Origin of the sequence: Bartonella sp. AA97HXZ (genome assembly GCF_042196985.1) — a bacterium.
Lineage (GTDB): Bacteria > Pseudomonadota > Alphaproteobacteria > Rhizobiales > Rhizobiaceae > Bartonella.
In genome coordinates this window covers 1-57,671 of record NZ_JBHIRC010000007.1, presented here as the reverse complement: position 1 = coordinate 57,671, position 57,671 = coordinate 1, and the positions used below count along the sequence as shown (strand labels likewise).

At 36.3% G+C, this 57,671-nt stretch carries 50 protein-coding genes, 5 tRNA genes and 1 pseudogene (1 of these 56 running past the window's edge); 29 read left to right on the top strand and 27 right to left on the bottom strand.

Annotated elements, in window-relative coordinates:
* The 6 genes from purQ to rpe all read right to left on the bottom strand — a co-directional run.
* A protein-coding gene (gene purQ / locus ACFINE_RS05460) for a phosphoribosylformylglycinamidine synthase subunit PurQ (RefSeq protein ID WP_375613086.1) crosses the window boundary here: on the bottom strand, nt 1–232 show its 5' end (the start). It extends 440 nt beyond the left edge of the window; 232 of the gene's 672 nt are visible here — the first part of the coding sequence; its start codon is at nt 230–232; the stop codon falls past the left edge of the window.
* Between the two features lie 11 nt (nt 233–243).
* Entirely contained in the window at nt 244–483 is a 240-nt protein-coding gene (gene purS, locus ACFINE_RS05455) for a phosphoribosylformylglycinamidine synthase subunit PurS (RefSeq protein WP_375611546.1), read from the bottom strand.
* A gap of 78 nt (nt 484–561) precedes the next feature.
* Nucleotides 562–1,326, bottom strand: coding sequence for a phosphoribosylaminoimidazolesuccinocarboxamide synthase (purC, locus tag ACFINE_RS05450; RefSeq protein ID WP_273791179.1), 765 nt, complete (start codon nt 1,324–1,326; stop codon nt 562–564).
* A 173-nt stretch (nt 1,327–1,499) separates the two neighbouring features.
* Nucleotides 1,500–2,048, bottom strand: coding sequence for an RBBP9/YdeN family alpha/beta hydrolase (locus ACFINE_RS05445; protein ID WP_375611547.1), 549 nt, complete (start codon nt 2,046–2,048; stop codon nt 1,500–1,502).
* 68 nt (nt 2,049–2,116) lie between these two features.
* Nucleotides 2,117–3,424 carry an adenylosuccinate lyase gene (gene purB / locus ACFINE_RS05440; RefSeq protein WP_375621338.1) on the bottom strand — a complete coding sequence of 436 codons (1,308 nt, stop codon included), beginning with the start codon at nt 3,422–3,424 and terminating at the stop codon, nt 2,117–2,119.
* Nucleotides 3,424–4,110 carry a ribulose-phosphate 3-epimerase gene (gene rpe / locus ACFINE_RS05435; protein ID WP_375621318.1) on the bottom strand — a complete coding sequence of 229 codons (687 nt, stop codon included), beginning with the start codon at nt 4,108–4,110 and terminating at the stop codon, nt 3,424–3,426. Before rpe ends, purB begins: the two co-directional genes overlap by 1 nt.
* 146 nt (nt 4,111–4,256) lie before the next feature.
* Here rpe and ACFINE_RS05430 point away from each other — a divergent pair, with 146 nt between their 5' ends.
* Both ACFINE_RS05430 and dksA read left to right on the top strand, forming a co-directional pair.
* On the top strand, nt 4,257–4,796 hold the full coding sequence (locus ACFINE_RS05430) for a flavin reductase (RefSeq protein WP_375611549.1): 540 nt from the start codon (nt 4,257–4,259) through the stop codon (nt 4,794–4,796).
* A 307-nt stretch (nt 4,797–5,103) separates the two neighbouring features.
* Nucleotides 5,104–5,520, top strand: coding sequence for an RNA polymerase-binding protein DksA (gene dksA / locus ACFINE_RS05425; RefSeq protein ID WP_015856486.1), 417 nt, complete (start codon nt 5,104–5,106; stop codon nt 5,518–5,520).
* 52 nt (nt 5,521–5,572) lie between these two features.
* Here the strand turns inward: dksA and ACFINE_RS05420 are convergent, their stop codons facing one another.
* On the bottom strand, nt 5,573–6,049 hold the full coding sequence (locus ACFINE_RS05420; RefSeq protein ID WP_375621317.1) for a hypothetical protein: 477 nt from the start codon (nt 6,047–6,049) through the stop codon (nt 5,573–5,575).
* A 217-nt stretch (nt 6,050–6,266) separates the two neighbouring features.
* On the opposite strand from ACFINE_RS05420, the gene ACFINE_RS05415 reads away from it, so the two are divergent.
* Nucleotides 6,267–8,801, top strand: coding sequence for a response regulator (locus ACFINE_RS05415; protein ID WP_375621316.1), 2,535 nt, complete (start codon nt 6,267–6,269; stop codon nt 8,799–8,801).
* Between the two features lie 282 nt (nt 8,802–9,083).
* On the opposite strand, the gene purN is transcribed toward ACFINE_RS05415, so the two are convergent.
* Together purN and purM are read right to left on the bottom strand one after the other, a co-directional pair.
* Nucleotides 9,084–9,695 (bottom strand): phosphoribosylglycinamide formyltransferase, encoded by a 612-nt coding sequence (gene purN / locus ACFINE_RS05410; protein WP_375621315.1) that lies wholly within the window; start codon nt 9,693–9,695, stop codon nt 9,084–9,086.
* On the bottom strand, nt 9,692–10,783 hold the full coding sequence (gene purM, locus ACFINE_RS05405; protein ID WP_375621314.1) for a phosphoribosylformylglycinamidine cyclo-ligase: 1,092 nt from the start codon (nt 10,781–10,783) through the stop codon (nt 9,692–9,694). Before purM ends, purN begins: the two co-directional genes overlap by 4 nt.
* A gap of 158 nt (nt 10,784–10,941) precedes the next feature.
* Here purM and ACFINE_RS05400 point away from each other — a divergent pair, with 158 nt between their 5' ends.
* The 5 genes from ACFINE_RS05400 to ACFINE_RS05380 all read left to right on the top strand — a co-directional run bounded on the left by ACFINE_RS05400 (nt 10,942) and on the right by ACFINE_RS05380 (nt 14,137).
* The gene (locus tag ACFINE_RS05400; protein WP_375621313.1) at nt 10,942–12,153 is read left to right on the top strand and encodes an AI-2E family transporter; all 1,212 of its coding nucleotides are present in this window, start codon (nt 10,942–10,944) and stop codon (nt 12,151–12,153) included.
* Entirely contained in the window at nt 12,150–12,839 is a 690-nt protein-coding gene (gene hdaA, locus ACFINE_RS05395) for a DnaA regulatory inactivator HdaA (RefSeq protein ID WP_375621312.1), read from the top strand. The genes ACFINE_RS05400 and hdaA overlap by 4 nt, the downstream gene beginning before the upstream one ends.
* A gap of 710 nt (nt 12,840–13,549) precedes the next feature.
* Nucleotides 13,550–13,626 (top strand) — tRNA-Pro (locus ACFINE_RS05390).
* An 89-nt stretch (nt 13,627–13,715) separates the two neighbouring features.
* Nucleotides 13,716–14,021: an ETC complex I subunit gene (locus ACFINE_RS05385; RefSeq protein ID WP_375611556.1), complete on the top strand. Its 306-nt coding sequence runs from the start codon at nt 13,716–13,718 to the stop codon at nt 14,019–14,021.
* 39 nt (nt 14,022–14,060) lie between these two features.
* Nucleotides 14,061–14,137 (top strand) — tRNA-Arg (locus tag ACFINE_RS05380).
* Nucleotides 14,138–16,010: 1,873 nt separating this feature from the next.
* Here the strand turns inward: ACFINE_RS05380 and ACFINE_RS05375 are convergent.
* The 3 genes from ACFINE_RS05375 to ACFINE_RS05365 form a co-directional block, all read right to left on the bottom strand.
* A tRNA-Val gene (locus ACFINE_RS05375) sits at nt 16,011–16,085 on the bottom strand.
* A gap of 97 nt (nt 16,086–16,182) precedes the next feature.
* Nucleotides 16,183–16,545 (bottom strand): cell cycle two-component system response regulator CpdR, encoded by a 363-nt coding sequence (cpdR, locus tag ACFINE_RS05370; RefSeq protein WP_005773448.1) that lies wholly within the window; start codon nt 16,543–16,545, stop codon nt 16,183–16,185.
* 839 nt (nt 16,546–17,384) lie between these two features.
* Nucleotides 17,385–18,302 (bottom strand): serine aminopeptidase domain-containing protein, encoded by a 918-nt coding sequence (locus ACFINE_RS05365; protein ID WP_375621311.1) that lies wholly within the window; start codon nt 18,300–18,302, stop codon nt 17,385–17,387.
* A gap of 258 nt (nt 18,303–18,560) precedes the next feature.
* On the opposite strand from ACFINE_RS05365, the gene ACFINE_RS05360 reads away from it, so the two are divergent.
* Nucleotides 18,561–19,028, top strand: a complete 468-nt coding sequence (locus ACFINE_RS05360; RefSeq protein ID WP_375621310.1) for an Hsp20 family protein — start codon at nt 18,561–18,563, stop codon at nt 19,026–19,028.
* A gap of 252 nt (nt 19,029–19,280) precedes the next feature.
* On the opposite strand, the gene ACFINE_RS05355 is transcribed toward ACFINE_RS05360, so the two are convergent.
* Nucleotides 19,281–19,357, bottom strand: a tRNA-Pro gene (locus ACFINE_RS05355).
* Nucleotides 19,358–19,965: 608 nt separating this feature from the next.
* Here ACFINE_RS05355 and ACFINE_RS05350 point away from each other — a divergent pair.
* Complete coding sequence (locus ACFINE_RS05350) at nt 19,966–20,331, top strand: iron-sulfur cluster assembly accessory protein (protein ID WP_375618518.1); 366 nt, start codon at nt 19,966–19,968, stop codon at nt 20,329–20,331.
* A 70-nt stretch (nt 20,332–20,401) separates the two neighbouring features.
* On the opposite strand, the gene mazG is transcribed toward ACFINE_RS05350, so the two are convergent.
* From mazG to ACFINE_RS05310, 8 genes are all read right to left on the bottom strand, one after another.
* Nucleotides 20,402–21,217 carry a nucleoside triphosphate pyrophosphohydrolase gene (gene mazG, locus ACFINE_RS05345; protein WP_375621309.1) on the bottom strand — a complete coding sequence of 272 codons (816 nt, stop codon included), beginning with the start codon at nt 21,215–21,217 and terminating at the stop codon, nt 20,402–20,404.
* Between the two features lie 33 nt (nt 21,218–21,250).
* Nucleotides 21,251–22,180, bottom strand: coding sequence for a lipid A biosynthesis lauroyl acyltransferase (locus ACFINE_RS05340; RefSeq protein ID WP_273791402.1), 930 nt, complete (start codon nt 22,178–22,180; stop codon nt 21,251–21,253).
* A 6-nt stretch (nt 22,181–22,186) separates the two neighbouring features.
* On the bottom strand, nt 22,187–23,215 hold the full coding sequence (locus ACFINE_RS05335; RefSeq protein ID WP_375613072.1) for a zinc-binding dehydrogenase: 1,029 nt from the start codon (nt 23,213–23,215) through the stop codon (nt 22,187–22,189).
* Nucleotides 23,216–23,272: 57 nt separating this feature from the next.
* A complete protein-coding gene (locus ACFINE_RS05330) occupies nt 23,273–24,547 on the bottom strand; it encodes a beta-ketoacyl-ACP synthase (RefSeq protein ID WP_375621308.1) in 1,275 nt (424 codons plus the stop codon).
* Nucleotides 24,548–24,562: 15 nt separating this feature from the next.
* The gene (locus ACFINE_RS05325; protein WP_375621307.1) at nt 24,563–25,738 is read right to left on the bottom strand and encodes a beta-ketoacyl-ACP synthase; all 1,176 of its coding nucleotides are present in this window, start codon (nt 25,736–25,738) and stop codon (nt 24,563–24,565) included.
* A 10-nt stretch (nt 25,739–25,748) separates the two neighbouring features.
* Nucleotides 25,749–26,033, bottom strand: coding sequence for an acyl carrier protein (locus tag ACFINE_RS05320; protein ID WP_005773457.1), 285 nt, complete (start codon nt 26,031–26,033; stop codon nt 25,749–25,751).
* 189 nt (nt 26,034–26,222) lie between these two features.
* Entirely contained in the window at nt 26,223–28,541 is a 2,319-nt protein-coding gene (locus ACFINE_RS05315) for an NADP-dependent malic enzyme (protein ID WP_375611563.1), read from the bottom strand.
* A gap of 1,004 nt (nt 28,542–29,545) precedes the next feature.
* Nucleotides 29,546–34,105 (bottom strand): hypothetical protein, encoded by a 4,560-nt coding sequence (locus ACFINE_RS05310; RefSeq protein WP_375621306.1) that lies wholly within the window; start codon nt 34,103–34,105, stop codon nt 29,546–29,548.
* A gap of 654 nt (nt 34,106–34,759) precedes the next feature.
* On the opposite strand from ACFINE_RS05310, the gene hfq reads away from it, so the two are divergent.
* From hfq to ACFINE_RS05290, 4 genes are all read left to right on the top strand, one after another.
* Nucleotides 34,760–34,999: an RNA chaperone Hfq gene (gene hfq / locus ACFINE_RS05305; protein ID WP_005773461.1), complete on the top strand. Its 240-nt coding sequence runs from the start codon at nt 34,760–34,762 to the stop codon at nt 34,997–34,999.
* A gap of 53 nt (nt 35,000–35,052) precedes the next feature.
* On the top strand, nt 35,053–36,396 hold the full coding sequence (gene hflX / locus ACFINE_RS05300; RefSeq protein WP_375621305.1) for a GTPase HflX: 1,344 nt from the start codon (nt 35,053–35,055) through the stop codon (nt 36,394–36,396).
* 144 nt (nt 36,397–36,540) lie between these two features.
* Nucleotides 36,541–38,367, top strand: a complete 1,827-nt coding sequence (locus tag ACFINE_RS05295; protein ID WP_375621304.1) for a hypothetical protein — start codon at nt 36,541–36,543, stop codon at nt 38,365–38,367.
* A 146-nt stretch (nt 38,368–38,513) separates the two neighbouring features.
* Nucleotides 38,514–39,590 carry a COX15/CtaA family protein gene (locus ACFINE_RS05290; RefSeq protein ID WP_375621337.1) on the top strand — a complete coding sequence of 359 codons (1,077 nt, stop codon included), beginning with the start codon at nt 38,514–38,516 and terminating at the stop codon, nt 39,588–39,590.
* Between the two features lie 20 nt (nt 39,591–39,610).
* Here ACFINE_RS05290 and argC read toward each other — a convergent pair whose 3' ends face one another.
* On the bottom strand, nt 39,611–40,543 hold the full coding sequence (argC, locus tag ACFINE_RS05285) for an N-acetyl-gamma-glutamyl-phosphate reductase (protein WP_375621303.1): 933 nt from the start codon (nt 40,541–40,543) through the stop codon (nt 39,611–39,613).
* A gap of 322 nt (nt 40,544–40,865) precedes the next feature.
* Here argC and glyA point away from each other — a divergent pair, with 322 nt between their 5' ends.
* The 6 genes from glyA to nusB all read left to right on the top strand — a co-directional run bounded on the left by glyA (nt 40,866) and on the right by nusB (nt 45,405).
* Nucleotides 40,866–42,179 (top strand): serine hydroxymethyltransferase, encoded by a 1,314-nt coding sequence (gene glyA / locus ACFINE_RS05280; protein ID WP_375621302.1) that lies wholly within the window; start codon nt 40,866–40,868, stop codon nt 42,177–42,179.
* An 11-nt stretch (nt 42,180–42,190) separates the two neighbouring features.
* A complete protein-coding gene (nrdR, locus tag ACFINE_RS05275) occupies nt 42,191–42,673 on the top strand; it encodes a transcriptional regulator NrdR (protein WP_375611570.1) in 483 nt (160 codons plus the stop codon).
* Nucleotides 42,666–43,796 (top strand): bifunctional diaminohydroxyphosphoribosylaminopyrimidine deaminase/5-amino-6-(5-phosphoribosylamino)uracil reductase RibD, encoded by a 1,131-nt coding sequence (gene ribD, locus ACFINE_RS05270; RefSeq protein WP_375613062.1) that lies wholly within the window; start codon nt 42,666–42,668, stop codon nt 43,794–43,796. Before nrdR ends, ribD begins: the two co-directional genes overlap by 8 nt.
* Nucleotides 43,778–44,395 (top strand): riboflavin synthase, encoded by a 618-nt coding sequence (locus tag ACFINE_RS05265; RefSeq protein ID WP_375621301.1) that lies wholly within the window; start codon nt 43,778–43,780, stop codon nt 44,393–44,395. The genes ribD and ACFINE_RS05265 overlap by 19 nt, the downstream gene beginning before the upstream one ends.
* 81 nt (nt 44,396–44,476) lie before the next feature.
* On the top strand, nt 44,477–44,932 hold the full coding sequence (locus tag ACFINE_RS05260) for a 6,7-dimethyl-8-ribityllumazine synthase (protein ID WP_375621300.1): 456 nt from the start codon (nt 44,477–44,479) through the stop codon (nt 44,930–44,932).
* A gap of 2 nt (nt 44,933–44,934) precedes the next feature.
* Nucleotides 44,935–45,405 (top strand): transcription antitermination factor NusB, encoded by a 471-nt coding sequence (gene nusB / locus ACFINE_RS05255; protein WP_375621299.1) that lies wholly within the window; start codon nt 44,935–44,937, stop codon nt 45,403–45,405.
* Between the two features lie 75 nt (nt 45,406–45,480).
* On the opposite strand, the gene ACFINE_RS05250 is transcribed toward nusB, so the two are convergent.
* Entirely contained in the window at nt 45,481–45,960 is a 480-nt protein-coding gene (locus ACFINE_RS05250; protein WP_375607172.1) for an outer membrane protein assembly factor BamE, read from the bottom strand.
* A gap of 221 nt (nt 45,961–46,181) precedes the next feature.
* On the opposite strand from ACFINE_RS05250, the gene ACFINE_RS05245 reads away from it, so the two are divergent.
* The 5 genes from ACFINE_RS05245 (at nt 46,182) to ACFINE_RS05225 (ending at nt 50,075) form a co-directional block, all read left to right on the top strand.
* The gene (locus ACFINE_RS05245; protein WP_375611573.1) at nt 46,182–46,739 is read left to right on the top strand and encodes a DUF177 domain-containing protein; all 558 of its coding nucleotides are present in this window, start codon (nt 46,182–46,184) and stop codon (nt 46,737–46,739) included.
* A gap of 149 nt (nt 46,740–46,888) precedes the next feature.
* Nucleotides 46,889–47,959, top strand: coding sequence for a phosphate acyltransferase PlsX (gene plsX / locus ACFINE_RS05240; RefSeq protein WP_375611574.1), 1,071 nt, complete (start codon nt 46,889–46,891; stop codon nt 47,957–47,959).
* Nucleotides 47,960–48,008: 49 nt separating this feature from the next.
* Nucleotides 48,009–48,983, top strand: coding sequence for a beta-ketoacyl-ACP synthase III (locus ACFINE_RS05235; RefSeq protein WP_375611575.1), 975 nt, complete (start codon nt 48,009–48,011; stop codon nt 48,981–48,983).
* Nucleotides 48,984–49,060: 77 nt separating this feature from the next.
* A complete protein-coding gene (locus ACFINE_RS05230; protein ID WP_273791377.1) occupies nt 49,061–49,375 on the top strand; it encodes an integration host factor subunit alpha in 315 nt (104 codons plus the stop codon).
* A gap of 196 nt (nt 49,376–49,571) precedes the next feature.
* Nucleotides 49,572–50,075 (top strand): MerR family transcriptional regulator, encoded by a 504-nt coding sequence (locus tag ACFINE_RS05225; protein ID WP_375621298.1) that lies wholly within the window; start codon nt 49,572–49,574, stop codon nt 50,073–50,075.
* 1,048 nt (nt 50,076–51,123) lie between these two features.
* Here ACFINE_RS05225 and thrS read toward each other — a convergent pair.
* From thrS to ACFINE_RS05210, 3 genes are all read right to left on the bottom strand, one after another.
* Entirely contained in the window at nt 51,124–53,100 is a 1,977-nt protein-coding gene (gene thrS, locus ACFINE_RS05220) for a threonine--tRNA ligase (protein ID WP_375621297.1), read from the bottom strand.
* A gap of 111 nt (nt 53,101–53,211) precedes the next feature.
* A complete protein-coding gene (gene yidD, locus ACFINE_RS05215) occupies nt 53,212–53,562 on the bottom strand; it encodes a membrane protein insertion efficiency factor YidD (protein ID WP_375607118.1) in 351 nt (116 codons plus the stop codon).
* The gene (locus ACFINE_RS05210; RefSeq protein ID WP_375621296.1) at nt 53,563–53,991 is read right to left on the bottom strand and encodes an iron-sulfur cluster assembly scaffold protein; all 429 of its coding nucleotides are present in this window, start codon (nt 53,989–53,991) and stop codon (nt 53,563–53,565) included.
* A 125-nt stretch (nt 53,992–54,116) separates the two neighbouring features.
* Here ACFINE_RS05210 and folE point away from each other — a divergent pair, with 125 nt between their 5' ends.
* From folE to ACFINE_RS05190, 4 genes are all read left to right on the top strand, one after another.
* On the top strand, nt 54,117–54,728 hold the full coding sequence (gene folE / locus ACFINE_RS05205) for a GTP cyclohydrolase I FolE (protein WP_375621295.1): 612 nt from the start codon (nt 54,117–54,119) through the stop codon (nt 54,726–54,728).
* A 137-nt stretch (nt 54,729–54,865) separates the two neighbouring features.
* A tRNA-Leu gene (locus tag ACFINE_RS05200) sits at nt 54,866–54,950 on the top strand.
* 192 nt (nt 54,951–55,142) lie between these two features.
* Complete coding sequence (locus tag ACFINE_RS05195; protein ID WP_375607121.1) at nt 55,143–56,315, top strand: alpha/beta hydrolase; 1,173 nt, start codon at nt 55,143–55,145, stop codon at nt 56,313–56,315.
* A 137-nt stretch (nt 56,316–56,452) separates the two neighbouring features.
* A complete protein-coding gene (locus ACFINE_RS05190) occupies nt 56,453–56,959 on the top strand; it encodes a hypothetical protein (protein WP_015856440.1) in 507 nt (168 codons plus the stop codon).
* A 352-nt stretch (nt 56,960–57,311) separates the two neighbouring features.
* On the opposite strand, the pseudogene ACFINE_RS05185 reads toward ACFINE_RS05190, so the two are convergent.
* A pseudogene (locus ACFINE_RS05185) lies at nt 57,312–57,671 on the bottom strand (tyrosine-type recombinase/integrase); the annotation flags it as partial.

Genomic DNA, 57,671 nt, shown 5'->3' with positions numbered 1-57,671 from the left:
CTTGTGCTTTTTCACGAATGGCTTTTAAGACGGGAGTTCGCGCTCCAATCGCACCACATCTTAAGTAGTCGCCATAGGAAAAACCACCAGGAATAATAATAACATCTACATCTGGAATTGTTGTTTCTGTTTGCCAAATTTTTAGTGGCTCAACTCCCGTTATATGATGTAATGCTGCAACCATATCTCGATCACGATTTAATCCAGGAAGTTGAATGATGGCAGTTTTCATGAGCGTTTCACTTACAGAAGTTCGATTGTATAATTTTCGATGACAGTATTTGCGAGTAACTCTTCACACATTTGTTCAAGTTTTTTCTTTGCAGTTTCAGAAGGTAAATCATCAAGAACAATATCAAAAACCTTTCCTTGACGAATAGATTGAATGCCTTCGAAAGCCAAACTTTTTAAAGCACCGACAATTGCTTCTCCTTGTGGATCAAGAACGCTTTCTCTTAAAGTAACCGTAATGCGTGCTTTCATTTTTTGCTTCCTGCTTGTTAAAAGAACCTCTCCTTTGAAGAGGGGGGGTTGTATAAGGTGATGTTTTTTACCTTGTTTTTACTTTACGAGAACGGGACCACTTGGTCGTGTTGGTTCGTTTTCATTCATAATACCAAGACGTTTGGCAACTTCTTGATAGGCATTAATAAGCCCTCCCATATCACGACGAAAACGGTCTTTATCCATTTTTTCTTGTGTGTGCATATCCCATAGTCGTGCAGAATCAGGAGAGATTTCATCAGCAAGAACAATGCGCATTGTTTCATCTTCCCACAGGCGACCAAATTCCATTTTAAAATCAATTAATTGGATGTTAACACCGGCAAAAAGCCCAGAAAGAAAATCATTAATACGAATTGAAAGTTGCATGATATCTTCTATCTCTTGTGGCACAGCCCATCCAAAAGCTGTGATATGTTCTTCCGTTACCATAGGATCATCGAGAGAATCATTTTTATAGTAGAATTCAATGATGGATTGCGGAAGCGGGGTTCCTTCTTCCAGTCCTAAACGCTTAGCAAGAGAGCCGGCAGCAACATTGCGAACAACAACTTCCAACGGAATGATTTCCACCGCTTTAATAAGCTGTTCGCGCATGTTTATACGTTTGATAAAATGTGTTGGGATGCCCAAACGTCCAAGATGGCTAAAAATATGTTCCGAAATTCGGTTGTTTAAAACGCCCTTTCCGTCGATAATTTCATGTTTTTTTGCATTAAAGGCAGTTGCATCATCTTTAAAAAATTGAATATAAGTCCCTGGTTCAGGTCCTTCATATAAAATTTTAGCCTTGCCTTCATAAATACGGTGGCGACGATTCATCATGATTCTCTATTTATCTTGAGAGGTTTTTAATAACATTGATAAATGATACTATCCTAATTGATAGAATTTCTCAATGATATTGCTATGATACTTTTATAATTTTTATCATTACACGTTTACCCAAAGGTGAAGATACATAAGCGATGAGAAAGAAGATCACCTCTTTTGGATCAAATTTTTGCAAGAAAGTGAGAGAGGACCATAAGCCCTTCAGGCCAAGGTCCGTGTCCGGATTCTGCGTTAATATGGCCAGAATACCCAGCATCAACAAAGAGTGATCCCCAATCATTGGCAATTTTTTCTGCTACTGAAAATTGACAAAACTCATCGTTGCGACTGGCTATGACAATAGAAGGAAAAGGAAGCTTTTGGCGATGATAGGGGCCAAATGTCATTAAATGTTTGGGACGTATTTTTTCATTGGCGACATCTGGAGGTGCAACAAAGAAAGCGCCACAAATTTTTTCTGTATTTTGTACAGTTGCATGAATAACACTGGGAACTCCTAATGAATGAGCAATAAGCATAACAGGCCTTTGAGCTTTTGCGATGGCGGTTTTAACTTTGTTAACCCACTCTTCACAAACAGGCTTTGACCAATGGAGTTGTTCAATGCGGCTGGCTGTCGACAATTTTTTTTCCCAGCGTGTTTGCCAATGATCTGGACCAGATCCTTTGTAACCAGGAACAATAAGAATATCGAGTTGATTTGCTTTCATGAATTGTTTTCTTTGTTACAACAGATTTTTGATCATAGGTTGAATGGATTTTGGTTTTCTATGTCGCTTTATTGTTCTTCAAAAACACGTTTAAAAATCGTATTGATATGTTTGGTGTGGTAAGAAAGATCAAATTTTTCGCGAAGTTCTTCTTCACTTAAAGCTTTGGTAACATCTTTGTCGTTGAGGAGTTCTTCTAAAAAATCTTTTCCTTGTTCCCAAACTTTCATCGCATTTCGTTGTACAATCCGATAAGAATCTTCACGACTAATCCCTGCTTGTGTGAGTGCTAAAAGAACCCGTTGTGAGTGAACAAGACCGCGGAATTTATTGAGATTTTTTTGCATATTTTCTGGATAGACAATGAGATTTTCAATGACAGATGTGAGGCGAGAAAGAGCAAAATCAAGTGTAATAGTCGCATCTGGAGCAATATAACGCTCAACAGATGAATGGGAAATATCACGTTCATGCCAAAGAGCTACATTTTCCATGGCTGGGAGTGCAAATGCACGTACCATACGGGCTAATCCAGTTAAATTTTCTGTTAAAACTGGATTACGTTTATGAGGCATTGCCGATGAACCTTTTTGCCCAGGTGAAAAATGTTCCTCTGCTTCAAGAACTTCTGTTCGTTGTAAATGGCGTATTTCTATTGCTAGCCTTTCAATAGAGGAAGCAATAACACCAAGTGTTGCAAAAAACATAGCATGACGATCTCTTGGTATTACTTGGGTGGAAACCGGTTCAGTACGCATTTTCAAGGCTTTTGCTACATGTTCTTCAATGCGTGGATCGATATTAGCAAAAGTTCCTACAGCTCCTGAAATCGCGCAAGTAGAAATTTCTTCTCGTGCAGCAAGAAGACGTTTGCGACAACGAGAAAATTCAGCGTATGCAAGAGCAAACTTGATTCCAAATGTTGTCGGTTCAGCATGAATGCCATGACTCCGCCCAATGGTGATTGTCTCTTTATGCTCAAAAGCACGTCTTTTTAATGCTTCAAGAAGTTGATCTATATCCTCTAGCAAAATATCACTCGCACGCATCAATTGAATGTTCAGCGTTGTATCGAGAACATCAGATGATGTCATACCTTGGTGGATAAAACGTGCTTCTGGTCCAATGAATTCAGCTAGGTGGGTTAGAAATGCGATAACATCATGTTTGGTAATTGCTTCAATTTCATCAATACGATTGACATCAAATTTAGCTGCTGCCCCTTTTTCCCAAATGACTTTGGCGGCTTCTTTCGGAATAATCCCTAAGTGAGCAAGAGCATCACAGGCATGGGCTTCAATTTCAAACCAAATACGATATTTTGTTTCAGGAGACCAAATTGTTACCATTGCAGGGCGGGAATAACGTGCGATCATCATTTTTTTCCTTGTTGTGAGAGGATTGCGGCTTGGCGCAATGCACTAATACGTGTTTTGTAAAGCTCTTTATTGCCATCTTTATAAATTGCAGAGCCTGCGACAAATACATTTGCACCAGCTTTTGCAGCTATCCCAATTGTATCAACGGTGATACCACCATCAACTTCAAGATCAATAGGGCGGTTTGCAATCATGCTTTTAACGCGCTTAATTTTATCTTTTATTTCTGGAATAAAACTTTGTCCACCAAAACCGGGATTGACCGTCATGATGAGAATGAGATCTAATTGATCAAGCAAATATTCAAGTACATGTTCAGGGGTGCTTGGATTGAGTGCGATTCCTGCTTTTTTCCCCATTTTTTTGATTGTTTGTAATGAACGATGAAGATGTGGACCTGCTTCAGCATGAATAGTTATAATATCTGAACCTGCTTTTGCAAAAGCTTCTAAATAAGGGTCTACTGGTGCGATCATCAGGTGGACATCAAATATTGCTTTTGTTAATGGGCGCAGAGCTTTGATGATTTCAGGACCAAAGGTGATGTTAGGAACAAAGTGCCCATCCATAACATCAAGATGAAGCCAATCTGCACCAGCATCAACAACATCTAACATTTCTTGTCCAAGTTTAGAAAAATCAGAAGCCAAGAGAGAAGGCGAAATGAGATGAGAATGGGGCATTAAAATCTCCTTAGATTGGCAGTTTTTATCATATCACTGTGTATACACAAATATTTTTTGTGTTATGACGGAAAAGAAAAAATATGTATTATAGGTCTTTTTATGGAAAGATTGCTTGAAATTTTAAAGCTTTATAAGTGAAAGATATGTCGAATCATAAAACATATTTGATGCCTGAACTTCAACATAAACATACTATTGCGGTTTCTTCCCAAGAATATCGAGATGCCATGAGTCTTTTTGCAGGAGCTGTGCATATTGTGACAACAAATGGTATTAAGGGAAGACGTGGGGTGACTGTTTCGGCGTGTTGTTCTTTATCTGATGATCCTCCAACCCTTCTTGTTTGTCTCATGCGTCATAATTTAAAGAATCAGGTGTTTATGGAGAATGGAAATTTTTGTGTTAATAGCTTGGCAGGAAAACATCGCTCATTAGCGGATGTTTTTTCGAGGCGTTGCAATTCTACACAAAATGAGCGTTTTGATGTTGCTCAATGGGGAGCTTTGCAAACGGGGGCGCCTAGTCTTTCAGACGCTCTAGCGTCGTTTGATTGTCGTTTGATTTGTTGGCACGAACACGCAACCCATTGTGTTTTGATTGGTGAGGTTGTTGCAATCAACTGTAATAAAGAAAAAGATGCTTTGATGTATTTGAAACGTGAATATCACACTTTGCCTTTATAAAGATTTTATTTTTTGCATTGATGAAATGATTTATTGTTGCTTCATTTAGATTTTTAACAATGTAGGGAGTAGGGGAGGGATGGCTCTGATATCTGATTTCCTTCTTTTTAAAGTTTTTCAATAAGCGAGAAAAATGATTCTGGATGAGATTTGATCAAGAATTCAATCTACATAAAAAAGCGATCAAACCTAAACAGTGCATTTAGATATATTCGTCGATTGTTATGAAAAAACATTTTACTCTTGTGTTGATGGGTATTGCACAATATATAGACCGCACATAGCATATGTGGAGGTTTTTTATTGCATGAGCGAAGAGATTGATGGTCAATATCGCCCTAGTGAAGATGAGCCTTTTATGAATGAGCGGCAAAAGGCGTATTTTCGTGCTAAATTGGTTTCTTGGAAGAATGATATATTAAAAGAAGCTCGTGAGACTTTGGAAAATTTGCAGGAAGAGAATGTTGGTCAGCCCGATTTGACTGATCGGGCTTCTTGTGAAACTGATCGTACAATCGAATTACGTGCTCGTGATCGTCAGAGGAAACTTATTTCAAAAATAGATGCTGCTTTAGAGCGCATTGATAATGGGACATACGGTTTTTGTGAAGAAACCGGCGAACCCATTAGTATCAAGCGTCTTGAGGCTCGGCCGATAGCCGTTTTGTCATTGGAAGCGCAAGAACGTCACGAACGACGTGAAAGAGTTTATCGCGATGATTAAGGTTATTGAGATGATAAACAAACGAAATTCGTGGTGATAAAATTGTATATTTTTATTTTTGATGGGTAGGAATGAATAAAGATGGTTCTTGCCGCCCCTCAATTTCGGCGGTGATGGCTGAATCTTTTACCGCTTGATTCGTAAAAGGAGAGGGACTTTTATCCGATACATCGTTTCTTTCTGGAGGGGCGGAATTTAGATGTGTGTGTATTTTTCTTTTTTGTATTTTTGATGTATCAGTAATATCGGATTCTACAACTACATCTGTTAATCCGCCAATAAGGAGCAAATGTTCTTTATTATCGCAACGGACTAAAACAAGGCGGCGTGCTCGATCTATAGAAATTACTTCACATAATGCTAATCGTGATAGACTTTTTTTTCTATTAATGCTGTATCTTCCTGTACTTAAGCGACGTAAAAACACGATAATTACGGTAATAGCTGCGATTGTTATTATAAAAAGCAAAAAGCTTATCGTTATGTTTGCAGCAGATACGCCTATCTGCTCTGATAACCAGATATACATAGATTTTCTCCCATTTTGGATGGAAATATTATTTTTTATTGAGATAAAGTTATAAACATACCCTCAAAAGATTCACTTATAATGTAAGAAATAAACTTTTGAATATTAAGCGAGCTTATCTTAGATAATATCATAGTATATACTTTATAACAACATAACAACGAATATAAAGGAAGTTTGTGACATAAGAAATAGCTATAAGCTAAGGCAAAGAGAGATGGATAAAGATTTTCAAAATAATGAAAGATCAGCGTCTTCGTTTCACCGGAGAGTTGTGATTTTTGGTGTTGTTTTTGTATTAGGTTTTCTTTTCATTGTGGGTATTTTAGGTTTTTTTTATCCACAAAACTATTTGCAACAGGCGATATCAATATCTTTTTTGATTCTAGCAATGATCGGTGTTGCAACACTCGTTTTGTGTGGAATGGGAATTTTAAGATATCATGTGTGGTCGCATGAAGATTTTGATTTTAGCATCTTTAATAGGAGCGATGATGCAATTGTAATCTCTGATCTTTCTGGTTTTGTTTATTATTCTAATCAAAACTATCGAAAAATTCTGACCTATAAGCCTGAAGTGTCTTGTTATAGGGTTATTGCGGATCTTCCAGGAGCTGGTGCACTCTCGTACCGCTTAAAGGTTGCAGCCTGTAATAATCTTGCAGCGCAAGAGGAATTGAGAGTAGAACAACCAATTTTTACCGATTCTACACCAAAAAAATCTGTTTGGTATAATATTTCCGTTCAACCTATCACAAAACAGAAAAAAAAGCTTTTATTTTGGCGTATTACTGATATTTCGCACTTACAACAAACGCGAGAAGTTTTTTTCTCGAACCTTCAAGAGGCTATCAATCACTTGGATCAAGCTTCTATTGGTTTTGTATCCGTTAATAGACAAGGAACTATTCTTTATGCCAATGCGACTTTTGCAGAATGGTTTTCAATTGATTTAGCGAATTTCTCAATTGGTCAACATAATTTTGATTCGTTATTTGATAGCGTTGGTGCTAAGAGCTCATGGAGTGATATCTGTTTACAAACCAACAGATATCAAAGTTCAGGTTACTCTTTACCTTATAGGTTTTCGTTATGTTTAAATTCACACACGACTTGTGAGAAAATATTCCATTGTCTTATATCTGTTTCTTCTCTCTTAGAAGAGGAAGCCATTTATCGTGTTGTGATCATTCCACAACAAATACAAAAAGAAGAGGATGATCAATTAAAATTACCCAGTATATTAGGAGAATATTTTGATGCGAGTCCTTTTGCAATAGCCGTGGTGGATCATGCAGGGCAATTGGTTCATATGAATAAAGCTTTTTCATCACTCACGGGATGTATGGACAAAGCTGTCAATTTTTATGATGTTATTTCTCGTCGTGATTGTGTGCAGTTAGAGCGTTCTTTTCAGAGAATTGCGACAAATAAAAATTATTTTGTTTCTCTAGAAACTGTTTTAGAAAAAAATGAAGAATGCCATTTACGGCTCCATATTATGTCTGTACCGCCCTATCACGGTGATGCATTGCAAGATTTGCTTATTATCTCTGTGATTGAAACAACCGAACAAAAAACTCTTGAAGATAAAATGATGCAAAGTCAGAAGATGCAAGCTGTAGGACAATTGGCTGGCGGCATTGCTCATGATTTTAATAATGTTTTAACAGCAATTTTAATGTCGTGTGATCTTCTTTTAAATACGCATCGTAGTTCTGATCCTGCTCATGCTGATCTGATCAATATTAAAAACAATGCTAATCGTGCAGCTGCTCTTGTCCAGCAATTATTAGCTTTTTCTAGAAAGCAAACACTTCGACCTGAAGAAGTCGATTTTACTGAATTTTTATCAGATATCCGCAATCTTATTTTACCACTTTTGGGGAATAATATTCAGTTAAAAATTATCCATGGAAGAGATTTGTGGAGCGTTGAAGTTGATCAAGCATCTTTTCAGCGTGTTATTATGAATTTGGTTATTAATGCGCGTGATGCCATGTTAGATGGAGGTATTGTTACGATTGCAACAAATAATATTACAAAGCAACAAAGTGCTGAATTTAATCATCTTGGATTAGCAATTGGCGAGTATGTGCAATTGACTATTTCAGATACAGGGGCTGGTATATCTGCTGCTATACAAGAAAAAATGTTTGAGCCATTTTTTACAACAAAAGAAGTTGGAAAAGGAACAGGACTTGGTTTATCAATGGTTTATGGAATTATCAAGCAGAGCGGTGCGTATATTTATTGTGAAAGTAAAGAAGGTGAAGGAGCAACATTTCATATTTTTCTTCCCCGTTATATCCCCAATATAAAAGGAGAAATTTCTCAAAAGATTGAAAAAGATGAAGAGAAAGATAAAAATATAGACTTAACAGGATCTGCGACTGTTTTATTGGTTGAAGATGAAGATGCGGTCAGAATGGGAGGGGTAAGAGCTCTTCAAATGAGAGGATATACGGTTTTAGAGGCAGCAAGTGGGGCGGAAGCACTCTCTATTCTTGAGGAACAAAAAGGAGATGTTGATATTATTGTTTCCGATGTGGTGATGCCAGAAATGGATGGGCCCACTTTATTGAAGGAAGTCCGTAAAAAATATCCTGGTATCAAATTTCTTTTCGTTTCTGGATATGCAAAAGATGCTTTTGCTAAAAATCTTCCACAAGATGCTGTTTTTGGTTTTTTATCTAAACCTTTTACACTCAAACAGTTAGCTGTAACAGTTAAAGAAACACTTTCATCATGAGAAAAAATTTATGCAATAGAAAAATTGCGTATTTTAAGATTTTTTAGGCTAAAGACGAGAGCATTTTGATAAATAGAGCTTATGATAATGTCATAGAACTAAATAAAGAAGAAGAATTTTGAAAATGAAATAAAATTCAAAAAATCACATGTTTTGTGCAAAAATTTATGAAGAGATGGGCTCTATTATGTCAACATTTCATAGAGATTTTCAATTGTAGATACTGAGCAGAAACTATGTGTAAAGCATTGAAATATGCTGATTAATAGATTGTTGATACACTCAAAAAGATAAAAGCTGTTGTTGCGTATCGACTATTTTGCTCTTTCCTTCAATAAATGCTTTTAAAGCTTCAGGATAGAGTTTATGCTCTACTTTAAGAACTCTTTCTGCTAAGCACTCAGCAGTATCATGGGGATAGACTGGAACGGCTGCTTGGGCAAGGATTTTTCCTGCATCCATGTCTTCTGTAACAAGATGAACAGTGCAACCCGTGATTTTTACACCTGCTTGTAAAGCTTTTTCATGTGTGTTTAAGCCTTTAAATGAAGGCAAAAGAGAAGGATGAATGTTTAAAATTCGTCCTTCATAAAGTTTTACAAAACGTGGTGAGATAAGACGCATATACCCTGCAAAGCAGAGAAAATCTGGTTTATATTGATCTAAAATCGTAAAAATATCTTCTTCATGCTCTTCTTTTGTTTTGTAAATTTTACGATCAACAATATGAATAGGTAAGTTATGGTTTTGCGCCTTTACAATACCGTTTGCACGCGGATTATCGCAAATAACCGCGACAATTTCAGCAGGATATTCTTTTTGTTGACTAGCTTGAGCAAGGGCGACCATATTGGACCCATTACCAGAAATGAAAACGACGATTTGTTTTTTCATAAATGCAGTACCCCTTGATAAAGTATTCCTTTATTTTGATCTTGGCATTTTGTTAAAATACCAAGGGGAGTTACAGTTTCTCCTTTTCTTTCAAGAGCTTGTGTAATTGTTTCAGCTGCATGCTGTGCTACGATAATGATCATGCCAATACCACAATTGAATGTTCTTAACATTTCTCTTTCTTCTATTTTACCTTGTTTGGCAATCCATGAAAATACTGCTGGAACATTGATGGTAGAAAGATTAATTTCAGCGCAGAGAGAAGATGGAAGGACACGTGGAATATTTTCAGGAAAGCCTCCACCCGTAATATGAGCAAGAGCTTTAATCCCTTCATATTTTCGCATGATAGGAAGAAGCGATTTTACATAAATGCGTGTTGGTGTAAGAAGTGCTATACCAAGGCTGTTTTCAGGGGAAAAAGGGGCAGGGTCATTCCATTTGAGATAATTTTGCTGGATGATTCGTCGAACAAGCGAAAAGCCATTGGAATGAATTCCAGAGGAGCTTAGACCTAATATAACATCACCTTCTATCAAATCTTTTGAAGGGAGTAGCTTGCTACGTTCGCATGCTCCTACAGCAAAACCGGCTAGATCATAATCTCCCTCTGCATACATTCCTGGCATTTCTGCAGTTTCTCCTCCAATAAGAGCAGCACCGGCTTGTTTACATCCTTCTGCAATACCAGAAACAATCGCAGCCCCTTGTTCAGGGTCGAGCTTTCCAGTTGCAAAATAATCCAGAAAAAAGAGCGGTTCAGCTCCTTGTACAAGTAAATCATTGACACACATAGCAACGAGATCAATACCTACAGTATTATGGTGACCTACTTCGATAGCAATTTTTAATTTTGTTCCCACTCCATCATTGGCTGCTACGAGGATAGGATCTGTAAAGCCAGCGGCTTTTAAATCAAAAAGGCCACCAAACCCACCAATTTCTGCATCTGCTCCGGCTCGTTTTGTAGCGCGTATAAAGGGTTTGATTTTTTCTACCATGGCATTACCCATATCGATGTTTACACCGGCTTTTGCGTAGGTAAGGCCGACTTTGGATTTATTCTTTATAAGATCTTGATTGCTCATTGGAGCCTTCCTTTAATGGAAAATCAGGTTTTGATATTATGCAATGCCATGATAGAGTTCTCTCTGCAAGAGATATTGATAAGAAAATAAGCAACTTTTCTTGTAGCTTATTTTGAAGTTGTTTATAATTTTTTGTGAAGATTTTTTTAGGATATTTTATGAGCAAGATATCAGATAATCACGGACAGTCTTCTTGGCAACTTATGAGAAAGAAAGTGAGTGAGAATACATCTCGTGATCGTTATAAGACTTATGTGCCAGCGTATACTCAATTACCGTTGCCGAATAATATGAAAAGACAAATCTTTTTTTGGCTTGGTACGCTGATTTTTTTCATTCTTTTTATGTTTGTTTTTGGATCGATTTTGCTTCCTTTTGTGGCAGGGATTGTGTTGGCTTATTTTCTCAATCCCATTGTTCAATTACTTGAAAAATTTGGTATTCGTCGTGTGTTTGGGACTGTCCTTATTACCTTATTTATTGTTATTACCTTTGTTGCTGCTTTAGTTATTTTGATTCCTGTTATTAGTTGGCAAATACAGCAATTTATGAGTGATGGTTTACCTGTTTATATTAATCGTATTCAAACCTTTTTTGTTGAGCATGATTTTGATTGGTTAAGGCGCTATTTTGGAAGTGATCCAAATGAATTACGGAATAATATTAAAGGATTTTTGGGCGAAGGTTCGGATTTTATTACGTCTCTTTTGAATTCACTTTTAAAGTCAGGAAAATCTATCGTTAATATCGTTAGCCTATTTGTTGTGGCACCTGTGGTGGCATTTTATATGTTATTAGATTGGCCACGTATGGTAACAGCAATCGATTCGTTAATACCGCGTGATCATCTTGAAACCGTCCGTAGTATTTTTCATGAAATGGATAGAGCTATTGCAGGCTTTGTTCGTGGACAAGGAACAGTTTGTCTCATATTGGGAGGCTATTATGCTATTGGTTTAACGATTGCAGGACTCAATTTTAGTCTTTTGATTGGTATGTTTATTGGTCTTATTAGCTTTGTTCCTTATATCGGCACAATGAGTGGTTTGGTCCTTTCTGTTGGTATTGCATGGGTCCAGTTTTATCCCAATAATTGGGGGGGAATCATTGTTGTGATGGCACTTTTTTTAATTGGTCAATTTATTGAAGGTTATATTCTTCAACCCAAGCTTGTGGGTTCATCAGTGGGATTACATCCCGTATGGTTGATGTTTTCACTTTTTGCTTTTTCTTCACTCTTTGGTTTTACTGGTATGCTTGTTGCTGTTCCTGCGGCAGCGGCTGTTGGCGTTTTAGTTCGTTTTGCTCTTCATACTTATCTGAGTTCTCAGATGTATTCGCGAAGCGGAAATTCGGAGTCGCTAAAATGAATGGGCGTGAAACGCAATTATCTTTAAATTTTCCTTATGATCCGATTTTTCAATTTGAGGATTTAGTGGTAACGGAAAGCAATCGTATGGCTTTTCAGCTTATTGATCACTGGCCCAATTGGAGCTTACCTATTGCAGTTTTGGTTGGTAAAGAAGGATCTGGAAAAACGCACTTTTCTAATATATGGCTCCAAAAAGCAGATGCTTTCAGGATTCAGTACAATGAACTTGGTCAGGCTGTTACTATGGCTTCTTTAGGAAGATCATTTTTAATAGAGGATATTGATACAGGTGAAATCAATGAGACAGAACTTTTTCATTTAATTAACAGTATTAAGCAAAGAAATCTTGATGCACGACAAGCTACTTTATTGATGACGGCACGAACACTTCCTTCCGCTTGGAATTTAACGTTAAATGATCTAAAAAGTCGTCTTAATTCGGTGATGTTCGTTGAAATTAATCAGCCTGATGAGGCATTGTTAACAGCTGTTGCTTTTAAGCTTTTTTCCGATAGGCAACTTATTGTACATCCAGATACGGTTTATTATCTTGTAAGCCGTTGTGAACGTTCTTTATTTTCATTGAAGCGTGTTATTGATTCTGTTGATCAGTTGGCATTACAAAGAAAAAGAAAAATAACACGTGCTGTTATTGCTGAAGTTTTAAATAGAAGAAATCCGTAAATACTCCTTATCATGGCTTACTTATTCTGTCCTTTTATTATCGTTTCAATATGTGAAAAGACAAGTCATTTAAATTTTTTCTTTTTTGGATATCTATATAAGAGAGAAAAATAGTGTTTTTTACTTTTGTCATGTGTTTATTTTAAATAACTTTGAGATTTTATTGTATGATGTTGAATTCTTTTCATCTTCGCATTTGAAAATTTTTCTAAAAAGAGCGCTTTATTTTATTTATAATGAAACCTTTGTGCTTTGAAAAAATGTTTGTTGTTTATGAATATGAATTGTCGCAGATTCTAGAGTTTTTAATAAAAGAGTCTTTGGGAAGATAGAAAAAGAGGGGAAAAAAGCTTAATACAGCTGAATTCTTTGGCTTATGTTCTCTTTGGGAAAATTTATCTATGATATTTAAGTCGTTTTTTTCTAAAACTGTATCTGTGAAATGCGTTTTGATACAGTGAGAGCTTGCTTAAAACAGGATAAAAATTATGAAGTCCTTATAGAGAAATTCATTCTTTTTTAATATAGATTGGATTTTTTACGGAGGTTATTTTCTACTATTTGTCAATAAATTTGTTATTGAGTAGGGGAAAAATTAAAAAATGTGCTTTTTTGTAAAGAAATGCAACAAAATTTAAAAAAAGTGTGTTTTTCTCTTGCACTTCTGTTATGAAAATTTTAGGAAATGTGCATCAAGTAAATGTAAATGGCGGAGCGTAGCGCAGCCTGGTAGCGCACCTGATTTGGGATCAGGGGGTCGTAGGTTCGAATCCTATCGCTCCGACCATATTTGATTGAGTGTGTGAGAATGACCCAATTGGGTACGTGTGGTGAGAAACTATCATCCAAGCGTTGTGTAATCTGAAGGAAAAAGGCATGATCGCACGTATTTATAGTCCTGCTAAGACAGCTATGCAGTCAGGTAAGGGGAATACAGGTTTTTGGATTCTAGAGTATGAGCCAATGAAAGCAAAAATGCTTGAACCTCTTATGGGCTATACGGCAACGTCTGATATGAATAATCAGGTAAAGATTCGATTTAATAGGAAGGAAGAAGCGATTGCTTTTGCACGTAAGAATGCTATCTCTTACCGTGTAGAAAAGAAACATACATCGATTCGACGTGCTATTTCTTATTCTGATAATTTTCGCAGTGATCGGCAGCATTCTTGGACACATTGAATTGAAGATGCTATTTTGAATTGAGAAAATAATCAGTTGGGTCCCGTAGCTCAGCTGGATAGAGCAACGGCCTTCTAAGCCGTGGGTCACAGGTTCGAATCCTGTCGGGATCACCATGTTTAAATGATATTTATAGGCTATAAAAAGTTAGAGAGTTTTCCTTTTATTCTATTAGCTTATTTTTCTGTATAATCCCGAACCTTTTTGATGTTTTTTGGTTTATTTTGTTGCTACACGTTTTCTGTTGACTGTTTTAGTATAAAATAATGCTGTTTTATCTTTTTTCAGTAATAATTGTTTTTGATTATTGAAACTTATAGCATTGCATTTTCGTGCCGCGTGTTGCTACTACATTACATGCTTTAGGAAACAGATTGTAAAAATTATTTTTTAAGAGCTTCTTTTCATCTTTCTGAAAATGAATATTTTATTTCTTAGATTAGATTTAAGCATTGCTGCTAATGCTGGTGAAATTGCCAAAAAACATCTATTGTGATTTTTTTTATTTTTTATGAATAATATTATTACGTTTTTTGGCATGATCTTTGGTAAGATCGATTTTTATTAGATACAAGGCATGATGGATTCGATTTAGAACAGTTTATGAAACATTGAAGAATAAAAACGATATCTGTTTATGATGAGAATTTACAGATGACACAAGAGGTGAAAATATCTTCTTGTATTGGAAGCTGTGATTCATAACAAATTACTTCTTTATAGTTTTTTCGTATAAAAAGATGTTATATGTGCCGTCCAGATAAGATATTGTTTTTTTCAGTGAGAGACACTTGCGGACAATTTGATTTAACATGATTGTCACTGTTTTTCAGGTAGGATTGTAGGTTTCATCAATGTTTAGGTTTTCTTAGTCTTATAGGTTTAAGAATATACACTGTATATTTATATGAATGAAGATAGGTTGTATCTTAGAGTTAAATTTTTAGATTTCATATTTACATTTTCAAATGTTTTTTCTTATTTCTTTATAGCTTGTACATCATGTGAGAAGTATTTTAATATTGGATAACAATCACATTAAAATGTTATGCAGATGAGCTCTGAAGATCTAAACTCACACGGTTCAAGGTGATCATTATTTCAATAGGAATACAGTGTGAAGAGAATGCCATTTTACAGGCTTTGTTTTAAGAGATATCTCTTAAAGCTCACTTCACGCTGGCGCTCGTGAATGGTACAATGATAAATCCATTGAGCTCCATCATCTTTACACTTATGAAGAAATAAGCTGACATTATCATACACTTTGCCTATTTGTCAGCCTCCGATGTTGCAATAGATCTCAGTACTTGAGGCATTTATCGGCATTTTTGTGCTTTTTTATACAATTTTTACTTAATACTAATTCCTCTTATGACGTGTAAGAGAGACGGTTTTGTTTGATTCAATATAAATAGGTTTGAAATAAGAAAACATTACGATATTCGGATTTCTCATTCAACATAGCAAACAATAAAACATGATTATAAATCAATGTATTTTTAGAATGAAAAAATTTGCTTTTATCGTGTTTTTTACTCTTTTTAATATTTTATTATAATCTGTAATTGGTAAACTCAAAATACAGCTCTAAGGTTAAGTGTTTTATATCTATCGAAGTGACTGTGGTTATATCTAACTGTTTGGACAACAAGTTGTATACCAATAGACATGAAAGAATTAAGAAAAACAGTGGATAGATCAGGAAACAAACAATATTTTTCAGAACGGAAGCCTATGCTTGTGGAAAGAATTTTAAAATCAAACTTCTAATCTGTTGCAAAATGAGGCTGTTATTACGTTTGTGATACTTTTAGATGGCTTCCCCCAAGAGGCGCTATCAGAACGTAAAAAATATTAGAAACACTCCGTAAAGTATGCCCTTTGTAGAGGCATGTTGCAAAATCTTATTTCCGAATCTTTATTTACGCATCCAGTACCTTGGAAGAATACGATAACTCAATAATTTATTTATACTATAAAGTTGAATGGTGGGCGTGACAGGGATTGAACCTGTGACCCCTACGATGTCAACGTAGTGCTCTCCCGCTGAGCTACACGCCCATTCATTGATGTTGCATACACCATATAGAATGCCAAACGTCAATGCCTAATTTAATTTTCTCTTTCAACAGATGCAAATAACTTTAAAAAATACTTTTTAAGCAGCGATAAGGATCTTTTCAACTTCATTGACGAGTTCACGTAAGTGAAATGGCTTAGAGAGAACCTTTGCATCAGGAGGGGCATCACTATTTGAATTGAGTGCTACCGCTGCAAAACCTGTAATGAACATTACTCGTAAATCAGGGTCAATCTCAGTAGCACGTCGTGCGAGTTCGATTCCGTCCATCTCTGGCATCACAATATCAGTCAGGAGAAGGGAAAATGGTTCTTCTTGTAAACGTTCATATGCGCTAATACCATTATCGAAGTCGGCGACTTCGTAGCCTGCACGTTCTAGGGCTTTTACGAGAAAGCGACGCATATCGTTATCATCTTCTGCGAGCAGGATTCGTTTCATGATTATATTCCAATGGCTCCATTTGTCAGAGTTTTGCCGCATCAATTATACAATATAGAGTATTTATAAAAAAGATGGTAAAATGCTCATAATTGAAATGAATGGCAAAATGGTTAATTCTTACATTCTGATTCAAAATACAGCATATTCGTTGTGAGTTGGTTAAATTCGAAATATATGTGATTTTGAAAAAAGAAGGGGGTCTCTAAAACTACTAAGATGATTCTTTACTATCTTTTCTTTAAAGTTACTGATTATTATCAGAATTCCATTAAAAAACTTATGAAAACCGTTATTGTAGGGTTTTCATATATCGAGAAATTAGAAGAATATTATGTTAATTTATTGTTTTTAAAAAGTTCTCCTAAGAAATAGAAATTTTATAGTTATTTGTTTTTATAGAGATTTGTAATAAATATTATAAATGTGCTTTATTTCCAGTTTTTTCCTTAAATAGATGAAAAATATTTTTTTCTAGAATAATATTAAATTATCACTTAATAACAGATCAAAAATAGTATTTTGATGCTTTATTTGTAAATATGTATCATGTTATATTAAGATAGATTTATTATTTTTATTTATATAAATAGTTTTTTTATTAAGTTATTTTTTATGATGTAAAATAATATTGTTTAATGTAATGATATACTTTGTATATTAGTTTTTTAGTAGAATGCGTGGTGAATATTTAGGTTATGGCTTGCCTGTAAAGGCTAGAAAACAAATCATATGAGTGGTTGGAAAGAAAAATCTATTATATTTAAAAGTGTTTGTAGATCCAATGCTCGTAGAAACTTTCTTTTTTGATGGGGCGGAGCGGAAATTAAGGTTTAATGTTATTTTACAGATACATTATCGGGAATAAAGGCATCAAATGCAGCCCAAAATTGTTTTTTATAATCTTCGTTAATCATAATTGTATCCAGTTCAGCGCCTGTAATAGTAATACTTTCTGTTAGACGTGTGTGTTGGCATAATTGCCGCACTTCAATGTTGTTTGCAATATTGTTTTGATTGGCAAGAATAAAGAGTGTTGGGATTCGTAAATCTCCATGAAGTACATTTCTCTTCATAGAATCAATCGCATTAAATACTGAAGCCATCCATTGGGATGTTGGGGGCTTAATGGAAGGGAGCGGCACTTTATGTATGTGTCCCAATTGTATATTTTTTTGTTTTGTCTTGTTTAATTTTTTACTATCTTTCGCTGGTATAAAGCCAAGACCTATATCAGAAAGAAATTGTGTTAACTTATGTTGAAAACCATTCGTTTTATTGCCGAATGGAGCAAAAAGGGGAGAAACACAGAGCAATCTATTAAACTGATGATTAATGAGATCTAATCCGCTAAGTGCTATCAATCCACCTATGCCATAGGCGAGCATAGAGTAAGGCGGCGGACAATTAGGATAAACAATACTTTTAAGAAATTTATATAAGTCATTAATATCATTATTTATATCAAAACAATGATGTCGGCTTTGTTTTCTTATCTTGAAGGATGTTTTTTCTTGATCAAAGCAGTCAAATATTGCTGTATGAAAACCGCGTTTAGAAATTTCATTTATTAATAAAAAATATTTTTCTAAAGTATTTGCGTAGCTTTTGAGAATAACAATTGTTCCCTTAGATTTTTCCACCTCAGGATATGTTATAGCAAAACGAATTTCGTGATCTATTGCTATTTTAAGAGTATCATGATGGATATTAAGAGAAGTGGAACCCCAGTCTATGGGATAAAGAGGTGTTTCCAATTGAAATCCTTTACAGTGTATTTGCCACTTAGTACTTTGACATTTATGTAATAAAGAAAGAGGATTAAAAAAGGGGTATATTGCTTTTTAGATAGTTTTTATCAATTTAGGTCCCAAAGAGTTGAAATAAAGAAAAACGATTACTAGATAATATAGTGCGGTTGCCATGATGGGGCTGCAGGTTCGCAAGTAAGTTTGCCATATGGGAACTTTGTGAATTAGTTATAAATTATAGTCGCTCTAGAGGAGGGCAATATTATGCGTCAAGTAGATTTTTCACCATTTTATCGTTCCACAGTAGGTTTTGATCATCTTTTTAACTGGTTTGATTCTAGAACACGACCAGAGGAAGTTTCTTCTTATCCCCCTTATAATATCGAGCGTTTAACTGAAGATTCTTATAGAATTTCTATGGCTGTTGCTGGTTTTTCTCAAGATGAAATTGATATTGAAACGCATTGTAACCAGCTGATCGTTAAGGGAGACAGAAAGTCTAAAAATGATGATGAAGAGCGAGAATTCCTTTATCGAGGTATTGCTTCGCGTGCTTTTGAACGGCGTTTTCATTTGGCTGATCATGTTAAGGTTATTGGGGCAGAACTTGGAGATGGGCTTCTTCATATTCAGCTTAAAAGGGAAATGCCAGCTGAATTAAAACCCAAAAAGATAACCGTACAGATGTCACCATCCATTACAAAAAATGATAACAGCGACGTTATCGTGTAAAGAAAATTTAGAAAATATGAGATCGGATAATTATAAATTTTTCTGAAGAATAAAAAACGCGAGGCAAAAGGTCTCGCGTTTCGTATGTGTTTTCCTAAGAACGAAGCGCATTTTAATAAAACAGCTTATCTCGAATTTTTGATAAAATATCATTGCACATTATTCTACGTTGAAGAAGAAGTTCATGTGTGTGCAATTGAAATGCATAATAATTCACTTTTTAAGTAAGCTTATTTTATAGCATTTTAAAAATGGTCGGAGCGGCGGGATTTGAACCCACGACCCCTTGACCCCCAGTCAAGTGCGCTACCAAGCTGCGCTACGCTCCGAGTTCGTGTAAAACGATTAAATGACTGTTTCTTTAAAGGCAAGAGAAAAAATAAACAGAATAAAATCTAAAATGCTCTTGCACTTAGAGCTTTTGAAAGTAAAAATTTTGGACATCAATATTTTGTTGTTAATTCAAGATAAATAACGAATTTGTAAAATTCTTTGTGATCATTAAATTTTTAGCTCTATAGTTAATAGATGTATGCATTTAATTACTTTTGAGATTGTGAGGAGGGGGTAAGATTGGTGAATTTAGGGGTATGAATTGGAGCAAATGAGTGCTGAAGGTATATTTTTTTCTTACCTAATCGTTACTTTTCTAAAAAGATAAAGATTTTCAAAAGAAGAGGAGTGAATGTATGGTTTTGAAAAGTTTTCGTTTTTTAGAGTTTTATAGACGAGGTATTTTCATTTTATATGGATAAAAAATTGTAAGTTCTGGATTGTATAATCACAAATCTCATTTTACGGGTATGTATTTTTACCGAAATATGCAAGATCAGAATGCTTTAATTCATGTTTTGTTGTTTTTTTTCTAAAATATCAGATAAAATATTGTAGAGGAAAAACTTTCAAAGTGTCTATTGAACTAAGAAAAGAGTAAAGGATGAGCCGTTTTTCGGTAATAAATTTGACGCAAGCAGCAGTGGATCGTGTTAAAGCGATTATGGATGCAAAAGATGCACAGGGTATTCTTGTTGGTATCAAAAAAGGTGGTTGTGCAGGGATGGAGTATACAATTACTCTTGTCAAAGAAAAGGGGATAGATGCGGATGTTGTTGAAGTGAATGGTGCCCGTGTTTTTGTAGCACATGATGCGGTATTATTTTTATTAGGGACGCAGATGGATTATGAAGTGACAACGCTTCGGTCTGGTTTTGTCTTTAAAAATCCTAATCAAGTATCAGCATGCGGGTGTGGCGAATCGGTGGAACTTCGTCCTGCTACGCAGGATCAATATAAAACAAATTGAGCTGAGCTAAATTATAATTTAGTAATTTTAGAGGGGCTTGTTCTTTTAGGTAGAAGAAATCTACTATTTTTTATCGTTCATTTTTAGCTTGCTTCCAAAGTGCTTCCATTTCATTCAAGGATGCGTCAGTGAGCGTTTTAGATTGAGTGGATAGCTTTTCTTCAATATAGGCGAAACGATTTCGAAATTTTATATTCGTTTTTTTTAATGCTTTTTGTGAATCAATCGCTAAGTGGCGCGCGAGATTAAGAAGTATAAAGTAGAGATCTCCAAACTCTGCTTCTATCTCTGAGTTTTGTTTATTTTTGATGGCTTCTTTGAGCTCTTCCAGTTCTTCTTCTATTTTTTCAAAAACTTTATCACTTTTTTGCCAATCAAAACCTACTTTAGCTGCTGTTTCTTGTAAAGCAAGTGCCTCTTGGTTTGCTGGCTGGATTTGTTTTACTGTTGCGAGTATGCTTATGGAGGAATTGTTGTTTTTTTCTTCGCACATTCTTTTTTGTTCAACCTGTTCTCTTTTTTTTATATATTCCCACTCCTCTTTTATAAATCCTCGTTTTTTTTGCTCGGCATTTCCAAAAACATGAGGATGGCGTCGAATCATTTTTTCCGTGATTGCATAAACAACATCTTCAAAAGTAAAGCTGCCTTCTTCTTGTGCTATGGTAGCATGATAGGCAACTTGTAAAAGAAGATCCCCAAGTTCTTCACAGAGATCCTTTCGATTTTTTCGTTCAATGGCATCAATGACTTCGTAAACTTCTTCGAGCATATAGGGTATGAGGGATTCAAAAGTTTGTTTTTTATGCCAGATACAACCATTATCAGAGTTTCGTAATGCAGTGATAATTGCAGTGAGATCTTTGATATCTTTTGAGGCCAACATTTTGCACTTCCTTTGTAAGCAATAGAGCTTATGTTAGATGTCCCAACGTCTATGTAACCACATCCATTGTCCAGGATATTCACGGACCCAAGATTCAACAATATCATTTAATTTTTGTGTAGAAGCAGCTATATCGATATCATTTTTTTCATCACGTGGAAGTTCTACATGTTCATATAACTCTAAACGATGACGTCCACTAGGCAAACGAATACAACGTGCTGGATAAATATCACAGTCATATTGTCGAGCAAGTTTTATAATTAAGGGGTTTGTTTTAAGAGGTCTGTTAAAAAATGTTCCCATGATACCGCGGCGAAATTTTTGATCAACGAGCATACCAACATTTTCACCTTCTTCTAATTTGGCTGCTAATGCCCATGCTGCACCGGCCTTGGAGGGAACAAGATGTCCCATAGAAGTTTGTCGTGCTTTAAGGATTCGTTTGGCAACATAGGGATTATTGGGTGGTCTAAATAATACCGTAACATTAAGATCAAAACTTTGTGCACAAATAGGCAGAAGTTCAAAATTGCCAGTATGTGCGGTGAAAAAAATATGTGGTTTTTTTTCATTTTTTAATCGCTCAAATATTTCAATGCCTTTAACCTCAATGAAACCTGGCTCGTCTGCATGAGGATCAAAATCAAAAATTTTATCAAGAAAAATATATTCAGCTAGGAAACGTCCTATATTTTCCCACATTTCTATTGCAATCGCACGGAGTTCTTGCTCTGTTTTTTCTGGATATGCACTCCTAAGGTTTGCAAGTGTGATTTGATGACGATGTACAAGGGGACCAATTTTTTTTGCTAACCAAGCAAAAAAAGAAATTCCCATTTTGGCTGGAAAACATTTTAGAATAAATAAAGAACCAAAGAGTAGATATGCCCATAACAAGTAGGAGATTTTTTTAGCTATAATTTTAATACGATATATGAGATTTTTAAGAGAAAGCTTCATCATGATTTAATCGATTTTAAGGATAATTTTACCAAAAACATCACGACTCTCCATTCGTTTTAAAGCTGTATCAATTTCATCCAGCCCAACAATTGTATCAATGACAGGGTGTACGGCTTTTTGTGCCATTTTTTGCATGGCATTTTTCATATTTTCCATACGGCAGCCAAATGAACCGAATATCTTAAGCTGTTGCTGGAATAATTGCATGAGATTTATTGGTGCTGAAACACCAGAGGTAGAACCGCAAGTCACTAAGCGTGCTCCTTTTTTCATACATAACAGAGAACCGTTCCATGTATCGACACCAACATGCTCAAAAACAACGTCAACACCTTTTTTTTGGGTTAATTTACGCACTACACCTTCAAAACGATCTTTACGATAATTAATCACATGATCTGCCCCAAGAGAGTGCGCTTTTGCAATTTTTTCATCTGAACCTACAGTTGTGATAACTGTACAGCCCATGTGTTTTGCAAGTTGAATGGCTGCAGAACCAATACCTGAGCCACCAGCCTGTACTAGGATTGTTTCTCCTGCTTGTAGTTTTGCGTTATCGAAAAGCATATGTTCTACGGTACCAAAAGTAATTGGAGCAACTGCTGCTTGCAATTCATCACACTGGGGAGGTGATGGAACTAATAAACGTGCTGGCAAATTGACAAGCTCACACGCAAATCCATCAAGGTGAAAACCATAGACTCCCTTTACATTACTGCAAAGATTATCCCGTCCTTCATGACAAGCTTGGCATACTCCGCAGGTTTGTGCACCATAAATTGAGACAATCTGTCCAAGTTGGAGATGTTCAACGCCATCTCCTATTTGTATAACCTCACCAGAGGCTTCTGCACCAATGATGAGTGGCATTTTTCTTTTCGCAAAAGCCATGCCACGCCATCCCCATACATCAATATGATTAAGAGCAACGGCTTTTATCCGCACAGTTACTTCACCTATACTAGGTGAAGATGGCGGGGAAATATTGGTGATTTCAAGCCGACGATCATCGAAGAGTTGCAGTGCACGCATTATCATCCCCCTTAAATATATTATTGGTTAGCGTTATAAAATTTTATTATTACAGGATTATCCTTTATATGCAGTGATAACAAGACTCATATTTTGACCACCAAATCCAAATGAGTTTGACAAAACCGCATTGACACAGGCCTTACGGCTATGATGAGGAACAACATCTAAGGGGATAGTAGAGTCAGGATTATCATAATTTATTGTTGGTGGAAGTATTCCCGATTGAATGGTTAAAAGCGAAAAAACCGCTTCTATTGCACCAGCAGCAGTTAATGTATGCCCAATCATTGATTTATTAGAAGAGACAGGAATATGCTCTAAAAGATCACCGAATACTGTTGATAATGCAAGATATTCCATTTTTTCATTTTCAGGTGTTGAAGTTCCGTGGGCATTAATATAGTCAATTTCATTGATGGTTATTTTTGCATCGTCTAAAGCTTTGCGAACGGATTCAATTGCTGGTGATGCATCGGGTTTTGAACGTGTACGGTGAAAGTCATCGGCGGTTTCTCCACAGCCAGCTAAAATTCCTAAAACTGTAGCATTACGGTTTAATGCGCTTTGAAGAGATTCAAGAACAAGAGCGCCTGAGCCTTCTGCCATAACAAAACCATCTCGATCACGGCTAAAGGGTTTTGCTGCTTTTTCTGGAGGCTCATTCTGAGTTGAAAGAGCAGATAGTAGCGAAAAACGAATAAGAGATTCTGCTGAAACTGATCCATCTGTCGCAATTATGAGAGCTCTATTTGTCTCTCTCCGTCTAATAGACTCAACACCTAATTGAATTGCTGTTGCACCAGATGCACAGGCAGTGGAAAGTGTAACAGGAAGTCCTTTTGTGCCAAATGTTTTTTGAAGTTTTTCTGCAATTGCACCAAATTGTGTGGATTCAAAAAGCGTCTCATGGAGTTTATCTTTACAGACTTTAAGAAGATGTGCATAAGAAGGCTCATTATTGAATTCTTCCTCTTGATCAAGACTAAAACGTGCTTTCCATTCAAGTTCAACAGGAGGAGCAGCTAGAAAGAGTGGTCCATTAAAGTTTTTTTTATCAATAGCAGCTTGTTCTAAAGCTTCTTCAGCAGAAAGATGTGCAAGCTTCTCAGAGAGAGCTGAAGCACCAAGTGTACTTTCTTTAAGAAAATCAATTGTTCCAGCAATATATGTATTTAATCCCTCAACGGGAAAACGTGTTATTTTGTGGATACCACTTACACCGCTTGTTAATTTTTGCCAATTTTCATGTTTCCCTTGTCCCAGTGATGTGACAATGCCTGCACCAGTTATTGCTACAAGTGGACGCCCAAAATGATCATGATATTTCACTATAGAAATTCCCCTTCAAACAGCAGTAAGACGCACAATACCTTCAGCTCTTTTTATACCAATCGTTGTAACAAATATTTCACGTACTTCTTTAGAAAAAGGTTTTTCATGAGGACTTAACGCTGGAAAACCGCGTTTTTTTTCAATTGAAAGTGCTGCAAGAGCTAGAGCTAGAGGAAATTGTGCTTCCCGCATATAACCAAATAATGTTGTAATGCCACGGTAAGATAGATCAGCATTATCAAGAGCATTTTGTTCTGCTTTTGTTGCTTCGTGAGCTCCTGAGGCTGCTGAAATGGCTAAGGCAGATTTAGCGCCCGCAGTTTTTAATATTGTTGCAATTGAATCTCTAAGTGGAATTTTGGTTCTATCTGTTTGGTCTGTAATAATTTGGCTAATTTCAGCATAAGCACGTGCATTGCGTTTTTTGGCATGTTCTCCACTTTCAATAACTAGGAAGATCCCACCAGAACCTGCTATGACACCGCCGCCTGGATAGATTCCACGATCCCACACTGGGCTCCATCCATTATGGGTTAAAAGACCACCAAGCTCATGCGCCAACAACATATCATAACTTTGTGCATTATAGGAACTTCCTACAAGAGCATGGGTGCTTTGACCTGATTTAATACGAGCTACAGCAATTTGAAGTGCAGAAAGACCACTGCCTTCTTCTCCCATAAATGTACGAGATGATCCAGTGACTTTATGAACAATTGAAATGTTTCCTGCCAAAAGGTTTGAAAGTTGTGCCAAAAATAATGTTGGACGAAGTTCAGTTGAAAGAGCAACATTTAACATAGAAGCATGATCGGCAACAGCGCGCGCTTTAGAAAGAATCTGTGTATCAACAGTAATATCACGTTCTCCCCCACTTGCCGCTACGATCATATCCATTGTTGAAGTGAGTTGTTCATTATTTTTCATGCCGGCATCATCAAGAGCAAGACCAGCCGCATAGGTACCAAGACGCTGCCATGTTCCCATTTGCCGTTGATCACTTTTTTTAGGAATTTGTAAACTCCAATCAATTTCGGGCAATTTATGAACCGTGTAAGGTGAAAAAGTTGTATAATCTAGGTTTGGTGTACGGATTGGATCATTTAAGAGATTCCAATGTTGATCAGTTCCTTCCCCCAGAGAGCTTATGAGACCTATACCAGTGATGAATACAGATTGATTATGCATGGCGAAAAAACTACTCTGCCTGTTTTAAGGCAACGAGATCATCAATTTTTGCACAAAGGTTTTTAAGAACAAAGTATTCTTCTGTTGCAACGGTACCTTCGTTGACTTCTTGTGTCCATTGTTCTAGAGGGACTTTTATTCCGAAAGCTTTATCAATAGCGAAAACAATATCAAGAAAATCAAGACTGTCGATTCCTAAATCGTCAATTGTATGACTCTCAGGTGTAATTGTATTGCGATCAATTTCACTGATTTCTGCAATGATATCAGCAACTTTATCAAACGTGGAAGGCAATGTACGGATTCCTTATTATAGAGTTAGTAAATTCAAAATACATTTAATATTGTTCTTCTAGCCTTTTTTCTCTTTAAAAAAAAGACTTAATCCAGAATATAGCTGTCTTTATCTATAGAGAAAAGAGGTTTACAGTACATGAAATACTATATCTCAATATTTAAAAAACTTTGAAATTTTATTACGCATTTATTTTACGAGACTATTTTTTCTATTGGCAGCAAGGACAGCAAGGGCTGTTATATTAACAACTCCCCGGGAAGTTACTGAAGGTGTTAAGATATGGGCGGGACGTGCTGCCCCGATTAGAATAGGACCAACATGGAGTGCATTTGTGAGGCTTTTAACAGTGTTGAGCGTGATATTGGCTGAATCAAGTGTTGGAAAGACAAGCAAATTAGCTTCACTTTTAAGACGAGAATTAGGAAAAACACGATCACGAAAAACTTTGGAAAGGGCAGCATCAGCATGCATTTCACCATCTGCTTCTAAATCAGGGTGTAATTTGGCAAGAATTTCTGTTGCACGTCGCATTTTACGCGCACTTTCTGTGTTTTTAGAACCAAAGTTTGAGTGTGATAATAAGGCTGCTTTTGGTGTTATTCCAAATGCTTCAACTTCTTGAGCTGCCAACACAGTCATTTCAGCGATTTCTTCTGCAGAAGGATTTTCATTGACGTAAGTATCTGTAAGGAAAAGAGTACGTTGTTGAGAGATAAGCAAACTCATAGCAGAAAAACGGTGAACATGAGGATCAAGACCGATAATTTGTTCAATCAATTCAAGTTGACGTTCAAAGCGTCCTTCTAAGCCGCAAATCATTGCATCTGCTTCTTCACGCATAACGGCAAGGGCAGCAATAGCCGTTGTTGATGTTCTCACTACTGTTTTTGCCATTTCAGGCGTAACACCACGCCTTCCTGTATAATGAAAAAATAAATTAACATAATCACGAAAACGTGGATCATCTTCAGGGTTTGTTAATTCAAAATCTATACCGGGACGAATTCTTAAACCAAAGCGTTTTAATCTTGCTTCTACGACATGTGGACGGCCGATAAGGAGGGGCGTTGCTGTTTGTTCTTCAATGACAACTTGTGCCGCACGAAGGACGCGTTCATCTTCACCATTGGCATAGATGACGCGTTTACGTTTTGCTGTTTTTGCTGCAGCAAAAACAGGTTTCATTGTTAAACCAGAAAGAAAGACAAATCGATTGAGGATATCATAGTAGGCCTCCATATCTTCAATGGGACGAATGGCGACACCAGTTGTCATTGCTGCTTTAGCAACAGCGGGGGCAATACGCAGTATTAAACGCGGATCAAAAGGAGAGGGGATTAGATAGTCTGGTCCAAAATTGGGTGGTTCTTTTGAGTATGCACGTGCTACAACATCTGAAGTTTCTTCACGTGCAAGGGCAGCAATCGCATGAACAGCGGCCATTTTCATTTCTTCATTAATTGCACTAGCACCTACGTCTAATGCACCACGGAAGATATAGGGAAAACAAAGGACATTATTAACTTGATTGGGATAATCAGAGCGTCCTGTGCAGATCATTGCATCTGGTCGTATAGAGCGTGCTTCTTCAGGCATAATTTCTGGTACTGGATTAGCCAGTGCTAAAATGAGTGGATTTTGAGCCATTCTTTTAAGATATTCAGGCTTTAAAACACCACCTGCAGATAGGCCTAGAAAAATATCCGCATCATCAATAATATCAGATAAAGTTCGTGCGTCCGTTTTTTGTGCGTAATTGATTTTCCAACGATCCATAAGGGTCTTGCGACCTTCATAAACAACTCCCTCTAAGTCACTAAGCCAAATATTTTCAACTTTTGCCCCAAGACGAACCAAAAGATTAAGGCAAGCGAGGGCAGCAGCACCTGCACCTGAGGTAACTATTTTTGCATTTTCAATTTTTTTTCCTGAAAGATTTAAGGCATTTAATACAGCCGCAGAAACAATAATGGCAGTTCCATGTTGGTCATCATGAAAAACTGGAATTTTCATTTTAGCACGAAGCTTTTCTTCGATGTCAAAACATTCAGGAGCCTTAATGTCTTCAAGATTAATACCACCAAATGTAGGTTCTAAAGTCGATACCGTTTGTACCATTTGTTCTATATCGGATGCATCAATTTCAATATCAAAGACATCAATATTCGCAAATTTTTTGAATAAAACGGCTTTACCTTCCATAACTGGCTTTGAAGCAAGAGGGCCAATATTTCCTAAACCAAGAACAGCAGTTCCATTGGATATAACAGCGACTAAATTAGAACGGGAGGTATATTGAGCAGCAAGATTAGGATCTTCATGAATTGCAAGACATGGTGCAGCAACACCTGGAGAATAAGCAAGAGCTAAATCACGTTGGTTATCAAGAGGTTTTGTTGCTTGTATTTCCAATTTTCCAGGTTTAGGGTACTGGTGATAAAAAAGTGCGGCACTGTCAAGTTCAGCTTTTGGTGAACTGAAATCACTATTTCGTTCTCTAGACATTTTTATGATATCCAAGTTAGCGTATGTGTATATGAGATGTTCCATCTACGATAAGGTTTTGTCCACTAATAGATCCTCATTTCTCTGAATATCAAAATGCATGAGTATGAGAAAACTCTTCTGGATCGTAAAACCAGTTTGATGATTCTTTTTGTTTTTGTGCATGAATAATTTCATTGATAGAAGCACGATTAGTTTTTTCTTTCCTTAATAAAACGCGTAAAAATTGATTAGTCTACAAACGAATAAAATATTACTAATAATTACATTACCAAGCCATTATTTTTTTTGCAATGCTTACAACTTAAGGAAAGAAAAGAAGAGTGTTTTCTATTAACTTCATCTTCTTTATTTAAATTTCTATAGGGAGGTAGAAGAAATTTTAAATAACAATTTGCAATTTATAAATTATTTTTGCAGCTATTTAAAAGGAAATTGGAACTTTAAAAATGGGAGTTGTTTTGTTTATTATTCAATTGAACTCTTAATAATGCAAACTTTATAATTTATAATGAATCATCTCGTATGTTGAATGAGAAATTTGAATACAATAAGATTCTTTTAGCTCAAACTCATCTAATATAATAAAAAATATTTACTTACATAATTCAAACGAGAGTAATATGTGGATAAAAAACATTAAAAAAAAATAAATAGAAGTGTTTCTATGAGCTATTTTAATACAAAAGCATGAATTTTTTTCACAATTAATAAAAATAATTATTACCGATTTTGTACCTTTATGAAACTATGAAAAATAAAGGAGTTAAGAAAAAGATAAGGAAATAGAAAACATGCTTTATCATTCTTAGAATGATACGTTGTTTGATAAGCCATTACGCTTCTTTAGGGTTATTGCTTAGGATATCAAAGAAAACCGCATGCCAATTATCCCAACCTTTGAAGTACAAAGCTACAGTTGAAAAAAAAGCATTCTATGATGAGCCATTAAAACAACTGGAGAGAGAAAGTGGAAAAAATATCTTTTTCCACTTTCTTATTTGTTATTGGATTCGACCACTTGCATGAGCAAGCATAGTATAAACTTTTCCGGTATCTGATATCAAGTACTTGCGAACTGAGTTGGAAGAGCCAGAACTGCGCGATATATCACGTAAGAGCTTTTCGAAATCTGTAACATATTGATTCACTGAACGTTTAAACCCAAAATCGCTCATATATTTTTTCTTAATCATTTCAAATATTTTTTGTCCATTTAAGGTATAAAGGCGTTCTGTTACGATGTTTTTTTGTCCACGTTGATAATGATCCCATAGCTCAACAATGGCATTGTGATTAATAGCTTGCACTATACCAGAAGCTAATGAATTAAGAGAGCAGTTTGCAGGAGATGGTTTTGTTTGCACTGATGTTAAAACATCATCACTAGGGGGAGCATCATAAAATGTTTCTTCACGTGAAGCTCTTTCTAAGAGATTTGATACCCATTTATTTGGTCTTTTTTTGCTTTGATCTTGTTGCAAAATAGGCTTAGGTGGCACAATCTTTTTAACAGACTCAGTGGAACTGTCACTTTTTTGATTAAACATTGATGATGTAGGAAATGCTGACATTAGCTGTTTTTGTGCGCTCTTTTGATCATTTTGTATAACACTGACTAAATCTTGTAACGCTGTAATCTGTTCATTCAAAGCTGTGCGAATTGTTTGCGTTGTTTCTTTTGTTTTTTCTGGAAGTTTTTTTACATTTTCATTGATATCATTATTAATCTTTGAAAGCTCTAAACGAACTTCATCAGCGGAGCGACGTATATCTTCTGCTGCTTCTGAAAAACGCGTTGATGCTTCACTAACAAGCTTATTAAGTGATTGTTGGAATGAATTTGTGGAGTTACGCGCATTCTTATCAGAGCGTTCAAGTGCTAAGTTGAAGATTTTTTCATAATGCCCAATCATTTGATTAATTTCATGAGACTTTGAAACAAGAGCATCGCTTAATACAGAAAGCGTATTATGTTTTTCTTCAAGTGTTGCACTAAGTGAATTTTCAGACTGTTCAAGAACATGAATAGTTTGGGAAAGTGTCTTTGCATGTTCACCAAAACTGCTCGTTATATGATTAATTTGTTCAAAGGTACTCTTTGAAAGTCCTTGCAGAATTTCAACATTAGTATTGAGCGCTTGATTTGAAGCTGACAAACGCTCTGCTACTTGGTCCGTGTTGCGGAAAAAATTATTCGTACTCTCATTAAACTGCCCATCAATATTTTGAACAGCCGATAATAAAACATTACTATTTTCGTGAAAATTGTAAATTGATTGATTCAACTGTGTTAAGATGGATGAGACATTATTAACAAGCTCTTCCTTCATAATCGTTATTGTTTGAAGTGTTTCAGAGTTAGCTTTGGTTAAGCTATTCACTAAAGATTCATTATGTGCATAAATTCTTTGTTCAGCATCTTGTGTGGAAAGAGAGAGTTGTTCACCGATATGCTGTGTTAAAGAATCAATTGATTCTGTCGTATTTTGCGCTGCTTGATTTAAGTGATTTGTAAGCTCTGTTATTTTTCCAACATGTTGTGAAATTTGTGTTGTTGTTTGATTTCCAGCATCTTCCAGACGGCTCGTTACATCAGAGAGCTGATATCCTAAATTATTTTTAAGATTTTGCATAGAGTGATGAAGAACATCACAGCGTTCATTAAGAACTTGTTCTATTGCTGTTGTTGATGTGTGAATAGTTTCATTCAATAATGCTTGTGCATTATGGCTGGCTGTTGCGAAAGCTTCGACAGTATGCGCTGTTTGTTCAGACAGAACTGACAGAACTTTTTCACTGGTATCATAAACAGTTTTTTTGACATTTGATACAATGCGATTGCCTGATTCTGAGAGAATATTTTCTGCTTGTGCAGTAACATTTGTAACAGATGAAAGAATTTGTTCACTCGTAGAAGAAAGAATATCAGAAGCTTTTATAATCTTATTATGCAGGTTATCTGTCACTGTATTAACAGAGTCTTCTAAGGTTACACGCATATTGTCAACACTGCTTTCCAGCGCTTGTTGAATTATCTGACTTTGCTCATTACTAATCATGAGAGACGTTTTTAATGTGTCAGAACGTTCCTCAATAACAGATGTTTGCATATCAATGGCTTCACAGATTTGGCTAAATTTTTCAGATAATGTTTCCTCTAGCGTTGTTGTCCGTTCAAAAATTTTGTGTGCACGATCTTCTAGATCTGTATCGAATGATTCCATACGTGTTTCAAGGGTTTCAAAGAAAACACCACTCGATTGAGAGAGAGTATTCTTTAAAATTTCGGCATGGCTTTCAAGGTTTTTGATATGATCTTGAACCGTTTCAGTAATGTTTTTATTATTGGCGACAATTGCACTCTCAACTAAATCTATTTGTTGTTTCAATGCAACATCGACACGTATATCACTTTTTGCAATGAGATTATGGATTGTTTCCATGCGTTGTTCAAGTGTGCGTGCTTGATCGGCAAGAACTTCATTGAGAGAAAAACTATTAATCGCTAAAGAATCGCGCAGAGCATCGGCACGGATATCAATATTTCTCGCTTGTGCTTCTAAAGCATCTTGGGTTGTATTACAACTTTGTACAATGACATCTTGTAACTTTTCAGTGCATTGAATGATGTTTGTAATATGATTTTCAGCTTGTTTATCAACGACTTGAACATTATCAGCCAAAACTTTTTCAATATGAGAAGTATTTTGGGACAAAACATCAATTTGATTTCTTAATGTATCCGCAATTTTATTTTTCTCGTTATCGAGCATGTCTGCCATAAGAGCTCGTTGATCAGAAAGTTGTACTTTAAAATCTTGTGAACGTTCTTGTATGATATCAACAATGGCATTGTCGACATATTGAATTTCTTCTCTCAGACTTTCCTTACTTTTATCAATTGCAGAAAGAATAGCTTCACGTCCATTTGTAAATGCATGGGTAATGTCTGCTGTTTTTTCTTGGAGGTTCTCATTTATTTTCAAGACATGAGCTTCCAAGAAGTTACCAAGTTTTTCAGCATTATCCTCTAAAGCCTGACTGCGTTCTATAAAGGAATCAATGATGGAATCACTATGTTCTTTAAGAGAAAGATCAACAGTTGCTAAACGTTGTTCAAAGGCTCCAATTGCTTGCGAGGTTACGTTATCAAATTTAGAAGAGAGTTTATGTGCTTGGTCGTCGAGCTTTAAGATCTTCTCATCAAAATTCTGTAGAGATTGATTATTACGATCAATAAGAGCTTTATCCAAGGCTTTAAACTTTTCATCGACAGCGTGCAAAGTTTGATCTGTTACTGCTTGTATATGTGTTGCAATTTTAGCAACATGTACTTCCGCTTTTTCAGCTGTTTCATTAAAGGTTTTTTCTATTTGTTTTTCATTATGATCAAATCGTTTTGCAAAACCATCAAAGTTTTTTCCTAATTCATGAAAAAATTCCGTGTTTTTCTGCTGAATTTGTGTTGTTGTTTTGTTAAATTTTTCAACAAGTTGATTTGTTACGCCATCACCGGCATAGGAAAGTTTTTCAACAAGGTCTTCACCTTGTTTTTGTAAAGTTTGAGAAAGGGTTTGTGCAAGCTTTTCAACATTGGTCACAATGTTAGAGGTAACCAAACCAAATTCATCACTCAGTTGTTCTTGGGTTCCTTTAATTGTTGATTGTACGCGATCTGCGTGATTCAAAATGGCTATGCGTTCATTACTCAATTCTTTGATTAATGTGTGAATGCGTGATTCATTCTCAGCATAGGCTTGTTCTAGATTGTGAACTTCACCTTGTATGATTGCTTCAAGTTCAACAGCACGTCCGAGGGTACGTTCAATACCTTCGTTCATTGCCGCTACTTCTTCACGAATGGTTTGCCCTATAGCAATAGCTTGTTTTTCAGATAGATGTTGTGGTTCACTAAGGCGCTGTGCAGCATTGGTCATAAGAAGCGCAATATTATGCAAGTCGTTTGAACGTTTTGTTAATTGAGCAACGCCCCAAGATATAAGGATAGGAATTGCTGTTCCGGCTGCTACAGCAAGTCCTGTTGGGGATGTAACAAAAGTGCTGATATTGGATAAGGAGCTGAGTCCGGTAGGTGCGAGTTTATGCGCAATAAAAGCTCCTCCCGTTGCCCATAAAGCACTAAGCGCTGTTGTATACCAGTAGACTCGAGAGGAAGAACGCTGCTTGAATGGTCCAAAATTTACAGGGGTTGTTATATCATCATTTGCAGGAAGAAGTTTTGTAGGCAATAATGTATTATGAACAGTTCCACCTGAAATATCAGGTGAAGGTTTTGGAGCAAAAAGCTGTTCAACAACGGATTTATCAACAACAGCTTCATCATGAATATTAGAAACAAAAGTTGACGTACCGTTTTCAGCAAAAAATTCTTCTTCTGCCATTGCAATTTTTTGAATCAGATCATCGACATTAACAACATTTTCAGAATTATTGGATGATATCGTTTCAAATCCTGTGTCATCGAAATCAAAGTTCATAGCTTTTGTGAGGGCTTCTTCAACTTCAACTTCAAATGTTTGCAATTTTGTTCTGCGTGCCATACTCGCCTCGTACTCTTACAGCCGGAAAAGGGATACGTCCTCTTCCACATAATTTCTACATACTAGCTGTTAATTATTTAGAAAGGAATATGCTTAGGGAAAAATTTTAAAAACTTATCAAGATAAAGTTAACGCGGTTTCTTGTACCCTGTTTAAAAATGTTATAAAATATAGTAAAAACAATTTATTATTTAAATCTAACTAAAACAAAAATACTGTTTACAACTTGTGTTTATAGAAAGCTTTATAAGCCGGCAGTCTTTGAAATAAGGACAATTTAATAGCGGTTATATATACAGTAAGGTGCGAATGTCTCTCTTTAATATCGATAATCGTTAATAAATGTTGTTGTCCGCTTACTTTTATTGATTCTAAACGAAGCAGATTCATCATCACGTATAGTCTGTAATAGCTTAGGATGTATAAAAGTATGCCTTTGAATTGTAAGCTCATAAAAAAGTAAACGTGGAAAAATTTTTAATTTAATATAGCTTTTCGTAAGTTGTACTTTATTATTGTCTTAAAGAGCTGTTTTTTCTCTAATTTCAGTTGTTTGTTGCTGAATTTTTAAGCTTCTACGTTGACAATTGGATATTTTTCAGTCGATATGCATGCACGAATATTTTATGCAATCTAGATAAAGGTGTAAGAATAATGGCAGAGCGATCACAACACCTGCAAGATGTGTTTTTAAATACGGTGCGTAAGCAAAAAATTTCCCTTACAATTTTTCTTGTCAATGGCGTTAAACTCACGGGTATTGTAACTTCATTTGATAATTTTTGTGTTCTTTTGCGCCGAGATGGACACGCGCAATTGGTTTATAAGCATGCTATTTCTACGATTATGCCTGGACAGCCTGTACAGATGTTTGAGGGTGAAAGTCCTGAGTAAACATATCATTTTAAGATAGACCTCTTATCCCATTTAAAAGTACTTAGATTGCTATGATAAATGAAAATGAGAGATTAGGAGGGGTATTTTCGCAGAATACAGGACAGGTGCGCGCACTTGTTTTGATACCGATTTTTCAAGAAAATAGAAGTGAAAGCTCTTTGAGAGAGTGTTCTATATCTTCTCGTGTTAAAGAATCATTGGGGTTAGCGCGTGCTATAAGGTTAGAAGTTGTTAATTATGAAACGATTAATATTGCAACGCCTCGCTCTGCGACTCTCTTTGGAAAAGGTAAAGTAGATGCGTTAACCTGTTATATAGATGAATATTCTATTGAGCTTGCGATTGTAGATCACTTTTTAACGCCAGTACAGCAGCGTAATTTAGAAAAATTATGGAATTGCAAAGTTATCGATAGAACGGCTTTGATTCTTGAAATTTTTGGGGATCGTGCACGAACAAAAGAAGGAGTTTTGCAAGTAGAGTTAGCGCGTTTGTCCTATCAAAAAGGGAGGCTTGTGCGGAGTTGGACGCACTTGGAAAGGCAACGGGGGGGGCGTGGCTTCCTAGGTGGACCTGGTGAGACGCAAATTGAAGCAGATAGGCGTCTTTTACAAGAGAAAATTATTCGTATTCGCCGCGAATTGCAAACGGTTATTAAAACACGTGCACTTCATAGAGCAAAAAGGAAAAAAACATCTTATCCTGTTGTAGCAATGGTAGGATATACGAATACAGGAAAGTCAACTCTTTTTAACCGTTTAAGCGGTGCAGATGTTTTAGCAAAGAATATGTTATTTGCAACGCTTGATCCGACTTTGCGCAAAGTTGTGCTTCCCCATGGAAAAACTGTTCTTTTGTCTGATACTGTAGGGTTTATTTCTAACTTGCCAACGAATTTGATTGCAGCTTTTAGAGCAACCCTTGAAGAAGTGGTTGAAGCAGATCTCATTCTTCATGTAAGAGATATGTCAGATCTTGATCATCGAGCACATGCCCAAGATGTTTTAGAAGTGCTTTCAAGTCTTGATATCGATATTGATGATATGGAGCATATCATAGAAGTTTGGAATAAGATTGATATGTTAGATGAGCAAGCATTGAATGTTTTACAAACAAGCGCAAAGACGCGATTAAATCCTGCTCTCATGGTATCAGCACTTAAGGGGGATGGACTCGATCAATTATTAAGAGCCATTGAAAAGCGAATTTTTGGAGAGGTGCAAAGCATTGAATATCTTTTACAACCTCATGAAATGTCGCTTATTGATTGGTTTTATGAAAACTCTGCGGAAATAGTGCAAGAAGGGCATGATGATGGGTCTATTACCATTAGAGCGGTTGTTACTTCTGAAGCAAAAAAACAACTAGAGAGCCTCAAAAAAAATATGAATTAAGTTCTTTAAAGCTATTGTTGAACATTTGTGCTTAAATTTTATATTTTTATTATCTCAAAATAATATGACAGCAAGTTAAGAGGATAGTTACTACTTTCTCTTAATAAAACAATATGAAGAAGTATTTTGCTGGTTAAAATAAAGATGAGTCTTACATGTAATAAAAGACTATTCGTACGTACCGTATGGCGAAGCATTTTGATTGTTTTGCTATTACAAATGCTATGTGTATCTTTGATTTGGTTGTATTATTTTGTCCAGCCCCGTGGTTACCAAGCAACTTTAACATTTTCATTATCTGATTCTGTAGGAAAGCCATTACCAATTAAAAAGCAAGACAATGTTATCGCCTTTTTGTTTTCACAGCCTATGTTCTTCAATGATTCGAATTTTTCTTTAAGTGCTTCTTATAAGAAAAAAAATCATGAAAATATCCGTTTATCGCGTCATGGTGATTTTATCGATCTTACTTTTGAAGCCGAGACACTTGAAGCAGCTCAACGTGGGTTGGAAACTTGGTTTTCCGCATTTTCACAAGCAATCATAAAACAGAAACAATTCTTGTTAAATGATAAATTAGAAGACAAACAATATGATAATATTGCAATCCTTAATATCGTGCAGGAATTTCGTAAATCTATTGATTCTTTTATTCAGCGTGGTGTAAAACAAACAGAGCTTTATGATCTTTCGATGCAATTAACGCAAGCAACTTTAAAACGTATTCATTTAACAAGTTTGAATTCAACGATTAACATGATGCGTGAAAATGGGCAGTCTTTACTGTCTTTATCGTTTATTGCAGGCAATTCAGCAATTGCTGCTCTGGAATCTAAACGTGATCTCTTGGAAACACAAAGAGCACATATGGCTGCACAATTAGGGTGGACACATCCTCAAATTAAAGCGATGACTGCAGAATTAGAGACAGTTTCTCATCAATTAAAAAATAAAATTTTACAAATCGTTTATCAAGTTCATTCAGATGAGGTTATTGCAACGGAATTAGAAAAACAGCTTCAAAAAAGGGTGAGTTTTTTTGTAAAAGATCAATCCCAATCTTTGAATGAAATATTTAACGAGTTTGAAAATAAAATAAAAGCAGCAGTCGATGCCCAAAATGAAGCGATGAGCAAGTCTGCTCAACGAAGAGAAAAAATTATTGATTCATATCGGAGAATGAGTGATGATCCTTTTCTCTTACAAAATACAAATATCCACGTGGTCATGCCAACAACGTTAGCACCAATTTCTTTTATGGCTCTTTATGGAAAAAATATTCTTGTGAGTGCATTGGCCAGCTTCCTTACTCTTTTGCTAGGAATATTGTTATTCTATCCGTGCTTTAAAAGGAAAAAAGACCAAATCTCAGAAGAGGATTTGAGATCAAAAGAAAATGGTCTTAAGAAGAATGAGAGTATTTTAGTCTCTCAAGAAATGAAAAATTTTGAAGCTTTTATTACGATAGAGGGATTATCTGATGTTTTGAAATGGCGTGCTTCAACCATTATTTCAATCATTGGACCAGAAGCTGCACGGACAGCGGCAAAGCTTTCACTTCATCTCACAAAAGAGAACAAAACAATTTTGTTGGTCGATATTTCTGGTCAACAAATAGAGAAAGTCATTGGCCCACATCGCGGACTGAGTGATATTTTAACGGGCAATGCCAAGTTGCATGATGTTATTTACCGTGATTATGATACGGGGGTTGATATTCTTCCTCAGGGGTTAACAAGTGCTATTTCAGCACAAGATTTTTCAAATGATATTTTTCATATATTACAAGAATTTAAAAAAGAATATGATTTTATCATCCTAGAGATGGCAAGCGAACCAAAATATGGGGTTGAGCAATTTGCAGAGCTAACAGACTATTATATTTGTAATACTGTTCTTAATGAACAAGAATGGATGATGCGTATGGTAGACAGCTTTCCAAAGACTGTTTATCGCGTTGTAGCATCATAAGCTTCGTAAAAAAGAAATATGTATCGCATGTTATAGTGGTACGCTTGTTTTTTGCTAAAATTGTAGTACATACTAAAATAGACAAAGAGTTAATGTTTAAATTTTAAAATGCATTTTAGTTGGAGAGAAGCGTGGGGCAATCAGATATGGCAGTAAAGAGATTAAACAATAGCATTTTAACGCCTGTGCAAAAGGAAAATAGAAAACATATACAGGTGTGGCTTTACTCTATTTTATTGCTTTGTTTGGCAATTGTCTTAGTAGGTGGCGCTACTCGTTTGACGGGATCAGGATTATCTATAACGGAATGGAAGCCAATACACGGCGTTATTCCACCGATTGGTGAGGATCAATGGCAAGAGGAATTTTTAAAATATCAACAAATAGCACAATATAAGCTGCTTAATCCTGATATGACCTTAAGTGCTTTTAAGGTCATTTTTTGGTGGGAATGGGCGCATCGTGTTCTTGGGCGTCTTGTTGGTCTTGTCGCTTTATTGGGGCTCATTTGGTTTTGGGCGACTAAGCGTGTTGAAAAAAATATCTTACTCCCGCTTATTGTTGTACCTATTCTTATCGCCTTTCAAGGCTTTATTGGTTGGTGGATGGTTGCTTCAGGGATTGGGCAAAGTAATTTAACAAGTGTGAGCCAATATCGTTTGGCATTTCATCTTATAACGGCATGTTTTGTTATTGTTTTTGTTACTTATTTATCTCGAGGGCTTGCAGAATATTCAGAAAAGCCAGCAAATAAAAAGGTGCAATATTTTGCGGCATGGTTTGTTATTCTCGTCTTGATAGAGATTTATTTCGGAGCTTTGGTTGCAGGGCTTCATGCTGGAAAAGTCTATAATACATGGCCGCTTATGGATGGGCAGATTATTCCTGATGGATTGTTGCAGCATCGTCCTGTTTGGCTCAATTTATTCGAAAATTCCTTAATGGTTCAATTTATTCATCGGTTTTTTGCTTATTTTTTATTTATTGTCTCAGTTGTTCATGCTTTCTATGTACAAAAAAATGTTCCACATTCAACTCATTCTCGTCGTGCATTTCTTATTTGTGTTATGATTATTATCCAAGCAGTCTTGGGTATCTTAACAGTGTTACATGAGGTTCCGATAAGTTTAGGGCTCATTCATCAAAGTATGGCACTAGCCGTGTTATGTTTTGCGGTTGCACACTGGCGAGCAACGAAAGGGGCATATCGCGTTGTTGAATAAAAGTTTGTGGGTAGGGAGGTTTAGTCGCTTGCAAGCATTAAATCGAGGTTCTGGATAGCTGCAGCTGATGCGCCTTTTCCTAAATTATCGAATATGGCGCTGAGATTAAAAATACCTTCACGATCATTTCCAAATACGAACAGTTTCATACCATCTTTATTGGCTAAACACTCTGGATTAAGTCTTTCAAGTGAAACAGTTTCTTCTTGTGATGCAACTAAAATGGTATTTTGTCCATCGTAATGGTTTGCAAGAATTTCGCGCAAATCAGAACAGTTTGCTGATTTTGTGAATAAATGGCGATGCAGAGGAAGATTCACAATCATTCCTTGGGGAAAACGACCCACACTTGGTATAAAAACTGGGGTTTGATTGATTTGTCCATAGATCTTGATTTCTGGCACATGTTTGTGTTCAAGATTAAGACCATAGATAAAATAATTGCCCTGAATATTTTGTTGAGATTGATTTTCCATTTGTAAAATCAACTGTTTTCCACCACCGGTATAGCCGGAGATTGCATTAATCGAGATGGGATAATCGGCGTCTAGCAGTCCTGCTTCACGGAGTGGGCGAATCAAACTAATGGCACCGGTAGGATAGCATCCGGGATTGGTTATATAATGTGCTGCTTGGATGCGCTTTCTTTGTCCTGCTGTCATTTCAGGAAAACCGTAAACCCAGTCTGGTGCAACACGGTGGGCTGTCGAGCTATCAATAATCCTAATGTTTTTATTTTTTTGAAGCCAATGAACCGTTTCGCGTGCAGCATCATCTGGAAGACACAAAATAGCAATATCGGCTTGATTAAGATAGTCTTGTCGCAGATGAACATTATGGCGATCTTTATGAGCAAGAGAGAGTAGTTTTAAATCTGTACGCCTTTCTAAGCGTTTTTGTATTTGTAGTCCGGTTGTGCCATGTTCACCATCAATAAAAACTTTGGTTAGCATTCTTATTTGCCTTCGTATTAACTTTGCCTATTATATTCAGCTTTTCACATTATAAATTATTTTTAATCATTAAATTATTGAATTTCTTTAGATTATAGATATTTTTTGTAAAAGGTGTAAACAAATTAAGAGTGTAAAAAAGAAATGTAATCTCATTTTTTACTATTCTCGAGAGGAAAGTTTTTCGCTGTTTTTATAACAAAGAATAAGATAAATATTTGCCTCATTATTTTTGAGTGTAAGTAGTTTAAAATGTTTGGTTTGCATGGTTTGCTGTGTTATCGTTCTTTGACTTTATTTTTTTATGTTAGGAATGTGTTTTATGACTCAGCAAGAAAATGACGCACAAAAGCGCTTTTTTAATGATAATTTACAAACTGTTGATGGTGCAATTTTTGACGCAATTAGAGGGGAGTTTGAGCGTCAACAACATGAAATTGAGCTGATTGCTTCAGAGAATATTGTTTCAAGAGCGGTCCTTGAAGCGCAAGGGTCTGTTTTAACCAATAAGTATGCAGAAGGTTATCCAAGAAAGCGCTACTATGGTGGGTGTCAATTTGTTGATGTCGTTGAAGATTTAGCTATTGAAAGGGCAAAACAGCTTTTCGGTGCTGCGTTTGCGAATGTACAGCCTAATTCTGGTAGCCAAATGAATCAAGCTGTCTTTTTAGCTTTACTTCAGCCTGGTGACACATTTATGGGGTTGGATTTAAATGCTGGAGGTCACCTTACGCATGGTTCACCTGTTAATATGTCAGGAAAATGGTTTGATGTTGTTTCCTATGGTGTGCGTCAAGAAGATCAGATTATTGATATGGATGAGGTTGAGCAGCTTGCAAAAGAACGTAAGCCAAAACTTATTATAGCAGGGGGCTCATCTTATCCACGGCTATGGGATTGGAAACGATTCCGTGAAATTGCAGATGAAATCGGTGCTCATTTACTCGTTGATATGTCTCATATTGCTGGTCTTGTTGCTGGTGGCGTGCATCCTTCACCTGTTCCACATGCGCATATTGTAACAACAACAACACATAAGTCGCTTCGAGGTCCTCGTGGTGGTTTAATATTGACAAATGATGAGGCTTTATCCAGAAAAATTAATTCTGCAATTTTTCCTGGTCTTCAGGGTGGTCCTTTAATGCATGTGATTGCCGCAAAGGCTGTTGCGTTTGAGGAGGCTTTGCGTCCCTCTTTCAAGAGTTACAGTGCCAATGTTGTCGCTAATGCGAAAACTTTAGCAAAAACATTACAGGGTAATGGTTTTAATATTGTTTCTGGTGGTACAGATAATCATTTGTTGTTGGTTGATTTACGTTCCAAAAATCTAACAGGTAAACGTGCTGAATTGGCTTTGGGACGCGCTCATATTACCTGCAATAAAAATGGCATTCCTTTTGATTCTGAAACGCCATCTATAACATCGGGAATTCGTTTGGGATCACCTGCTGCCACGACGCGTGGTTTTTTAGAAAAAGAGTTTATTCAAGTTGGTCATCTGATTTCAGAAGTTCTTGATGGTCTTCGGAGTGCAAAAAGTGATGAAGATAATCATGCCGTTGAAATGGCTGTTGAGAAAAAGGTAAAAGATATAACGAATCAATTTCCTCTTTACTCTTATCTTACCACTCGTTAAGGATACAAAGGATGCGCTGTCCTTACTGCCAATATGAGGATACACAGGTCAAAGACTCTCGTCCAGCAGAAGAGGGGGCAGTGATTCGCCGCCGCCGTGTGTGTTCCGTTTGTGGTGGTCGTTTTACAACTTTTGAACGTGTTCAGTTGCGTGAGCTCTTGGTTGCTAAAAAAAGTGGACGATGTGAACCCTTCGATCGTGATAAGTTAATGCGATCAGTTGATGTGGCTGTACGTAAGCGCAATATTGATCCTGATCATATTGAACGAGCAATTTCTGGCATTGTACGCCAGCTTGAAAGTTTGGGAGAACCAGAGATTTCTTCAGAAAAAATTGGGCATCTTGTGATGGAAGCATTGAAAAGAATTGATGATATTGCTTATATTCGTTTTGCTTCTGTGTATCGAGATTTTCGTAATGCAAGCGATTTTCACGATGTTATAGATGAATTGTCAAAGGGTATCGCGGATACAGAATCTCGTTTTGATGAATAAAAAAGTGCAAGATGAACGGTTTATGGCTGCAGCTATTCGTTTAGCAGAACGTCATGTCGGTCTTACAGGTGAGAATCCTTCCGTTGGTACGTTAATTGTGCGAAACGATAATGGTGCTGTGGGGGCTTTTATTGTTGGCTATGGCGTAACAGCTATTCATGGGAGTCCTCATGCGGAAGTGCAAGCTTTACACATGGCAGGTTCTTTGGCTCAAGGAGCGACAGCTTATGTTACTTTAGAACCTTGTGCGCATTATGGAAAAACTTCGCCGTGTGTGAATGCGCTTATTGATTCAGGTGTTTCTCGAGTTGTTGTTGCGCTGACTGATTGTGACAAGCGTGTTGATGGTCATGGTATTGCTCTTTTGCGAGCGGCGGGTATTGAAGTGGTTGAGGGCATTTTAGCTGAAGAGGCTTTTGAATCCTTATGGACGCATTGGTGCATAAGGAAGATACAACGCTGTGCGGTCACTTTTAAAATGGCAATTTCTGCCGATAATGGTGTTGGAAAAAGAGAGAAGGGCAGCGTAAAAATTAGTGGAACACTTTCTCATGCCCATACGCATATTCTACGTGCTCAAAATAATGCTATCCTCGTTGGTATTGGTACTATATTAGCAGATGATCCACAACTCAATTGCCGCTTGCCAGGGATGGAGATGCGCTCACCAATTCGTATTATTTTGGATGCAGATTTATCTATCCCCCTTGATGCAAAAGTTGTCCAAACAGCCATAAAAATTCCTACATGGGTTATTTGTGATGTGGATATTTCAAAGAAAAGCAAAAAAAATGCATTGGAGCAATATGGTGTGTCTGTTTATTCGGTCGAGATGAATAATGGTTGTGTAGAACCCTTTGCTCTTTTACAGATGCTTTATAAACATGGGATTAACAGTGTTTTATTGGAAGGGGGTGTCAAGACAGGGGAAAAATTTTTGAATGCTGGTTGTGTTGATCATTTGATATGTTTTCATACCCCCATTGTTTTAGGCAAAAATCGTATTGAAGCCCCTCATTTTGGAAATTATCTCTCGCAGTTTCATGAGATTGAGACAAGAATGTTTGGAAATGACCGTTTTTATAAGTGGAGACGTAAGACATTATGTTCACAGGAATTATAACGGATATTGGTTGTGTTGAAGATGTTCAACCTTTAAAGCAGGGGATTCGTTTAAAGATTTCTACCCGCTATGCTATAGAAAGCTTAGCAATTGGGGCGTCAATTGCTTGTTCAGGAATTTGTCTGACAATTGTAGAGCGAGGATTAAAGCAAGAAGATTCCAATTGGTTTGTTGTCGAGGCGTGGGAAGAAACATTACGTTTAACGAATCTTGTACAATGGATAAAAGGAACTTTTGTTAATTTGGAACGTTCGCTTCGATTGGGTGATGAAATGGGAGGACATTTAGTTTCTGGTCATATTGATGGTTTGGCTGAAATCATTGATCAAAAAAATGAAGGGGATGCAATTCGCTTTTATTTAAAAGTTTCAAGACAATTTATGCCTTTCATTGTTAATAAGGGATCTATTGCTCTTAATGGGACATCTTTGACTGTTAATGGTGTTGAGGATTGTGTTTTTGATGTTCTTATTATTCGCCATACACTTGAAATGACAACGTGGGGACAAGCTAAAATTGGAGATCGGGTCAATTTGGAAATTGATCAACTTGCTCGTTATGCTGCAAAGCTTTTTACTTTAAAAAGAGAAGGTGAATAAGCCAACACTCTATTGATTGTTTTCAGAATTTTATGCTTTATAACCTTGATTTTTTTGATTCGTTTTTTGTGGAATTCCATTATGATGAAAGAGATACGTAAAAAGCCTCACGTATTGATTGTTGAAGCACGTTTTTATGAGGGGATTTCTGATGCGCTTTTGAGAGGTGCAGTGAATACTTTGCAAAAAGCTGAAGCAAGTTATGATGTTGTAACGGTTCCTGGAGCATTAGAAATACCAAGTGCAATAGCTTTTGCTGAACAAAACAAGATATCGTATGATGGTTATGTTGCTCTTGGTTGTGTTATTCGGGGTGAAACATATCACTTTGAAATTGTTGCTAATGATTCTTGTCGTGCATTGATGGATTTAACTGTTCATCAGCACTTGGCTATTGGAAATGGTATTTTGACTGTTGAAAATGAAGAACAAGCATGGGTGCGTGCAAAACTAGATGATAAAAATAAAGGTGGTTTTGCGGCTGAAGCTGCTTTATGTATGATCGCTCTAAAAAAGAGATTTGGAGATAATCGTTAAATATGGCTGATATAAAAAGCAGACATTTTTCGCGTTCAGCCAATAAACGTGGAGCAGCAAGACTCGCTGCAGTTCAAGCACTCTATCAAATGGATATCGTGGGTTCGGGGGTGATGGAAACGGCAGCTGAGTATGAGGCTTATCGTTTGGGAAAAGATATTGATGGAGACCAATATCTTGAAGCTGATTTTCAATGGTTTTTGGCTATTATAACGGGTGTTGTAAAAGATCAAAAGCAGCTTGATCCGCTGCTTCATCAACAGCTTTCTGCAGAGTGGTCTCTTTCACGTCTTGATTCTATATTGCGAGCAATTTTACGAGCAGGTTTATGGGAGTTGATCAACCGTAAAGATGTTCCCGTTGCAGTTGTCATGAATGAATATGTTGACATAGCAAAGGCGTTTTTTGAAGGTGATGAGCCAAAACTTGTTAATGCAGTTCTCGACAGTATGGCAAAAAAAGTCCGTCTCTAAGAGCTACAAATCCCCCTATTATAGATCTGATATTATCAGACCTATAATATTGAAACGGTATGCAGACTATATAATTTAGTTATGGGGTGGCAAATTCGCAGGGCCTTTTATAATTTGAATTAAGAAAGGATGTTCTTTCGTTACAGTTGGCGTTGTTTGTGTAATAAAATCAAACACTTGACCGTCTTGTAATCCGTAATTTGCAACTTTTGCAACCTGATTATTTTTATTGAAGTAAATGGCTAAAACTTTGCGATCAATAATCTTTGTTTTCATAAACTGCATCCCACGATAACGTGTCTGTGAGATGTAATAAAAAACTTCATTATCATATTTTGTTTTTAATGAAGGGGTCCCTAAAGTTAAAAGAACTTGCTCTTGACTTGAGCCAATAGAGATAGAACTTAGAGCATTTTTATCAAGAACATAGCCCTCTCTATAAATTTGGCTCGAACCTGAAGAATCAAGAAGGCTACACCCAGCAAGCATTCCTATGCTTGCTATTGATAGACCAATCAATAATTTACGTTTGATTAAGGCTATTATGTGAGGCATTTGAAACAATGGTATCTCCTTTTTATACTGAGATGTAGGACAAGAAGGCAACCTCAAGTTTTTTCTAATTTTAACTTAATCTACCGTAGCTTACACTGAGTTTCCCTGTTATAAAGTAAATTATGCCATATAGAATTTCTTTAGAAAAGAAAAAAATGCATAAATACTTGAGATAAATAAAAACATAGTGCTTTACACGTTTTTATGTTTGGGAGTTGTCAATGAATGTTCAAAATGTTCCTCAAATGACATTTGCTTTGGCTTATCCAATATCTGTACGTTCTCTACCTGCTAAAGGTATAAGGGTTCATTTTTGTGCAAACAAAAAAGAATGTACACATTTAGCCCAGAACCATGATTTAATTGAAGTAAAATCTTGTGAGGGAAAATTCCATATTTTCCCGTGGAAAAAACGCGGAGTGCGTATAAAAGGTCTGTTGCAAGCGCGTATACTACAGTTATGTGTTGTTACATTAGAACCATTAGAAAATATCCTTTGTGAAAATATTGAGGTTGTTTTTGTTCCTGAAGATTCAAATTTGATGAAGCCCCAAATATCAGAGGATACAGGGGAATTGTTTTTAGATGTGGAGGGGCTTGATACTCCTGAAGTGTTTTATGATGATAAAATTGATATTGGCGCAATCATGGAAGAGTTTTTTGAGTTGTCTATTAATCATTATCCACGTAAAGAAGGGATAAAGATGAATATGGTTGAAAATTTAGAAGAAGCAGAGCGAAAATTCTCTCCATTTTCTGTTTTGAAAAATTGGAAGTGATTGTAAAAACATACAAAAAATATCTATTGTATGCTAAACGGTATTTTCTGCGGAGCGATTTTCGCAAGATGTGCTGTGTGAGTATTCAGGAGCCAAAAATCATAATATGTATTTAAAGATGTAAATGAAAAGATGTGGGATATGCAAGCGTGATTAGAATTTCTGTGGATGTCATGGGCGGTGATTACGGTCCAGAAGCAGCTATTGCAGGAGCAGCAATTGTACAAAAATATTTATCAAATATTTATTTTCTATTTTATGGAGTAGAGGAGGCTGTTCGTCCGGTTTTAAAAAAATATCCCTGTTTGGATTCTGTATCGCGCTTTTGCCCTACAGAAAGTTATACACGCATGGATGAAAAGCCAAGCCAAGCACTTCGTAATGGACGTGGTAAATCATCAATGTGGTACGCCATTGAAGCGGTAAAAAATGGTGAAGCTGATGCTTGCATTTCTGCTGGTAATACGGGTGCACTCATGGCCATGTCTTATTTTTGTTTGAAAATGCTTGCAGAGGCTGAACGTCCTGGTATTGCGGGTATCTGGCCAACACTGCGCAGTGAGAGTATTGTTTTAGATATTGGAGCAACAATTGGTGCCTCTGCTAGTCAGTTGGTTGATTTGGCGGTTATGGGAGCAGGTATGTTTCGCGCTTTATATCACACTGAAAGACCAAGTGTTGGGCTTTTAAATGTGGGGGTGGAAGAGGTTAAAGGACTTTATGAAATAAAAAAAGCAGGAATGATATTGCGTGAAGTGCAATTAGAAGGATTGGAATATAAAGGATTTGTTGAGGGCAATGACATTGGAAAAGGAACAGTCGATGTTGTTGTGACAGAGGGGTTTTCTGGTAATATTGCTTTAAAAACCGCAGAAGGAACCGCGCGACAGATAGGAGAGATTTTAAACTCTGCAATGCGCAGTTCTTTTTTAACATCTCTTGGTTATTTTTTATCACGGGGTGCTTTTCGTATACTGAAACATAAAATGGATCCTGATAGGGTGAATGGAGGAGTGCTTTTAGGTTTGAATGGTGTTGTTATAAAAAGTCATGGCAGTGCTAACGCTAATGGCTTTGCTTCTGCTATCCGTGTTGGTTATAAAATGGTTAATAATGGACTTTTACAAAAAATAACGGCTGATTTACGGCGATTTCATGAAAATAAAGAAACACTTTTTGACCAAGAAGATGAAGTGGTGATGAATGGAGAGTCCTTATGATAAGCTCTTATAATAGAAATAAAAAATTTGAAGAAAAGGTAAGAGCTGAATGATTCGGTCAATTATACGTGGTGTAGGAAGTGCTTTGCCGAAAAGAAGTTTATCAAATGAAGAGATTGCAAAGTTTGTTGAAACGTCAGATTCATGGATTGTTCAGCGTACAGGAATACGCCAACGTTATATTGCCAGTGAAAATGAAACAACTGTTTCTTTAGGAGTTGAGGCTGCGCAAGCAGCACTTACAAATGCTGGTTTAACAATAAAAGACATCGATTGTATTATTTTAGCAACGTCCACCCCGAATCGTACTTTTCCTGCTTCTGCTGTTGAAATTCAGCATGCTTTGGGAATGAGCCATGGATTTGCTTTTGATATTCAAGCTGTTTGCTCTGGTTTTATTTTTGCTTTAACAACAGGAGATTCTTATTTACGGTGTGGGGGAGCTAAAAGAATTTTAGTTATTGGATCCGATACATTTTCTCGAATTTTAGATTGGGAAGATCGTACGACATGTGTATTGTTTGGTGATGGTGCTGGTGCTGTTATTTTGGAAGCACTAGAAACTGAGGGGGGTATTGCTTTTGAGCGTGGTATATTGTCTGCGAAATTGCGTTCTAATGGTGCTTATATAGATAAGCTATATGTTGATGGTGGACCTTCAACAACACAAACGACAGGCTATTTGCGTATGGAAGGACGAGAAGTTTTTAAATATGCTGTTGGTATGATAACGGATGTGGTTGATGATTGTTTTGCAGCTGCAGGTATGGATTCTTCACAACTAGATTGGTTTGTACCTCATCAGGCTAATAAGCGCATTATTGAAGCATCTGCTAAAAAGCTGGGAATTTCACTAGATAAAGTTGTGATTACCGTTGATCAACATGGTAATACGTCTGCTGCATCAGTTCCGTTGGCTTTAACAACAGCTGTTTGCGATGGAAAAATAAAAGAAGGAGATCTTATCATGTTAGAAGCCATGGGAGGTGGATTTACATGGGGAGCAATTCTTATTCGTTGGTAAATTATGGCTACTTGACCATATTTCAAGAAAACGTATAAGTCATTTTGTAATTTTTAATATTTTAATAGGTGGTTATAATGACAAGTAAGACAGTAACGCGTGCAGATTTAGCGAGCGTAGTTTGTAAAAGAGTGGGCTTGTCACATACTGAATCAGCAGCTTTAGTCGAATTGGTTTTGGATGAGATTTGCAACTCACTTGTAAGAGGTGAAGCGGTTAAATTATCTTCTTTTGCAACTTTTCAGGTTCGCAGTAAAAATGAACGTGTTGGACGCAATCCAAAAACAGGTGTTGAAGCACCGATTCCGCCGCGACGTGTTGTGACGTTTAAGGCTGCCAATGTCCTTAAACAGAGAATTTTAGATTCGCATCGTGCAAAACAGAAAAAATGATATCTCATAAATAAATGCCATGGTATGTTTGGTATTTGTTAAAGAAATGTATAAAATAAGGGTCTTTATTTTTTAGAAAAAGACTGGTGAGTAAGGTATCAATGATGGTCTTATTTTTGACTAATCTTGTTGAGAAATTGAGACAGAATGAGTCATTGTGAAGTAATTTATTTTGTTTTAAATAAGGTGTTACAAAATGGATAAAAGCTCTGATGCTTTTCGCACAATTAGCGAAGTAGCGGAGTTATTGGAGCTTCCGCAGCATGTCTTAAGATTTTGGGAAACACGTTTTAGGCAGATTAAACCAATGAAACGTGGGGGAGGAAGGCGATATTATCGTCCGGTCGATGTTGATTTGCTCAATGGTATTAAGCAGTTACTATATGATCAGGGTTATACGATAAAAGGTGTGCAACGCCTTTTGAAAGAAAATGGTGTTGCTTTTGTGACTGCATTGGGTAATGGTGATCTTGATGCTATGAATGTGGTCATAGAGAAGAAACATGCAGTACAAACTTCTGAAAATGCTAGCAATAAGCCTAAGAAATCTTCTTTTGGGCTTTTGAGTTTCATGAGGAATGAGGGAGAAACATCTGTCGGTTCTGTGAATCTTTACAAAGATAAAACTGATAAAGCATTGTTACAAGAAATTCTGTTTGAACTCATTGAATGTAAGCGTGTTCTTGATAGAGCACGATAATAATATTTTTTTATTTTATATGTGTTTCGTAGATATTTAGATGTTTTATGGATGTGCCCAGAATTTTATACGTTCAGCGAGTAGTCATATATCGTATGTGTATATTTAACGAGTTTTTTATAAGAGTTTTTCATTTGGTAAAATATGAAGAAGAGAAAGAATAAACGCTGAGTTTTGCCATTTTTTTTGATTTGGCTTTATAAAAATTAAGGCAATATCTCATCAGTGTAGATTGCGGGATGTAGGATGCCATTAGCTTACCAATTCATGTGCTTGTTTTAAAGAGATGTTTCTTAAGGCTTCTTAATCTTATTTTACCATAATGCCTCGTGAATGATTAATGGTAAATTCGTTGAGTACTGCTATTTTTATACTTATGAAGGTTCAAGTCGGCATCATCATTATAATTATAGCCTGTTCTCAATGACTGCAACAATTCTTAGCACTTTAGGCGGTTCATTGTAGGCATTTTAAAAGTCCTTTCTCAATAATTTTTATCCACACACTCATTCCGCTTGTTTCGTGCAAGCAAATGATTTTGATAGATTCAACATAAACATATTAAAAATAAGAGAAGCCTATGATATTCGAAACCTTATTTAATATGAATAACAATATATTATCATTATAAATCAATATCTTGTCCTTTTTATAAGGGCTTATCTTACGAATAAGAAATACCATTGTTCAGCTAATTTTACATATTTTTTATTAATAAATATAATCTTGTTTTCAGTTTTCTTGCTTGATGTTGCTATAATTATTGTAATGATCTATCCATGATAATAGCAGAATTTTTTTATTATAAAGGTAAAAGATTAATGTTATTATTAATATTCAATTGTCTATGATTTTTGCATTTAAACAACTCATAGCTTATATTCAACTTTTTCACCAATCCACCTTGTAGAGAGAGAGCACGTTATTCTTTCTGGTGACAGGTCATTGTGCATGAAACAAAAACACACTACAATATCAAATTATTTCATTTTGTACAAAAACTGAAGATTTATAGTAAAAAATTAACGTATTACCATCTTCCGTGATATTATGCATTTATTACACGTTGCAAATCTGGAGGTGTTGCTTCATTTGAGAGTTGTTTAATCACATCTTCTACAGATAAAAGGGTTTGATTTGTACTTCCTAAGCGGCGCATATTTACGCTGTTTGTTTCAGCTTCACGTTTGCCACATACCAAAATTACGGGGACTTTTTGTAAAGAATGTTCTCGTATTTTATAGTTAATTTTTTCATTGCGGAGATCTATTGTTGCGGAAAGCCCAACAGCTTTAAGTTTTGCTGTTATTTTTTTGGCATATTCATTTGCTTCGGATGTAATTGTTGCAACAACAATTTGTTCAGGAGCAAGCCAAAGTGGCATATGTCCAGCAAAATTTTCAATTAATATACCAAGAAAACGCTCCATTGATCCCAAAATAGCACGGTGGATCATAACAGGTTGACGTTTTTCTGAATCTTTATCAATATAGAATGCACCAAAACGTTCAGGGAGATTAAAGTCTATTTGTGTTGTTCCACATTGCCATTCACGACCGATAGCATCCTTTAATGTATATTCAAATTTTGGACCATAAAATGCTCCTTCACCTGGAAGGATGCTTGTTTTGATTTGTCCTGCAAATTTTGTTTCAATCGTTTTAAGGACAGATTCCATGATACTTTCTGCATGATCCCATAATGCATCAGATCCAACTCGTTTTTCTGGACGGGTTGAAAGCTTAAGACTAATTTCTTTAAAACCAAAATCGGCATAAGTTGATAAAATAAGATCATTAATACTGAGACATTCATCGGCTAATTGTTCATCAGTACAAAAAATATGCGCATCATCTTGTGTAAAACCACGCACACGCATAAGACCATGTAAAGAGCCTGAAGGCTCATAACGATGAACAAGTCCAAATTCAGCAAGTCTAATAGGCAAATCACGATAAGATTTTAAACCATGTTTAAAAATTTGCACATGACCAGGGCAGTTCATTGGTTTAAGGGCATAAACATTCCCATGATCTGAATCTTCTTCTGCTGAAATTACTTTGAACATATTCTCCTTATACCAACCCCAATGGCCAGATATTTCCCAGAGTGACCTATCGAGAACTTGTGGTGCATTAACTTCAGCATATTGATGATCATCAAGGCGTCTACGCATATAGCTGATCAAATTTTGGAACATTTTCCAACCTTTTTTGTGCCAAAAAATCATTCCTGGCCCTTCTTCTTGAAAGTGAAATAAGTCCATTTCACGTCCCAAGCGGCGATGATCACGTTTTTCAGCTTCTTCTAGCATATGGAGGTAGGCTTTTAAGTCATTTTCATTTGCAAATGCTGTTCCATAAATTCTCGTGAGCATTGGATTATTGGCATCACCACGCCAATAAGCTCCTGCAACTTTCATTAATTTGAAAGCATTCCCAATTTGCCCTGTAGATTGCATGTGCGGTCCGCGACAAAGATCAAACCACTCCCCTTGATAATAGATTTTTAAATCTTGATTTTCAGGAATGCTATCAATAAGTTCAACTTTATAAAATTCCTTTTTCTCAGAAAAAACTTTTCTTGCTTTTTCACGAGACCAAATTTCTTTTCTAAAAGGTTTATTGCGTTGGATAATTTCACGCATTTTCTTTTCAATGACGGTGAGATCATCTAATGTGAAAGGTTGTTGGCGTGCAAAATCATAATAGAATCCGTTCTCAATGACAGGACCTATTGTTACTTGCGTTTCAGGAAAGAGCTCTTGCACTGCTTCAGCAAGGACATGGGCGCAATCATGCCTTATGAGCTCAAGAGCGCGTGAATCTTCTCGGGTAATAATCTCTACTTGACCAGATTGTCCCAATGGATCCGATAAGTCTCGCGTGATACCATCAAGACTATAGGCGACTGCTTTTTTTGCAAGTGATTTAGAAATAGATTCTGCTAATTCCAAGCCTGTCATTTCGGCGGGGTAATTACGTTTTGAACCATCGGGAAAAAAAAGAGAAATAGAGCAAGACATAAAAAAACCCTCTTAATCCAATTCCGCTAACGATTGCGGATGGTTTCGTGAAAATTGAGTAAAAAGCTTATAGACTAATTTTTTATCAATACATGTGAAAAAAGAAAAGGATTATTTGTTGTGTTTGTCAGAAATTTTCCAGTAACGCCAAGGTTTATAAAAACAGCAAGAATTTCCAAGCGATGGAGGGACTGGATCAAAGCCATCTGTTCCAAAGGGCCCACAACGCATGATACGAAAGAGTCCCATCCATGCACCAGCCCAAAGCCCATGGCGTGCTATCGCTTCATATGTATATTCTGAACAAGTCGGAGCATGGCGGCACTGATTACCTATAAGGCTCGAAAGTGTTATTTGATAGAAACGTATTAAGAAAATACCCAATAATCGTCCGGGTGTTTTTTGCCAAGTGCCTGTGTAATTCCGAGTCAACTTTTTTTGTCTAGATTGTGATTTGAACATTTATTTTTCTTCAATTTTTTGAATGCAGTCTATCATTGCATCAAAGGGTAGTAGTGTTGCTGCATGGCGCACTTTATAGTCTTTAATGGGCTGTAAGCAAGAAAAATCCTCAAATGGAGCTTGAGGAGAAGGACCATTTTGCGTTAGCATTTGGTAGATAACTTCACGCAATATTTTAAGATCTTGAGTTGTTTGTCCGATGATATGAGATGCTAAAAGTGAAGCTGAAGCTTGCCCTAGCACACATGCATGTATTTCGTGAGCAAAATCGGTAATAATACCATTTTCCACTTTTAAATCTACAGTGATTGTCGAACCACAAAGGTGTGCATGTTTTCTTGATGTTGCATCAGGATTATTAAGACGCCCAATTTTGCCTATATGTGCAGCATATTTAAGTATTTTATCATTATAGATAGTATCAATCATGCGCTATTGCCTGAAATTTTGAAAGTCGTGATTGTTTAAACTTTTAATTCGCTTATATAGAGATTATACAAAATGAGATAGGTATGGAGCAAATGCTTTGTATAGAGTAAGCTTGGAGTTTTTGAATGCGTAATGTTGTTAAAGAAGACACAAATTTATCTGAAGAAAAGCGTCCGAGTATTGAAAAGGTGGAAGAAGCGATTCGTACATTACTCTTATGGATAGGGGAAAATCCAAATAGAGAAGGGCTTTTAGATACTCCAAAACGTATAGCCAAGGCATATCGCGAGCTTTTTAATGGTTATAGTCAATCGGTTAAAGAAACCTTAGGTACAGTTTTTGAAGAGGTTTCAGGATACAATGAAGCCGTAATCGTAAAGAATATACCTTTTTATTCACACTGTGAGCATCACATGATCCCAATTATTGGGAAAGCACACATAGCATATCTTCCTAATGCAAAAATTGTTGGTCTTTCAAAAATTGTACGTGTTGTAGATATTTTTGCTCGTCGTTTACAAACTCAAGAAGCTATGACAGCGCAAGTGGCTCACGCGTTAAAAACGTATCTGAAGCCTCATGGTGTAGCAGTATTGATTGAGGCTGAGCACATGTGTATGGCTATGAGAGGAATCCAAAAACAGGGCTCTACAACAATTACAAAAAACTTTCATGGTTATTATGAAAAAGATCAAGCGGCACAAGCACATTTTATGATGATGGTTCAAAGGTCATAGTAAAGCCCACATTTCTCGTAATCTCTATTAAGTTATAAAGCATCCGGATAAAATAAATTATGAGAAAAAGAAAATTGGCTTGTACCTTTCTTTATGATTTGTTAAAGGCTAAAAACCAAGATTTTTTCTTTCCACGTGCGGTCGTGGCGGAATTGGTAGACGCGCAGCGTTGAGGTCGCTGTGGGGCAACCCGTGGAAGTTCGAGTCTTCTCGACCGCACCAGTTCGCAGTGAGTCTCTCCATAGTGAGATGAAGTTATGTTAGAGAGAGGGGATTTATAGGCATTATAGAAAAATCTTTTTGTATGTTATTTGTTGGTGTGTTGCCAATAATATTTCGTTTTTTATTACTTTATCTATGCATTTGAAATGTTATATTTTTATAAGGTGGGGTGAAGTTGCAGTGAGAAGTATAATGATTCTGAGATATTTAACACTTCTTATTTGTATTTCTTTATTATCAGCGTGTAGTGATTCACGTGCTGTACTTTGGCATGGGGTGCATGCAACACCTTCTATGACTGCCGTAGAAAGGGAGGTTGAAGGGAAACCAGTTTCTCCAAAAGCCATCGTTCCAGTGTATGTTGCAACGAGTCGTATGATGCAAAATAATTACGCTCAACCTTATGGTGCAGAGCGATCAAATAAAGTTCATTATAATCGTGTTGACGTAGGAATTCCTCAGCAACATGTAAAGGGAGTTGTTGAAATAAATGCCTATAAACCTACACATGATAAGTATTTTGCAGCAGTAGCATTGCAAAAATACGATAATAAAGAACAGTTTAAACAGCAATTAAATGCTGCTTTAGCAAAAAAGCCAAAAGGAAAAAGAGAAATTTTTCTTTTTATCCATGGGTATAATAATAATTTTGCAGATGGTACATTTCGTACAGCACAGTTTACACACGATTATTCTTTAAATGTTGTCGCTGTGCATTATTCTTGGCCTTCGGCCGGATCAGTTCCTCTTTATATTTATGATCGTGACAGTGCTAATTTTGCCCGTGACGGATTGATAGAGCTTTTAACACTTATTAGTGAAACCAATGCTGATCAAATTTCGGTTATTGCACATTCTATGGGCAATTTTGTTATAATGGAAGCATTTAGAACGTTAGCGTTACAGGGAAAATATAGGCCTATTCGTCGTATTACAAGTTTATTAATGGCTGCACCAGATATTGATGTTGATGTATTTGAGCGCCAACTTAATGATATAAAAAAACTTCCGCAGCCAACCGCTATTTTAGTATCCAGAGCAGATAAAGCTCTTGCGGTTTCAGGACGTCTTACGGGTGGACATCATCGTGTGGGCGATGGCTCAGATATTGAAATGTTGCGTAAAAATGGAATAGCTGTTCTTGATTTTTCTCATGTGGATGGGGGAGCACACAATGTCTTTGCATCTTCGCCAACGTTGATGGCTCTTTCTCGAGAAGGTTCTTTGGCTTCCACAATTATGCAAGGTACAGAATTGTCACCTAGTCAAGCCCTTCTTGCTGATGGTAGTAGTGTGTTGGAAAAAACAACACATCTTATCCTTTATACACCTGTACGTTTTCTCTCTCCACGGATTCCACGTTGATCGTGAAAAGAGAGAAGGGGCTCCATCGAATAATGTATTGGAGGTAATATTTTTTAGCACTTTCTTTAGAATGGTCTTGTAAAATGAAAAATAAATAGCGGGATGAATGTAAAAAACAGTCATTAGGTGGGTTTGTGATGATTGCACGGAAACGCTATGTTAATACGCCTACAGTTGTTGATTATTTGTCTCATTCCGCAATTAAGTTATTAGACATTCATGCTATGCTTGTGAAGGTGAGAAAAGGTGATATGGGGGAAAAACCAAATTTATTGCGTCAAATTGATTCTACAAAAAAACAGTTAGATGAGATAAGCCATGCTCTTATTTTAGAATATCGTAAACGCCAAGAAAATGAGCGTTTTTTAAAACAAATTCTGCTATCCATTTCTGATCAACTTTTTGCACTTAATAATGGTTTTAAGGAAACAGGACGTCTTTTTTTTCAAGAAGTTAGAATACTTCAATCTCAGATGCAATGTTTATATGAGGGAAAGGAGAGGCTGCATTTGTTGAATAGCCAAGAATCTTTTTGTTCTCCGTCAAAGATTGATGAAGTCATTAAACAGTTACAAAAAGCACGAGAAAAGCTTATTCTTGAAAGCCCACATCTCTTTGAAAAAAGCACAAAAGCTAAACAATAAAAGTTCTTTAGTTGAGTAGATAGATAATTTGAATTTTACAGCAAAAACGCTGTTAGATAGAAGGCTATAACCTTTTTAAAGAAAAGAATTTGCTTTAATAAATGAAACACATGCCTTATATCTTTGCTAAAGTTAAGGCTGATTAATTAGGTGACTTTATTGAAAAAAATGTTTGTGGAAAGAATTTTACAAAAAACTTTCTGATTCTTTTAATAATAGCCCGCCGGATAATTTTACCAATGTCATGAAGTTGTTAGTATATTCATTAGGCAAATAAAAAGCAAGTAAAATAAAATAGTTATGTCTAATATAAGGGAATAGGTGAATCTTGATTCTATTGAGTTTTTTGCCTCTATCCCTCATCTTTTTGAAGCTTTTTTATCGCCTCTATAGCGAACCTTTTGCGATCTGCGCTCTTTGTGTTAAAGAGATGCCATAGCATCATTTGTCCAGCCAAAAATTGCTTTGAGTTGTGATACTATTGCACCAGAGTTAGCTGCGCGTGTTGCGGCTAATTTTTTTAAGCCATGTGCTGATTTTTTGATTTCTGCTACTTTACAAGCCTCTCGAAAAAGGTTGCCAAAACTTTCTTTAACGAGCTTATTTCCATTTTTCCCGCAAATAAATGTTTCATTTCCAATAGGACCAGCTTCAAGCGTTTTGGCTAATTCCGGTAAAATAGGTAGAAAGACATCTGTTTGGAATTTACTTT

Excerpts from the sequence above, each read along its gene's own strand:
- purS (WP_375611546.1), bottom strand. The coding sequence starts at position 483 with ATGAAAGCACGCATTACGGTTACTTTAAGAGAAAGCGTTCTTGATCCA.
- purC (WP_273791179.1), bottom strand. The coding sequence starts at position 1,326 with ATGAATCGTCGCCACCGTATTTATGAAGGCAAGGCTAAAATTTTATAT.
- ACFINE_RS05445 (WP_375611547.1), bottom strand. The coding sequence starts at position 2,048 with ATGAAAGCAAATCAACTCGATATTCTTATTGTTCCTGGTTACAAAGGA.
- purB (WP_375621338.1), bottom strand. The coding sequence starts at position 3,424 with ATGATCGCACGTTATTCCCGCCCTGCAATGGTAACAATTTGGTCTCCT.
- rpe (WP_375621318.1), bottom strand. The coding sequence starts at position 4,110 with ATGCCCCATTCTCATCTCATTTCGCCTTCTCTCTTGGCTTCTGATTTT.
- ACFINE_RS05430 (WP_375611549.1), top strand. The coding sequence starts at position 4,257 with ATGTCGAATCATAAAACATATTTGATGCCTGAACTTCAACATAAACAT.
- dksA (WP_015856486.1), top strand. The coding sequence starts at position 5,104 with ATGAGCGAAGAGATTGATGGTCAATATCGCCCTAGTGAAGATGAGCCT.
- ACFINE_RS05420 (WP_375621317.1), bottom strand. The coding sequence starts at position 6,049 with ATGTATATCTGGTTATCAGAGCAGATAGGCGTATCTGCTGCAAACATA.
- ACFINE_RS05415 (WP_375621316.1), top strand. The coding sequence starts at position 6,267 with ATGGATAAAGATTTTCAAAATAATGAAAGATCAGCGTCTTCGTTTCAC.
- purN (WP_375621315.1), bottom strand. The coding sequence starts at position 9,695 with ATGAAAAAACAAATCGTCGTTTTCATTTCTGGTAATGGGTCCAATATG.
- purM (WP_375621314.1), bottom strand. The coding sequence starts at position 10,783 with ATGAGCAATCAAGATCTTATAAAGAATAAATCCAAAGTCGGCCTTACC.
- ACFINE_RS05400 (WP_375621313.1), top strand. The coding sequence starts at position 10,942 with ATGAGCAAGATATCAGATAATCACGGACAGTCTTCTTGGCAACTTATG.
- hdaA (WP_375621312.1), top strand. The coding sequence starts at position 12,150 with ATGAATGGGCGTGAAACGCAATTATCTTTAAATTTTCCTTATGATCCG.
- ACFINE_RS05385 (WP_375611556.1), top strand. The coding sequence starts at position 13,716 with ATGATCGCACGTATTTATAGTCCTGCTAAGACAGCTATGCAGTCAGGT.
- cpdR (WP_005773448.1), bottom strand. The coding sequence starts at position 16,545 with ATGAAACGAATCCTGCTCGCAGAAGATGATAACGATATGCGTCGCTTT.
- ACFINE_RS05360 (WP_375621310.1), top strand. The coding sequence starts at position 18,561 with ATGCGTCAAGTAGATTTTTCACCATTTTATCGTTCCACAGTAGGTTTT.
- ACFINE_RS05350 (WP_375618518.1), top strand. The coding sequence starts at position 19,966 with ATGAGCCGTTTTTCGGTAATAAATTTGACGCAAGCAGCAGTGGATCGT.
- mazG (WP_375621309.1), bottom strand. The coding sequence starts at position 21,217 with ATGTTGGCCTCAAAAGATATCAAAGATCTCACTGCAATTATCACTGCA.
- ACFINE_RS05340 (WP_273791402.1), bottom strand. The coding sequence starts at position 22,180 with ATGAAGCTTTCTCTTAAAAATCTCATATATCGTATTAAAATTATAGCT.
- ACFINE_RS05335 (WP_375613072.1), bottom strand. The coding sequence starts at position 23,215 with ATGCGTGCACTGCAACTCTTCGATGATCGTCGGCTTGAAATCACCAAT.
- ACFINE_RS05325 (WP_375621307.1), bottom strand. The coding sequence starts at position 25,738 with ATGCATAATCAATCTGTATTCATCACTGGTATAGGTCTCATAAGCTCT.
- ACFINE_RS05315 (WP_375611563.1), bottom strand. The coding sequence starts at position 28,541 with ATGTCTAGAGAACGAAATAGTGATTTCAGTTCACCAAAAGCTGAACTT.
- ACFINE_RS05310 (WP_375621306.1), bottom strand. The coding sequence starts at position 34,105 with ATGGCACGCAGAACAAAATTGCAAACATTTGAAGTTGAAGTTGAAGAA.
- hfq (WP_005773461.1), top strand. The coding sequence starts at position 34,760 with ATGGCAGAGCGATCACAACACCTGCAAGATGTGTTTTTAAATACGGTG.
- hflX (WP_375621305.1), top strand. The coding sequence starts at position 35,053 with ATGATAAATGAAAATGAGAGATTAGGAGGGGTATTTTCGCAGAATACA.
- ACFINE_RS05295 (WP_375621304.1), top strand. The coding sequence starts at position 36,541 with ATGAGTCTTACATGTAATAAAAGACTATTCGTACGTACCGTATGGCGA.
- ACFINE_RS05290 (WP_375621337.1), top strand. The coding sequence starts at position 38,514 with ATGGCAGTAAAGAGATTAAACAATAGCATTTTAACGCCTGTGCAAAAG.
- argC (WP_375621303.1), bottom strand. The coding sequence starts at position 40,543 with ATGCTAACCAAAGTTTTTATTGATGGTGAACATGGCACAACCGGACTA.
- glyA (WP_375621302.1), top strand. The coding sequence starts at position 40,866 with ATGACTCAGCAAGAAAATGACGCACAAAAGCGCTTTTTTAATGATAAT.
- nrdR (WP_375611570.1), top strand. The coding sequence starts at position 42,191 with ATGCGCTGTCCTTACTGCCAATATGAGGATACACAGGTCAAAGACTCT.
- ribD (WP_375613062.1), top strand. The coding sequence starts at position 42,666 with ATGAATAAAAAAGTGCAAGATGAACGGTTTATGGCTGCAGCTATTCGT.
- ACFINE_RS05265 (WP_375621301.1), top strand. The coding sequence starts at position 43,778 with ATGTTCACAGGAATTATAACGGATATTGGTTGTGTTGAAGATGTTCAA.
- ACFINE_RS05260 (WP_375621300.1), top strand. The coding sequence starts at position 44,477 with ATGATGAAAGAGATACGTAAAAAGCCTCACGTATTGATTGTTGAAGCA.
- nusB (WP_375621299.1), top strand. The coding sequence starts at position 44,935 with ATGGCTGATATAAAAAGCAGACATTTTTCGCGTTCAGCCAATAAACGT.
- ACFINE_RS05250 (WP_375607172.1), bottom strand. The coding sequence starts at position 45,960 with ATGCCTCACATAATAGCCTTAATCAAACGTAAATTATTGATTGGTCTA.
- ACFINE_RS05245 (WP_375611573.1), top strand. The coding sequence starts at position 46,182 with ATGAATGTTCAAAATGTTCCTCAAATGACATTTGCTTTGGCTTATCCA.
- ACFINE_RS05235 (WP_375611575.1), top strand. The coding sequence starts at position 48,009 with ATGATTCGGTCAATTATACGTGGTGTAGGAAGTGCTTTGCCGAAAAGA.
- ACFINE_RS05230 (WP_273791377.1), top strand. The coding sequence starts at position 49,061 with ATGACAAGTAAGACAGTAACGCGTGCAGATTTAGCGAGCGTAGTTTGT.
- ACFINE_RS05225 (WP_375621298.1), top strand. The coding sequence starts at position 49,572 with ATGGATAAAAGCTCTGATGCTTTTCGCACAATTAGCGAAGTAGCGGAG.
- thrS (WP_375621297.1), bottom strand. The coding sequence starts at position 53,100 with ATGTCTTGCTCTATTTCTCTTTTTTTTCCCGATGGTTCAAAACGTAAT.
- yidD (WP_375607118.1), bottom strand. The coding sequence starts at position 53,562 with ATGTTCAAATCACAATCTAGACAAAAAAAGTTGACTCGGAATTACACA.
- ACFINE_RS05210 (WP_375621296.1), bottom strand. The coding sequence starts at position 53,991 with ATGATTGATACTATCTATAATGATAAAATACTTAAATATGCTGCACAT.
- folE (WP_375621295.1), top strand. The coding sequence starts at position 54,117 with ATGCGTAATGTTGTTAAAGAAGACACAAATTTATCTGAAGAAAAGCGT.
- ACFINE_RS05195 (WP_375607121.1), top strand. The coding sequence starts at position 55,143 with ATGATTCTGAGATATTTAACACTTCTTATTTGTATTTCTTTATTATCA.
- ACFINE_RS05190 (WP_015856440.1), top strand. The coding sequence starts at position 56,453 with ATGATTGCACGGAAACGCTATGTTAATACGCCTACAGTTGTTGATTAT.